The 54,722-nt window shown below is 69.6% G+C and carries 58 protein-coding genes, 1 tRNA gene, 1 rRNA gene and 1 pseudogene (1 of these 61 running past the window's edge); 15 read left to right on the forward strand and 46 right to left on the reverse strand.

Annotated features, from left to right (window positions below; translation table 11 throughout):
• The 5 genes from H537_RS0103910 to H537_RS41070 form a co-directional block, all read right to left on the reverse strand.
• Positions 1-137: ribosomal RNA gene (locus H537_RS0103910) — 16S ribosomal RNA — on the reverse strand; the annotation flags it as partial.
• A gap of 413 nt (positions 138-550) precedes the next feature.
• Positions 551-2,341, reverse strand: a complete 1,791-nt coding sequence (gene ptsP, locus H537_RS0103915; RefSeq protein WP_028996843.1) for a phosphoenolpyruvate--protein phosphotransferase — start codon at positions 2,339-2,341, stop codon at positions 551-553.
• Between the two features lie 98 nt (positions 2,342-2,439).
• Entirely contained in the window at positions 2,440-2,709 is a 270-nt protein-coding gene (locus H537_RS0103920; protein WP_028996844.1) for an HPr family phosphocarrier protein, read from the reverse strand.
• An 11-nt stretch (positions 2,710-2,720) separates the two neighbouring features.
• Positions 2,721-3,122, reverse strand: coding sequence for a PTS sugar transporter subunit IIA (locus H537_RS0103925; protein ID WP_028996845.1), 402 nt, complete (start codon positions 3,120-3,122; stop codon positions 2,721-2,723).
• 40 nt (positions 3,123-3,162) lie between these two features.
• Positions 3,163-3,684 (reverse strand): hypothetical protein, encoded by a 522-nt coding sequence (locus tag H537_RS41070; RefSeq protein WP_156901377.1) that lies wholly within the window; start codon positions 3,682-3,684, stop codon positions 3,163-3,165.
• Between the two features lie 158 nt (positions 3,685-3,842).
• Here H537_RS41070 and H537_RS0103935 point away from each other — a divergent pair, with 158 nt between their 5' ends.
• Entirely contained in the window at positions 3,843-4,349 is a 507-nt protein-coding gene (locus tag H537_RS0103935) for a TlpA family protein disulfide reductase (protein ID WP_211234961.1), read from the forward strand.
• An 88-nt stretch (positions 4,350-4,437) separates the two neighbouring features.
• Here the strand turns inward: H537_RS0103935 and lipA are convergent, their stop codons facing one another.
• A complete protein-coding gene (lipA, locus tag H537_RS0103940) occupies positions 4,438-5,448 on the reverse strand; it encodes a lipoyl synthase (protein ID WP_028996847.1) in 1,011 nt (336 codons plus the stop codon).
• A complete protein-coding gene (lipB, locus tag H537_RS0103945; RefSeq protein ID WP_051241777.1) occupies positions 5,445-6,143 on the reverse strand; it encodes a lipoyl(octanoyl) transferase LipB in 699 nt (232 codons plus the stop codon). The genes lipA and lipB overlap by 4 nt, the downstream gene beginning before the upstream one ends.
• Positions 6,144-6,296: 153 nt before the next feature.
• On the opposite strand from lipB, the gene H537_RS41075 reads away from it, so the two are divergent.
• Entirely contained in the window at positions 6,297-7,010 is a 714-nt protein-coding gene (locus H537_RS41075) for a tetratricopeptide repeat protein (protein WP_064735908.1), read from the forward strand.
• Here the strand turns inward: H537_RS41075 and H537_RS0103955 are convergent.
• The 7 genes from H537_RS0103955 to H537_RS0103985 all read right to left on the reverse strand — a co-directional run bounded on the left by H537_RS0103955 (position 6,994) and on the right by H537_RS0103985 (position 12,285).
• Complete coding sequence (locus H537_RS0103955) at positions 6,994-7,272, reverse strand: DUF493 family protein (RefSeq protein ID WP_028996849.1); 279 nt, start codon at positions 7,270-7,272, stop codon at positions 6,994-6,996. The genes H537_RS41075 and H537_RS0103955 overlap by 17 nt on opposite strands.
• Before the next feature lie 87 nt (positions 7,273-7,359).
• Positions 7,360-8,259 carry a D-amino acid aminotransferase gene (locus H537_RS0103960; RefSeq protein WP_028996850.1) on the reverse strand — a complete coding sequence of 300 codons (900 nt, stop codon included), beginning with the start codon at positions 8,257-8,259 and terminating at the stop codon, positions 7,360-7,362.
• 46 nt (positions 8,260-8,305) lie between these two features.
• The gene (locus tag H537_RS0103965) at positions 8,306-9,454 is read right to left on the reverse strand and encodes a D-alanyl-D-alanine carboxypeptidase family protein (protein WP_028996851.1); all 1,149 of its coding nucleotides are present in this window, start codon (positions 9,452-9,454) and stop codon (positions 8,306-8,308) included.
• 79 nt (positions 9,455-9,533) lie between these two features.
• The gene (locus tag H537_RS0103970; RefSeq protein ID WP_028996852.1) at positions 9,534-10,145 is read right to left on the reverse strand and encodes an alpha/beta hydrolase; all 612 of its coding nucleotides are present in this window, start codon (positions 10,143-10,145) and stop codon (positions 9,534-9,536) included.
• Complete coding sequence (locus H537_RS0103975) at positions 10,145-10,471, reverse strand: (2Fe-2S) ferredoxin domain-containing protein (RefSeq protein ID WP_028996853.1); 327 nt, start codon at positions 10,469-10,471, stop codon at positions 10,145-10,147. The genes H537_RS0103970 and H537_RS0103975 overlap by 1 nt, the downstream gene beginning before the upstream one ends.
• 169 nt (positions 10,472-10,640) lie before the next feature.
• The gene (locus tag H537_RS0103980) at positions 10,641-11,759 is read right to left on the reverse strand and encodes a VanZ family protein (protein WP_028996854.1); all 1,119 of its coding nucleotides are present in this window, start codon (positions 11,757-11,759) and stop codon (positions 10,641-10,643) included.
• Positions 11,760-11,844: 85 nt separating this feature from the next.
• Positions 11,845-12,285 (reverse strand): CopD family protein, encoded by a 441-nt coding sequence (locus H537_RS0103985; RefSeq protein ID WP_028996855.1) that lies wholly within the window; start codon positions 12,283-12,285, stop codon positions 11,845-11,847.
• Between the two features lie 296 nt (positions 12,286-12,581).
• Between H537_RS0103985 and hemB the strand changes: the two genes are divergently transcribed.
• Together hemB and H537_RS0103995 are read left to right on the forward strand one after the other, a co-directional pair.
• Entirely contained in the window at positions 12,582-13,586 is a 1,005-nt protein-coding gene (gene hemB, locus H537_RS0103990) for a porphobilinogen synthase (protein WP_028996856.1), read from the forward strand.
• Positions 13,587-14,756: a magnesium transporter CorA family protein gene (locus H537_RS0103995; protein ID WP_028996857.1), complete on the forward strand. Its 1,170-nt coding sequence runs from the start codon at positions 13,587-13,589 to the stop codon at positions 14,754-14,756.
• Positions 14,757-14,777: 21 nt separating this feature from the next.
• On the opposite strand, the gene ybeY is transcribed toward H537_RS0103995, so the two are convergent.
• Together ybeY and H537_RS0104005 are read right to left on the reverse strand one after the other, a co-directional pair.
• Positions 14,778-15,233, reverse strand: coding sequence for an rRNA maturation RNase YbeY (gene ybeY / locus H537_RS0104000; protein WP_028996858.1), 456 nt, complete (start codon positions 15,231-15,233; stop codon positions 14,778-14,780).
• 1 nt (position 15,234) lies between these two features.
• A complete protein-coding gene (locus tag H537_RS0104005; protein ID WP_028996859.1) occupies positions 15,235-16,206 on the reverse strand; it encodes a PhoH family protein in 972 nt (323 codons plus the stop codon).
• Between the two features lie 101 nt (positions 16,207-16,307).
• Here H537_RS0104005 and H537_RS0104010 point away from each other — a divergent pair, with 101 nt between their 5' ends.
• The 3 genes from H537_RS0104010 (at position 16,308) to ruvA (ending at position 19,594) form a co-directional block, all read left to right on the forward strand.
• A complete protein-coding gene (locus H537_RS0104010; RefSeq protein WP_028996860.1) occupies positions 16,308-18,176 on the forward strand; it encodes a sensor histidine kinase in 1,869 nt (622 codons plus the stop codon).
• 109 nt (positions 18,177-18,285) lie between these two features.
• Positions 18,286-18,939 carry a response regulator gene (locus H537_RS0104015; protein ID WP_028996861.1) on the forward strand — a complete coding sequence of 218 codons (654 nt, stop codon included), beginning with the start codon at positions 18,286-18,288 and terminating at the stop codon, positions 18,937-18,939.
• Positions 18,940-19,021: 82 nt separating this feature from the next.
• Entirely contained in the window at positions 19,022-19,594 is a 573-nt protein-coding gene (ruvA, locus tag H537_RS0104020) for a Holliday junction branch migration protein RuvA (protein WP_028996862.1), read from the forward strand.
• A 13-nt stretch (positions 19,595-19,607) separates the two neighbouring features.
• On the opposite strand, the gene H537_RS0104025 is transcribed toward ruvA, so the two are convergent.
• Together H537_RS0104025 and H537_RS0104030 are read right to left on the reverse strand one after the other, a co-directional pair.
• A complete protein-coding gene (locus tag H537_RS0104025; protein WP_028996863.1) occupies positions 19,608-20,102 on the reverse strand; it encodes a copper chaperone PCu(A)C in 495 nt (164 codons plus the stop codon).
• Positions 20,103-20,116: 14 nt separating this feature from the next.
• Entirely contained in the window at positions 20,117-20,653 is a 537-nt protein-coding gene (locus H537_RS0104030; protein WP_064735909.1) for a YcnI family copper-binding membrane protein, read from the reverse strand.
• A gap of 98 nt (positions 20,654-20,751) precedes the next feature.
• On the opposite strand from H537_RS0104030, the gene ruvB reads away from it, so the two are divergent.
• Positions 20,752-21,810 carry a Holliday junction branch migration DNA helicase RuvB gene (gene ruvB / locus H537_RS0104035; RefSeq protein WP_028996865.1) on the forward strand — a complete coding sequence of 353 codons (1,059 nt, stop codon included), beginning with the start codon at positions 20,752-20,754 and terminating at the stop codon, positions 21,808-21,810.
• A gap of 34 nt (positions 21,811-21,844) precedes the next feature.
• On the opposite strand, the gene H537_RS41080 is transcribed toward ruvB, so the two are convergent.
• From H537_RS41080 to H537_RS0104115, 15 genes are all read right to left on the reverse strand, one after another.
• Positions 21,845-22,249 carry a hypothetical protein gene (locus tag H537_RS41080; protein WP_156901379.1) on the reverse strand — a complete coding sequence of 135 codons (405 nt, stop codon included), beginning with the start codon at positions 22,247-22,249 and terminating at the stop codon, positions 21,845-21,847.
• Positions 22,250-22,419: 170 nt separating this feature from the next.
• Positions 22,420-23,385 (reverse strand): branched-chain amino acid ABC transporter permease, encoded by a 966-nt coding sequence (locus H537_RS0104050; protein ID WP_028996866.1) that lies wholly within the window; start codon positions 23,383-23,385, stop codon positions 22,420-22,422.
• Entirely contained in the window at positions 23,385-24,269 is an 885-nt protein-coding gene (locus H537_RS0104055; RefSeq protein ID WP_028996867.1) for a branched-chain amino acid ABC transporter permease, read from the reverse strand. Before H537_RS0104055 ends, H537_RS0104050 begins: the two co-directional genes overlap by 1 nt.
• An 89-nt stretch (positions 24,270-24,358) precedes the next feature.
• The gene (locus H537_RS0104060) at positions 24,359-25,564 is read right to left on the reverse strand and encodes an ABC transporter substrate-binding protein (protein ID WP_028996868.1); all 1,206 of its coding nucleotides are present in this window, start codon (positions 25,562-25,564) and stop codon (positions 24,359-24,361) included.
• A 36-nt stretch (positions 25,565-25,600) separates the two neighbouring features.
• Complete coding sequence (locus tag H537_RS0104065) at positions 25,601-26,353, reverse strand: ABC transporter ATP-binding protein (RefSeq protein ID WP_051241860.1); 753 nt, start codon at positions 26,351-26,353, stop codon at positions 25,601-25,603.
• A 41-nt stretch (positions 26,354-26,394) separates the two neighbouring features.
• A complete protein-coding gene (locus tag H537_RS0104070) occupies positions 26,395-27,171 on the reverse strand; it encodes an ABC transporter ATP-binding protein (protein ID WP_028996870.1) in 777 nt (258 codons plus the stop codon).
• Complete coding sequence (locus H537_RS41085) at positions 27,168-28,058, reverse strand: IclR family transcriptional regulator (RefSeq protein ID WP_238446599.1); 891 nt, start codon at positions 28,056-28,058, stop codon at positions 27,168-27,170. The genes H537_RS0104070 and H537_RS41085 overlap by 4 nt, the downstream gene beginning before the upstream one ends.
• 303 nt (positions 28,059-28,361) lie before the next feature.
• Entirely contained in the window at positions 28,362-28,802 is a 441-nt protein-coding gene (locus tag H537_RS0104080) for a type IV pilin protein (protein WP_028996871.1), read from the reverse strand.
• 153 nt (positions 28,803-28,955) lie between these two features.
• Positions 28,956-29,591 (reverse strand): histidine phosphatase family protein, encoded by a 636-nt coding sequence (locus H537_RS0104085; RefSeq protein WP_051241785.1) that lies wholly within the window; start codon positions 29,589-29,591, stop codon positions 28,956-28,958.
• 36 nt (positions 29,592-29,627) lie between these two features.
• Positions 29,628-30,260 (reverse strand): YbhB/YbcL family Raf kinase inhibitor-like protein, encoded by a 633-nt coding sequence (locus tag H537_RS0104090; RefSeq protein WP_028996873.1) that lies wholly within the window; start codon positions 30,258-30,260, stop codon positions 29,628-29,630.
• A gap of 148 nt (positions 30,261-30,408) precedes the next feature.
• Positions 30,409-30,732: a DUF1840 domain-containing protein gene (locus H537_RS0104095; protein WP_028996874.1), complete on the reverse strand. Its 324-nt coding sequence runs from the start codon at positions 30,730-30,732 to the stop codon at positions 30,409-30,411.
• Positions 30,729-31,988, reverse strand: a complete 1,260-nt coding sequence (locus H537_RS0104100; protein ID WP_028996875.1) for a class I SAM-dependent methyltransferase — start codon at positions 31,986-31,988, stop codon at positions 30,729-30,731. The genes H537_RS0104095 and H537_RS0104100 overlap by 4 nt, the downstream gene beginning before the upstream one ends.
• Before the next feature lie 197 nt (positions 31,989-32,185).
• The gene (locus H537_RS0104105; protein WP_084150420.1) at positions 32,186-34,387 is read right to left on the reverse strand and encodes a putative bifunctional diguanylate cyclase/phosphodiesterase; all 2,202 of its coding nucleotides are present in this window, start codon (positions 34,385-34,387) and stop codon (positions 32,186-32,188) included.
• Positions 34,384-35,820 carry a cyclic di-GMP phosphodiesterase gene (locus tag H537_RS0104110; protein ID WP_028996877.1) on the reverse strand — a complete coding sequence of 479 codons (1,437 nt, stop codon included), beginning with the start codon at positions 35,818-35,820 and terminating at the stop codon, positions 34,384-34,386. Before H537_RS0104110 ends, H537_RS0104105 begins: the two co-directional genes overlap by 4 nt.
• A 111-nt stretch (positions 35,821-35,931) precedes the next feature.
• The gene (locus H537_RS0104115; RefSeq protein WP_043458181.1) at positions 35,932-36,366 is read right to left on the reverse strand and encodes an Lrp/AsnC family transcriptional regulator; all 435 of its coding nucleotides are present in this window, start codon (positions 36,364-36,366) and stop codon (positions 35,932-35,934) included.
• Positions 36,367-36,483: 117 nt separating this feature from the next.
• On the opposite strand from H537_RS0104115, the gene H537_RS41090 reads away from it, so the two are divergent.
• From H537_RS41090 to H537_RS0104135, 4 genes are all read left to right on the forward strand, one after another.
• Positions 36,484-37,617 (forward strand): saccharopine dehydrogenase family protein, encoded by a 1,134-nt coding sequence (locus H537_RS41090; RefSeq protein WP_051241789.1) that lies wholly within the window; start codon positions 36,484-36,486, stop codon positions 37,615-37,617.
• Positions 37,618-37,826: 209 nt separating this feature from the next.
• Positions 37,827-38,657 carry an IclR family transcriptional regulator domain-containing protein gene (locus tag H537_RS0104125; RefSeq protein ID WP_028996879.1) on the forward strand — a complete coding sequence of 277 codons (831 nt, stop codon included), beginning with the start codon at positions 37,827-37,829 and terminating at the stop codon, positions 38,655-38,657.
• 66 nt (positions 38,658-38,723) lie between these two features.
• Positions 38,724-39,911: a 4-hydroxybenzoate 3-monooxygenase gene (gene pobA / locus H537_RS0104130; protein ID WP_028996880.1), complete on the forward strand. Its 1,188-nt coding sequence runs from the start codon at positions 38,724-38,726 to the stop codon at positions 39,909-39,911.
• A gap of 86 nt (positions 39,912-39,997) precedes the next feature.
• Complete coding sequence (locus H537_RS0104135; protein ID WP_028996881.1) at positions 39,998-40,303, forward strand: antibiotic biosynthesis monooxygenase family protein; 306 nt, start codon at positions 39,998-40,000, stop codon at positions 40,301-40,303.
• A gap of 20 nt (positions 40,304-40,323) precedes the next feature.
• Here the strand turns inward: H537_RS0104135 and H537_RS0104140 are convergent, their stop codons facing one another.
• From H537_RS0104140 to rsmB, 6 genes and pseudogenes are all read right to left on the reverse strand, one after another.
• Positions 40,324-41,235 carry an AEC family transporter gene (locus H537_RS0104140; RefSeq protein WP_051241793.1) on the reverse strand — a complete coding sequence of 304 codons (912 nt, stop codon included), beginning with the start codon at positions 41,233-41,235 and terminating at the stop codon, positions 40,324-40,326.
• A 187-nt stretch (positions 41,236-41,422) separates the two neighbouring features.
• Positions 41,423-41,498: transfer RNA gene (locus H537_RS0104145), tRNA-Phe, on the reverse strand.
• A 97-nt stretch (positions 41,499-41,595) separates the two neighbouring features.
• Complete coding sequence (locus H537_RS0104150) at positions 41,596-42,276, reverse strand: response regulator (RefSeq protein WP_028996883.1); 681 nt, start codon at positions 42,274-42,276, stop codon at positions 41,596-41,598.
• A 22-nt stretch (positions 42,277-42,298) separates the two neighbouring features.
• Positions 42,299-44,617 carry a sensor histidine kinase gene (locus tag H537_RS0104155; protein WP_028996884.1) on the reverse strand — a complete coding sequence of 773 codons (2,319 nt, stop codon included), beginning with the start codon at positions 44,615-44,617 and terminating at the stop codon, positions 42,299-42,301.
• 195 nt (positions 44,618-44,812) lie between these two features.
• Positions 44,813-45,367, reverse strand: a pseudogene (locus tag H537_RS0104160) (DUF4390 domain-containing protein); the annotation flags it as partial.
• Between the two features lie 47 nt (positions 45,368-45,414).
• Complete coding sequence (gene rsmB / locus H537_RS0104165) at positions 45,415-46,734, reverse strand: 16S rRNA (cytosine(967)-C(5))-methyltransferase RsmB (protein WP_028996886.1); 1,320 nt, start codon at positions 46,732-46,734, stop codon at positions 45,415-45,417.
• Between the two features lie 146 nt (positions 46,735-46,880).
• Between rsmB and folE the strand changes: the two genes are divergently transcribed.
• The 3 genes from folE (at position 46,881) to H537_RS52320 (ending at position 48,638) form a co-directional block, all read left to right on the forward strand.
• Positions 46,881-47,597 carry a GTP cyclohydrolase I gene (folE, locus tag H537_RS0104170; protein ID WP_028996887.1) on the forward strand — a complete coding sequence of 239 codons (717 nt, stop codon included), beginning with the start codon at positions 46,881-46,883 and terminating at the stop codon, positions 47,595-47,597.
• 50 nt (positions 47,598-47,647) lie between these two features.
• Positions 47,648-48,073 (forward strand): BLUF domain-containing protein, encoded by a 426-nt coding sequence (locus H537_RS0104175; protein WP_028996888.1) that lies wholly within the window; start codon positions 47,648-47,650, stop codon positions 48,071-48,073.
• A 391-nt stretch (positions 48,074-48,464) separates the two neighbouring features.
• A complete protein-coding gene (locus H537_RS52320) occupies positions 48,465-48,638 on the forward strand; it encodes a hypothetical protein (RefSeq protein WP_156901383.1) in 174 nt (57 codons plus the stop codon).
• Positions 48,639-48,932: 294 nt separating this feature from the next.
• Here the strand turns inward: H537_RS52320 and H537_RS52325 are convergent, their stop codons facing one another.
• From H537_RS52325 to queC, 7 genes are all read right to left on the reverse strand, one after another.
• Entirely contained in the window at positions 48,933-49,403 is a 471-nt protein-coding gene (locus H537_RS52325; RefSeq protein ID WP_156901385.1) for a hypothetical protein, read from the reverse strand.
• A 392-nt stretch (positions 49,404-49,795) separates the two neighbouring features.
• On the reverse strand, positions 49,796-49,963 hold the full coding sequence (locus H537_RS52330; protein ID WP_156901387.1) for a hypothetical protein: 168 nt from the start codon (positions 49,961-49,963) through the stop codon (positions 49,796-49,798).
• Positions 49,964-50,840: 877 nt separating this feature from the next.
• Positions 50,841-51,827 (reverse strand): acyltransferase family protein, encoded by a 987-nt coding sequence (locus tag H537_RS41095; protein WP_051241795.1) that lies wholly within the window; start codon positions 51,825-51,827, stop codon positions 50,841-50,843.
• A gap of 193 nt (positions 51,828-52,020) precedes the next feature.
• A complete protein-coding gene (locus H537_RS0104190) occupies positions 52,021-53,337 on the reverse strand; it encodes an NAD(P)/FAD-dependent oxidoreductase (RefSeq protein ID WP_028996889.1) in 1,317 nt (438 codons plus the stop codon).
• Positions 53,334-53,648: a c-type cytochrome gene (locus H537_RS0104195; RefSeq protein ID WP_028996890.1), complete on the reverse strand. Its 315-nt coding sequence runs from the start codon at positions 53,646-53,648 to the stop codon at positions 53,334-53,336. Before H537_RS0104195 ends, H537_RS0104190 begins: the two co-directional genes overlap by 4 nt.
• Positions 53,649-53,685: 37 nt before the next feature.
• Positions 53,686-54,258: a LemA family protein gene (locus H537_RS0104200; RefSeq protein ID WP_051241798.1), complete on the reverse strand. Its 573-nt coding sequence runs from the start codon at positions 54,256-54,258 to the stop codon at positions 53,686-53,688.
• A protein-coding gene (queC, locus tag H537_RS0104205; RefSeq protein WP_043458182.1) for a 7-cyano-7-deazaguanine synthase QueC crosses the window boundary here: on the reverse strand, positions 54,255-54,722 show its 3' portion. The gene runs 252 nt beyond the window's last position; 468 of the gene's 720 nt are visible here — the last part of the coding sequence; its start codon lies beyond the right edge, outside the window — the gene reads right to left on this strand; it ends in the stop codon at positions 54,255-54,257. The genes H537_RS0104200 and queC overlap by 4 nt, the downstream gene beginning before the upstream one ends.

Genomic DNA, 54,722 nt, shown 5'->3' on the forward strand with positions numbered 1-54,722 from the left:
ACGACTGGGCACGTTCCGATGCGTTACTCACCCGTTCGCCACTCGCCACCAGGATTGCTCCCGTGCTGCCGTTCGACTTGCATGTGTAAGGCATGCCGCCAGCGTTCAATCTGAGCCAGGATCAAACTCTTCAGTTCGATCTTGAATATTACTGCTCAAAGGAAATTGAAGAAAACTTCAACTTCTGCATCGAGCGTTCGAGGCTCCGAAGAACCTCAGGTCTTGCGACCCTGAGACACCTCAGTCACCACTCCGAACGCCCACGCTTATCGGCTGTATGTTTTTAAAGAGCTTGACTGCTTTCGCAATCAGTCGCTGCGTTAATCAGCGAAGACCGAGATTCTGACACGCTTCAAAAACCTTGTCAAACACTTGGTTTTTACTGCCTGTCGCTTACCCGGAAGGCTTGCGCTGCTTACGCCTCACAAACCCACGCTGTGATCAGCGAAGCCGCAGATTATGGCACAGCTTTTTGCAAGCCGTCAACATGTGCAGCAATGTTTCGGTTGGCGCGACCTATGGCATCACTGACGGCACCCAAGGCGCACGCTCAGTGCTGCAAGACCGTTTCAGAAGCCTCCTCGCCGCGCAAGCTGACGGAGTTCCAAGCGGCCTGAGGATCTTCGGATTGCAAGGTGCGCTCAATGGCGCCCTGGAGCTTTCGGCTGTCAGCACGCAACACTCGCTGCTTGATGCCGGCGATCTGCGCCGGATGCATGGAAAAGCTGCGCAGCCCCATCCCGAGCAACAGTTCCGTGAAAACGGGATCACCTGCCATCTCGCCGCAGACGCTGACACCCTTGCCATGACGCTGCGCGCAGGCAATGGTGTCGGCAATCAGCTTCAGCACGGCCGGATGCCAGGGATCGTAGAGATGCGCCACCTGCTCGTCAGCACGGTCAATGGCCAGCGTGTACTGGATCAGGTCGTTGGTGCCAATCGAGACGAAATCAAAGTGGCGGAAAAAGGCCGGCAACATCATCACGGCCGCCGGCACTTCGATCATGGCACCCACCTGCACCTCGCCGATCGGATGCCCGCTGTCCAGCAATTGCTGTCGAGACCGCGTGATGAGCTCCATGGTCTGGCGGATCTCGCGCAGGTGCACCACCATCGGCAACAGCAGCTTGATCTTGCCGTAGGCGCTGGCACGCAGGATGGCCCGAATCTGCTGCCGGAACATGGCCGGCTCGGCCAAGCTCCAACGGATCGCCCGCAGTCCCAGCGCCGGATTCAACGAATGCTCATGGCGCAGCTCCTGCAGCGACATGCGCTCCAGCGGCTTGTCCGCGCCAATGTCCACGGTACGGATCGTCACCGGTAGACCCGCCATCGTCTGCACCACCGACCGGTACGCTTCGAACTGCTCCTCCTCGCTGGGCAGCACGCCGCCCCGATTCATGAACAGGAACTCGGTACGGAACAGCCCGACGCCCACGGCACCAGCGTCCACTGCGGCCTGCGCGTCGCTGGGCAGCTCGATGTTGGCCAGCAGCTCCACGTTCTCGCCGTCCAAGGTCAGCGCCGGCGTATGACGCAAACGATTCAATCGGGCACGCTCCAACTCGCTCTGGCGCTGACGGAACCGGTATTCCTCCAGCACGATCGGCGACGGATTGACGATGACCACTCCCGTGTCACCGTCGATCACCACCCAATCGTCCTGGCGAATGAGCCGGCTGGCCTCGCGCGCACCCACCACCGCCGGGATGTCCATGCTGCGCGCGACGATGGCGGTATGCGAGGTCTTGCCGCCGACGTCAGTAATGAAGCCCGTGAAAACGCTGCGCTTGAACTGCAGCATGTCCGCCGGCGCAATGTCGTTGGCCACCAGCACCAGCGGATCCTCTCCGGCGACATCCTGTGCTGGCGCCGCCACCATGGAAACCGAAACCGTGCCGTCGCGCGCCAAGGCACGCAACAGCCGCTCCGTGACCTGCTCCATGTCGGCCTTGCGGCCTCGCAGGTACTCGTCTTCCATTTCGTCGAACTGGCGCGCCACCACTTCCAGCTGAGCCGACAGCGCCCATTCGGCGTTGTAGTGGCGCTCCAAGATCCAATGCATGATGGCTTCGGCCAGTGCCTCGTCATGCAGCAGCATCAGATGTACGTCGAGCAGGGCAGACAGCTCACTCGGCGCTTCGGGCGGCAAGTCGCGCTGCAGCGTACTGAGCTCGGCCGCCACGGCATCGCGCGCCCGACGCAGACGCTCGATCTCGCGGCGCGTTTGGGACGCTGGCACGAAGTAGTGCGCCACATCCACGCGGCTGGAAGCCACCAGCACTGCCCGACCGATGGCCACACCCCGCGAAACGGGCAGCCCGAATACCTGAATGCTCATCCGGGGCACTTTAGCAGTGCAAATCCGGCTCAAGCCTTCGTATTGGCCCGAAGCACAGCATTGCCCTGCCGTGCGTCAAGGCCGGATGTTGGGGGAACTTACTGGCCTTCGCCGAACTTGTCGTCCACCAGCGCCCTCAGCGCCTCGGCGGCAGCTTGCTCGTCGGGGCCTTCAACCTCCAACTCGATCTCCGCGCCCAATCCCGCCGCCAGCATCATGACGCCCATGATGCTCTTGGCATTGACGCGGCGCCCGTTGCGGCTGAGGAAAATCTCTGACTTGAAGCTGGCCGCCAGCTTGGTGAGCTTGGCCGAGGCGCGGGCGTGCAAGCCCAACTTGTTGCTGATGGTCAGCGTGGTCTGAATCATGGGAAAGCGGCTCAGGAGACGGAGTTGTGCGGCATGGGCAGTTGCAACACGCCCTGGCTGGCGCCAGCCACGGCCCGCGCGGCCAGCGCTTCCAGCGGCTCGGCCGCATAGCACAGCGCACGCCACAGCATCGGCACATTGACGCCGGCAATCACACGCACGCGCTGCGCATCGCCCAAGCGTTGCGCCACATTGCAAGGCGTGGCGCCGAACACATCGGTGAGGACCAGCGCTTCCTCGACCCCCAGGCGCTGCAGCAGCGCACGGGCCTGTGCCTCGATGTCCTCGGGACTTGTGTCCGGCTCGACGTCCAGCGCCTGCAAGGGCACGCCGCAGTCCGCAAAGGCATGCTGGGCGACCGCCTTCAGTGCGGAAGCCAAGGGCGCATGGGCGATAAGAAGCAATCCAGCCATGGCCGGCATTATGCGCAGCCCATCCAGGGCCGCCGCGCCGTCAGCCCGGCACGCGCAGCGCATCCATGAAGGTGTGCACGGCCGGTGTGTCCGGCGCCCCCTCCAGCACGGTGGCCTGCAGCACCTGCGTGCCACGCGCGAACAACAGCAACTGCGCCTGAACGGCCGCGCCATCGGGACGGCGCCCGCTGAGCGCGTAGCGGCGCGCCTGCGGATTGGGTGTCATGCCCGGCACCTGCGCCGCGTCGCCCGGCGGCAGCGGGGCTTGCAGGTTGCGCGCCTGCGCCGCGGCCAGGGCAGCCAGCACCGCTTCCACGCGGGCCGGGTCCTGCACATCGGCCTGCGCAACGGCAAAACGCAGCCCCGTGGCCTCGCAGGCATGCAGCGTCAGGGCCACCGGCTGCCCGACCAGCGTGAGCGTGCGGGTCTGGTGCTCGGGCTTGCAGGGAAACAGCGCCAGCGCACCGCCGTCCAGCCGCACCTCGCGCCAGTTCAATGCCGGCGTACAGGCCCCCGCGCACAGCGCCAGACCGGCCAGCCACCTTCTCGCACCGCTGCTCATGCCAGCCATTATCGGCACCGCTTCATGCCCGTCCGGGTTGCACATCCCTGCCGCGCATCGCCCTGCAGACACGCCGGCACGGAAATGACCGATGTCAAGCCAGCCCCTGGGGGCCTGGCATAAACTGACTTGTTTCCTGCTTCCAGCGAGAGCTTTCCATGAATCTGCGTCGTCCTATCGTCGGTGTGGCAGCCGCCCTCGCACTGGCCGCGGGCGTGCTGGCCTGGCAAAGCATGGCAACCCTGGAGCCCGCACCGGAAGTGAGCTACACGCTGCTCGACGGCAGCACCGGCAGCACTGCGGCACTCAAGGGCAAGGTGGTGCTGGTGAACTTCTGGGCCACCAGCTGCGTTACCTGCGTCAAGGAAATGCCGCAGATCGTCGCCACCCACAACAAGTTCAAGGACCGCAACTTCGAGACGATCGCGGTGGCCATGAGCTACGACCCGCCGGCCTACGTCTCCAAGTTCGCCCAGACGCGCCAGCTGCCCTTCGGCGTGGCCATCGACAACACGGGCCAGATCGCCGAGCGCTTCGGCGACGTCAAGCTCACCCCCACCACCTTCCTGCTCGACCAGCAAGGCCGCATCGTCAAGCGCTATGTGGGAGAGCCCGACTTCGCCGCGCTGCACGCGCTGGTGGAGGACCTGCTCAAGAAGGGCTGAGCCCGCCCAGACAGCAAAAAGCCGGGTACGCGACCCGGCTTTTTTCATGGGAACACGCCGACGTGCGGCGTGCTGCACACCCTTCGCTTCAGGCCGTCGGCGCCAGGCCGGCCGCATGCGCCTGCTGATCGGCGTGGTAGCTGGAGCGCACCATCGCACCCACCGCGGCATGCGTGAAGCCCATCTTGTAGGCCTCGTCCTCGAACATCTTGAAGGTGTCCGGGTGCACGTAGCGGCGCACCGGCAGATGGTGGCCGCTGGGCGCGAGGTACTGGCCGAGGGTCAGCATGTCGATGCCGTGCGCGCGCATGTCGCGCATGACCTGCAGGATCTCCTCGTCCGTCTCGCCCAGGCCCACCATGAGGCCGCTCTTGGTCGGCACGCCGGGCACGCTTTCCTTGAAGCGCTGCAGCAGCGTGAGGCTGAACTGGTAGTCCGCGCCCGGACGCGCTTCCTTGTACAGGCGCGGCACCGTTTCCAGGTTGTGGTTCATCACGTCCGGCGGCGCCGCCTTGAGGATGTCCAGCGCCTTGTCCAGGCGGCCGCGGAAGTCGGGCGTGAGGACTTCGATCTGCGTCCCCGGCGACAGCTCGCGCGTGCGGCGGATGCACTCCACGAAATGCGCCGCGCCGCCGTCGCGCAGGTCGTCGCGGTCCACGCTGGTGATCACCACGTACTTGAGCTTGAGCGCCGCGATGGTCTTGGCCAGGTTCTCCGGCTCGTTGACGTCCAGCGGGTCGGGACGGCCGTGGCCCACGTCGCAGAAGGGACAGCGCCGCGTGCACTTGTCGCCCATGATCATGAACGTCGCCGTGCCCTTGCCGAAGCACTCGCCGATGTTCGGGCAGGAGGCTTCCTCGCACACGGTATGCAGCTTGTGCTCGCGCAGCGTCTGCTTGATCTCGTAGAAGCGGGTGGTGGGCGAGCCCGCCTTGACGCGGATCCACTCCGGCTTCTTGAGCACCTCCGCCGGTACCACCTTGATCGGAATGCGCGCCGTCTTGGCTTGCGCCTTCTGCTTGGCGGTGGGGTCGTAGGGAGCGGGAGCAGCGCCCGAGGGAGCGGGCGTGGCGGGAGCGCTGGGGAGATCGGTGCTCATCGGCTCAGTTGCGACTGCAGGCGCTGCGCCAGTCGCGCGGCCGCGTCATCCCATGTGGTGAAAACACCGATTTTAGCGAGGTCGATGGTTTGCAACCCGGCATAGCCGCATGGGTTGATGCGGTGGAAGGGCTCCAGGTCCATGGCCACGTTGAAGGCCAGGCCGTGGTAGCTGCAATGGCGGCTGACCTTGATGCCCAGCGCCGCGATCTTGCCCAGGCCGCGGAACGGGTCCGCCGGATCGGCCGGCCCGGTCAGCGCCGCATGGCCAAAAGGATCGTCCAGCTTCACGTAGATCCCCGGCGCGCCGCCGACGCGGTGTCCCGTGACGCCATAGTCCTGCAGCACGCGCAGCACGGCCGACTCCAGCCGGAACACGTACTCGCGCACGAAGATGCCCAGCCGCTGCAGGTCGATCAGCGGGTAGGCCACCACCTGTCCTAGCCCGTGGTAGGTCACCTGCCCCCCGCGGTTGGTCTGCACCACCGGGATGTCGCCGGCGGCCAGCACATGCTCGGCGCGCCCGGCCACGCCCTGCGTGAACACGCCCGGGTGCTCGCAGATCCAGATCTCGTCAGGCGTCTGGTCCGTGCGCGCTTCGGTGAAGGCGCGCATGGCGGCCTCGGTGTCGGCGTAGTCGGCACGGCCCAGCCATCGCACCAGCGGGGCTTCGGAAGTCGTCACGGCAGCAGTCATGGGCGGATTGTCCTCCGTACACATTGGCGTCCCCACGGCGCCTTCCAACGCGCGCGCTTCGGCCCTGTCCGGGGCACGGATGATCCGCCTGGGTGTCGCGGCAGGCCGGCACCGCCGTATCGTGAACGCCTGCCGCACCGCCGCCGAGCCGCCATGAAGCACCGCCCCGCACCGTCCCTATTGCGTTCTCTCGCAGCCCTGCTGGCCGCGCTGGCGCTTTCCACGGCAGCCGCCGCCCCCTCGGCACAGCACCAGGCCGCCCTGGAAGCGGCGGTGCGGGACTACGACGCCGGGCGCTTGGCGCAGGCGCAGGCCGCCTTCGAGCGGCTGTCGCGCGCCGGCGTGCCCGCGGCGGACCACAACCTCGCGGTGATGCACCTGCGCGGCGAGCTGCCGCACGCCAGCACGCAGGAGGCGCTGCGGCTGATGACGCGCGCGGCGCAGCACGGCTTCGTCACGGCGATGTTCGATCTGGGGCGGCTGCACGAGAGCGGGCAGCTCGGCCGCATCGACCTGCCCGCAGCGTACCGCTGGTACGCGCAGGCGGCCGAAGCCGGCAGCACTGCGGGGCAGGTGGAAGCGGGCACCGCCTTCTATCTGGGGCGCGGCACCGCGCGCGACGCGGCGCAGGCCGCGCACTGGTTCCGCGCGGCCGCGCTGGCCGGCGACAACGGCGCGCAGTACCTGCTGGCCTCGATGTACGAGAGCGGCGACGGCCTGCCGCAGGATCTGCGCCTGGCGCGCTACTGGTACGCCGCGGCGGCGGCCGGGGGCGATCCGGCCGCGGCGCTCAAGGCACGCGCGCTGTCGCAGCAGATGGAAGCCGGCGACGCGCCCGCGCCCTCCGGCGTCACAACACCACCTTGACCATCGGGTGCGAGGTCAGGCTGCGGTAGAGATCGTCGAGCTGCTCGCGGCTGGTGGCCGTGACGGTGACGGTCAGGCCCAGGTAGTTGCCGCTGCTGCTGGGGCGACGCTCCACGGTCGCGACGTCGAAGCCGGGATCGAACTGCAGAACGACCTCCACCACGGCTTCCTCGAAGCCCTCCACGTGCGCGCCCATCACCTTGATCGGGAACGGGCTCGGGTACTCGATGAGCGAATCGCGGGGCGTGGCGGCAGTGTTCATGGCCTGACTACGGGTTAGCGGCTCCAGGGCCGCACAATGAAAAACGGGCGCGGCAAGCACCGCGCCCGTCAGGAAAGGTGGGGCGGCTCAGATCGATTGCAAGGCCTTGGCGCGCTGGTAGGCCTCGTACAGCCGGCCGTACACCGGGCCGGGCTTGCCGCGCAGCGCGCCATGGCCCACGAGTTCGCCGTCCAGACGCGTCACCGGCAGCACCTCGCGCGCCGCGGAACTCAGCAGGATCTCGTCGGCCGCGCGCAGGTCCGCCTCGGGAATGGGGCGCAGGTTGTAGGCGATGCCCACTTCCTCGCACAGCTCGCGCAGCAGCTCGTAGCGGATGCCTTCGAGCACGTGCTCGCTCCTGGGCGGGCCCAGCAGCGCGCCCTCGTGCACGATCCAGACGTTGCTGGCCGAGCCCTCGGTGAGGTAGCTGATGCCGCTGGCGGCCTCGCGCAGCAGGATGGTCTCGCTGGCGCCATGGTCGGCCGAGATCTGGCGCGCCAGCACGTTGCCCAGCAGCGAGGTGGTCTTGAGGTCGCAGCGCTCCCAGCGGAAGTCGCGCGCCGTGATGCAGGCCACGCCCTGGTGGCGCTGCTCCGGCGTGGGCGCGCGCGTGGCGCTGCTCATCATGAACACCGTCGGCTCAAGCCCTTCGGGCATGGCGTGGTCGCGCGGCGCCACGCCGCGCGTGACCTGCAGGTACAGCGACTGGTCCTCGCCGTCCTGCGCCGCGATCAGCCGCCGCGCATGCGCCAGCCACTGCTCGCGGCCGAACGGATTGGGAATGCGCAGCCGGCCCAGGTTGCGCTCCAGCCGCGCCATGTGGTCGTCGAAGCGGAAGAGGCGCCGCCCGTACACCGGCAGCAGCTCGTAAACCCCGTCGCCGAAGAGGAAGCCGCGGTCCAGCACCGGTACCCGGGCCTGGCCCAGCGGCAGGAACTCCCCGTTAAGAAAGCACAGGCTCTCGGGCTGGATCGGCGCAGGATGCATCGCGGCTTCTCCTTGCTCTGGGGATCAGGGCGGCAAGCAGGTCAGGTTACTTGATCCACAGCCGCAGCGCATCCCAGGTGCGGCCCACAAAGCCAGCCTGCTCCACGGGTTCCAGCACCACCAGCGGCACCTCCGTCACCGGCGTGCCCGCGCGGGTGCTGACCTTGACGGTGCCCACGCGCTGGCCCTGCGCCAGCGGCGCCACCAGCGGATCGCTGCGCTCGACCTTGGTCTGCAGTTGCTGGCCCTCGCCCTTGGGCACCGTCACCACCACGCCGGTGGAGGCGCCGAGCTTGGCCTGCGCGGCCACGCCCTTCCACACCTCGGGCGTGACGATGGCCTTGCCCGGCTCGAACAGGCGCACGTTGTCGAAGGCGCCGTAGCCCCAGTTCAGCAGCTTCTGGCTCTCGCTGGCGCGCGCCTCGCGCGAGGCCGTGCCCAGCACTACCGTCAGCAGCCGGCGCTTGCCGTTGGGGAAGTCGCGGCTGGCGCTGGCCACCAGGCAGTAGCCCGCGGCGTCGGTGTAGCCGGTCTTCATGCCGTCCACCGTCGGGTCGCGGCGCAGCAGCAGGTTGCGGTTGTCCTGGCGGATCTTGTTGTACGTGTAGTCCTTGAGCGCGTAGTACGGGTAGTACTCGGGGAAGTCGCGGATGATGCGCGCGGCGATCACGGCCATGTCGCGTGCCGTGCTGCGGTGCCCCGGCTCGGTGATGCCGGTGACGTTCTTGAAGGCCGTGTTCTTGAGGCCCCAGGCCTGTGCCTGGCGGTTCATCATGGCCACGAAGCCGTCCACGGAGCCCGCCACGCCTTCGGCCAGCGCCACCGCGGCGTCGTTGCCCGACTGCACGATCATCCCGCGCAGCAGCTCGTCCACCTTGGGGCTCATGGTGGTGTCGATGAACATCACCGAGGCACCGCCCTTGCGCTCGTTCCAGGCGCGCTGGCTCACGGGCAGCGTCTGCTCCAGCGTGAGCTTCTTGTCGCGCAGCGCATTGAAGACCACGTAGGCGGTCATGAGCTTGGTCAGCGAGGCCGGGTCGGCCGGCGCATCGGCCTCGCGCTCGGCCAGGGTCTGGCCGCTGGAGACGTCGAGCAGGATGTACTCGCGGGCCGCGATCTCGGGCGGCTGCGGTGCCTGGGCAAAACTCGGAAGTGCCAGCGGCAGGGCCAGCAGGAAGGCGATCAGGCGTTTCATGGGCAAATCTAGGGTGGGAAACGTCAACGCGACGCCTGGCCCGTGCGACGACGGGCCGGGCGCGGGAAGAGGAAAAAGATCAGGGCGCGAGGTGGCGCAGCACGATCGACTTGAGCAGCGGCAGCTGGCCGTGGAAGAAATGGCCGCCTCCGGGCACGACCACCACCGGCAGGGACTGCGGGCGCGCCCAGTCCAGGGTGGCCGACAGCGGCACCACCTCGTCCTGCTCGCCGTGCACCACCAGCGTGTCCGCCGGCACCGCGGCGACGTCGAAGCGGCTGGTGGCCGGGCCGACCAGCACCAGGCGCTGCGGCGCGGGCTGCACGCGCTGCGCGACGTGCGAGGCCACGAAGCCGCCGAAGGAGAAACCGCCCAGCAGCAGCGGCTCGTCGCCCTGGCGCATCGCGGCGACCACGGCCAGCGCATCCTCGATCTCGCCGCGCCCCTCGTCCCACGTGCCGGCGGAAGCCCCAACGCCGCGGAAGTTGAAGCGCACGCTGCGCCAGCCCATCTGCACGCAGGCACGCGCCAGGGTCTGCACCACCTTGTTGTCCATGGTGCCGCCATGCTGGGGGTGCGGATGACACAGCACGGCCAGGCCGCGGGGCGTGCCTTCGGCCGGCACGTCCAGGGCGCACTCGATCTCGCCGGCCGGGCCCGGCACGCGCAAGCGTTGGGTGTGGGCGTTCATCAGCGGCCCACGTCCGGCGGCAGCAGCAGGCGCTCCACCACGCGGCCTTCCTTGAGATGGGACTCGACGATCTCGTCGATGTCTTCCTTGTCCACGAAGGTGTACCAGGTGGCCTCGGGATAGACCACCGCCACCGGGCCGCCGGCGCAGCGGTCCAGGCAGCCGGCCTTGTTCACGCGCACCCCGCCCGGGCCCGCCAGCCCGGCAGCCTTGACGCGCGCCTTGCAGTGGTCAAAAGCCCCCTGCGCGTCGTGCTGCGCACAGGACGCCTCCCCGTTCTCCCGCGCATTCAGGCAGAAGAAGATGTGGTGCTTGTAGTAGCTCATCCCCGGGATTGTAGGGACGGGGTTTTGCTTACAGGCGGTCACCGGCAGTTGCCGCACGGCGGGCCGTGATACCCGTCACCCGCCACGCCGCCAGCGGTTTGGACGTGGCCTCTGCACCGCGACGTCCAAGCCCGTTCGGGTCCTGCCGGCGGCCCGGGCTGCCAGCGGCTCAGCCCTCGTCGCGCGCGCCCACGCGCACCAGCAGCCAAGCGGCAGCGGCATAGGGCCACAGCCAGCCGAGCCAGCGCGACAGCCCGTGGAACCGGATGAAGCGTCCTTGCGACCAAGCCTGCAGGCTCTGCGCGTAGTAGGCGTTTTCCGGCGCCTGCGCCACCACCACCACCTGCGCCGTCAGCACCATCAGCCCCACCGCCGCCGCCAGACGCAATGGCAGCACACAGCACGCCAGCGCGGCCAGCAGGCCCAGCATCAGTCCTGGCACCGCCGTCGGCGTGAGCCAGGCCAGCGCGTGCTCGGGACCGAAGTTCAGCGCCGTGGACAGCGTGCTCACCGCCAGGGCCAGCACCAGCGCGCCCAGTGTCAGCACGGCGCGGCGCGCGCGCGAGCGCATCGCGGCAAAGGCCACCAAGCACGGCGCCAGCAGGCCCAACGCGATGCACAGCATCTCAGCGGCCGGCGACAGCGGGGTCAGCAACGGCGACGACGGGAGCAGCCACGACTCGGCTGCCGGCGCCCAGGGCGTGTCCTCCAGCGCCAGCTGTGCCAGCTCCCGCACCTCGTCCCAGCACTGGCCCAGCCCCAGCGGCACCGGTGTAGGGAACAGCAGCGCCATGGGCCACAGCAGCAACAGCGTCAACGCCCCGGCGCTGGCGGGGATGAACCAGCGGTCGCGCAGCGACTGCCACACCCGCAGCGCTCCCAGGGCCGCCAGCGCCGCGGCCACGAGCGCGCCCGTCACGCCGCCACCGCTGTTGAGCAGCCAGTCCTCGCGGCTGGGCACGCGCTCGGGCAGGAAGTTCTGGGTCAGCTCCAGCGCATACGACAGCAGCGTCGGCGCCAGCACCGCCAGCAACAGGGCCCAGCCCCAGCGCCAGCCCCGACGCACGCCGGCACCGTAGAGCAGCGCGCCCAGCGGCATGTAGCCGATGAAATTCGCCCAGATGTCGAAGGCGATGTGGTACTGCGCCAAGGGCAGCGTCAGCAGCGACTGCAGCGACTGCCCCGGCGGCCAGCGCCAGCCGCTGAAGGGGTACAGGCTCGCGTAGACGATCAGCAGCGCGAAGGCCGCCGACAGCGGCACGGTGGCCGAGCTGCGCCGCCGCACCATCAACGCCGTGGCTCCGCGCGGCGCCGGCACGGCACTGGGTGCGTGCCGCGGACTTCGAGCACTTTCACCACCGACACGGCAGCGCTCAGAAAGGCTTGACCACCACCAGGATCACGATGGCCGTGAACAGCAGCACCGAGACCTCGTTGAACACGCGAAACCAGCGGTGGCTGCGCTGGTTGCCCGACTGCTCGAAGCGGCGCAGCAGCGTGCGGCAGACATGGTGGTAGCCGATCACGCCAGCCACCAGCAGAAGTTTCGCGTGCAACCAACCATTGCCCGGCCCCTTGCCCACGCCAATGCCCAGCCACAGCCACAGGCCCAGCCCCACGGCCGGCACCATCAGCATGCTGCTGAAGCGGTAGAGCTTGCGCGCCATCAGCAGCAGCCGCTCGCGCTCGGCATGCGAATCCGCCGGCACCATGGCCAGGTTCACGAACAGCCGGGGCAGATAGAACAGGCCGGCAAACCAGCTGGCCACGAAGACGATGTGCAGGGCCTTGACCCATAGGTAGGCGGAACTCATGCGGCCATTATCGGCAGCACCCGCCGTGCCCCACTGCGCCGCGGCAAGGCAGCCAAACAGACGCGAGCAAAAAGAAAGCCCCGGGCATCGCCCGGGGCCGCAAGCCTTGCGCTGTCATGACGTCAAGGCACCTGCTCAGGGAGGAAAAGCAGGGAATGAAGCCTCGCGGCTATCATTCGAGTTCCAGTCTAGCAGGCGCTTGCCTGCCCAATGCGGGCCGGTCACGAGGGCTTACGGGCCTTTCATTCGCCACGCGGCTGCACCGGTTTCCGCGCCTTATCCAAGGACGCCTTGCCGTGCACATCCTGCCTCCCTTCCCTGCCAGCCGGCCGCGCCGTCTGCGCCGCGACGAGTTCACCCGCGCGCTGGTGCGCGAACACCGCCTGGCGCCGCAGGACCTGATCCTGCCGGTGTTCCTGCTCGAAGGCAGCAACCGCGTCGAGGACGTGGCCAGCATGCCCGGCGTGCAGCGCATGAGCCTGGATCGGCTCTTCAGCGTGGCCGAGCAGTGCGTCAGCCTGGGCGTGCCGGTGATGGCGCTGTTCCCCGTCATCGACGCCTCGCTCAAGACGCTCGACGGCCGCGAAGCCGCCAACCCCGAAGGCCTGGTGCCGCGCGCGGTGCGGGAGCTCAAGAGCCGCTTCCCGCAGCTGGGCCTGCTCACCGACGTGGCGCTGGACCCCTACACCAGCCACGGCCAGGACGGGCTGCTCGACGAAACTGGCTACATCCTCAACGATGCCACCGTGGCCATGCTCAAGGCGCAGGCCTTGGCGCAGGCGCAGGCCGGCGTGGACATCGTTGCGCCCAGCGACATGATGGACGGGCGCATCGGCGCCATCCGCACCGCGCTGGAAGAGGCCAAGCTCGTGCACACCCGCATCATGGCCTACAGCGCCAAGTACGCCAGCGCCTTCTACGGCCCCTTCCGTGACGCCGTGGGCAGCGCCGCCAACCTGGGCAAGGCCGACAAGAAGGTCTACCAGATGGACCCGGGCAACAGCGACGAGGCGCTGCGCGAAGTGGCGTTGGACATCGCCGAGGGCGCGGACATGGTCATGGTCAAGCCCGGCATGCCGTACCTGGACATCGTGCGCCGCGTCAAGGACGAGTTCCGCGTGCCCACCTTCGCCTACCAGGTCAGCGGCGAGTACGCCATGCTCAAGGCCGCCGCGGCCAACGGCTGGCTCGACCACGACGCGGTGATGATGGAGTCGCTGCTGGCCTTCCGCCGCGCCGGCGCCGATGGCGTGCTCACCTACTTCGCGCTGGACGCCGCGCGGCTGCTGCGCGGACGCTGAATGCGTGTGCTCTACATCGGCGCCGACGGTGCGGTGGCGCTGGACGCGCTGCCCACGGCGCTGCCGCTGGAGGGCTTTCTCTGGGTGGGCTGCGAGCGCCCGGCCTTCGAGGCTGCGGTGCCCGCGCTGCAGCACGCGCTGCAGCGCTGGGACTGCGGCGCGCTGGTGGACCTTCACGTCTCCGACCTGCTCAACGCGCAGCTGCCCAGCCACTTCGACTACACCTCCTGGTACGACCTGCTGGTGTTCCGCCGCCTCACGGCCTGCGCGCCCGAAGCGGCGGGCCCGTCGTCCAGCGGGTCCAGCGGCGTCCATGGGCCGCACGGCGGGAGCAGCGGTGCTGGCAGCGGCGTCCCGGCGGCCACGGCCGCACCGGGCACGGCCATCGCCCCGCAGCCCGCGCCGGCCCTGGTGGACACCAGCCCGGTGGGCTTTGCCATCTACGACCGGGTCCTGGTCACCGTGCATCCGCCCAAGTGCCCGGTGCGGACCTATTTCGAGAAGCGCCTGTCCGCGGCCGGCGGCACGCGCGAGCGCGGCGGCTCGCGCATGCCGGCCAGCCCGGCGGACCTGATGCTGCGCATGGTCAACCACATGGTGGACAGCTACCTCGACCTGCGCCGCCTGCTCACGCGCCAGCTCAGCGCGCTGCAGCAGGCGCTGCTGCATCCGCGCAGCCGTTTCCACGACTGGCAAGTGCTGCTGGACGCGCGCAACGCGCTGCACCTGCTGGAGGACACCTGCGAGGACCAGCGCGCGGCCATCCAGGAATGGATCGACGGCCTGGAAGAGCTGCCCCTGCCACACCAAGCGCCCCCGGCGCGCGAGCTTGAGCTGCTGAAGGTGCGCTCGCGCGACGTGCAGGAGCACATCGAGCGCGTGCTCTCGCACGTGCGGCGCCTGGAGCAGTCGGCCGAGACGGCGGTGCAGATGCACTTCTCCGCCATCAGCCACCGCACCAACGACATCATGCGCACGCTCACCGTGCTCACCGCCATCTTCCTTCCGCTGAACCTGATCACAGGCTTCTTCGGCATGAACTTCGACGCCCTGCCGCTGATCCACTCCGGCACCGGCGTGTGGATCGCCATCGCGCTGATGGTGGCGCTGGGCGTGGGCCTGGGCTGGTTCTTCTGGCGCAAGCGCTACCTGGGCACCACGCGGCGCTGAAAGCGCCGCACGCGCCGCGGCTCAGTCCTTGGCGTAGGGGTCGTGCAACCCCAGGCCGAGCAGGATCTCGGTCTCGCGCGCCTCCATGACCTCGGCTTCGTCGTCCTGCTCGTGGTCGAAGCCCTGCGCGTGCAGCGTGCCGTGCACCAGCAGGTGCGCGTAGTGGTCGGCCAGGGGCAGCTTCATCTCCGCCGCCTCGCGCGCCACCACGGGCGCGCACAGCACCAAGTCGGCCGCCACCACCGGCTCGTGCGCGTAGTCGAAGGTCAGCACGTTGGTGGCGTAGTCCTTGCCGCGGAACTCGCGGTTGAGCGAGCGGCCCTCCTCCTCACCGACGATGCGCACCGTGATCTCGGCCGGCAGTTCCTCCAGCGCGGCGCGGATCCAGCGCCGCACCTTGTGGCGCGGCAGCTCGGCGCGGTGCGCGGGGTCGGCAAATTGCAGCGACAGGCTCAGCTCGGGACGGGCGGCGGCCATCTCAGCGCCCTCCCCGGGCATCGGCAGCCTCATAGGCCTGCACGATGCGCGCCACCAGCGGGTGGCGCACCACGTCGGCAGCGGTGAAGCGCGTCATGGCGATGCCGCGCACACGCTGCAGCACGCGCTCCGCGTCCACCAGGCCACTGGTCGTGCCCTTGGGCAGGTCGATCTGGCTGGTGTCGCCCGTGACCACGCACTTGCTGCCGAAGCCGATGCGGGTGAGGAACATCTTCATCTGCTCGGGCGTGGTGTTCTGCGCCTCGTCCAGGATGACGAAGGCGTGGTTCAGGGTGCGCCCGCGCATGAAGGCCAGCGGCGCGATCTCCAGCGTCGCGCGCTCGAAGGCCTTGGTGACGCGGTCGAAGCCCATGAGGTCGTAGAGCGCGTCGTAGAGAGGGCGCAGGTAGGGATCGACCTTCTGCGTCAGGTCGCCAGGCAGGAAGCCCAGCCGCTCGCCGGCCTCCACCGCCGGGCGGGTGAGGATGATGCGCTGCACCTGGCTGCGCTCCAGCGCGTCCACCGCGCAGGCCACGGCCAGGAAGGTCTTGCCGGTACCCGCCGGGCCCAGGCCGAAGGTGATGTCGTGCGCCAGGATGTTCTTGAGGTACTGCACCTGGTTGGGCGTGCGGCCCTGCAGGTCGGCGCGACGGGTGTGCAGCACCACCTCGTCGCCCGGGCTGCCGGCCGCGCCGTCACCGCCGGCGGGCGCGTTGTCGCTGGTGGCTTCGGCCAGCGCCAGCTGCAGCGCCTCGGCCGGGATGGGCTTATTGGCGCGGTCGTACAGGCGCTGCAGCAGCGCGGCGGCGCGCTCGGCCTCGCGCTTGGTGCCCTCGATGCGGAAGGACTCGTTGCGCCGTGAGAGCTTGACGCCCAGTGCGTCCTCGATCACGCGCAAGTGCTCGTCGGTGGCGCCGCACAGGTGCGACAGGCGTTCGTTGTCGAGCGGAATGAAGGCGTGGCGCAGTATCAAAGGGCAGCCTCGGATCTGGGAAACGGGGCCGGCATTGTCGCCGCAGCATCGAGCCGCGCGGGCCGGGCGGTTTTGGCGGGTGGCTCCTGCACAATCTTTCCATGCTCCTACTGCACTCCGGCGCACCGTGGCGGCGCCTTCTGGCACTGCTGGTCCTGACGCTGATGCTGGCCACCGCGGCTGCGGCGGACGTCTTGCGCATCGAGCAGGCGCTCAGCGCCGAAGGCGACAGCGCCCGCTTCCCGGACGACGCGCCGCAGCGCACGGTGGCCTTGCCCGACGACTGGAACGCCTCGCGCCCGGGCCATGCGGGACCGGTGTGGTACCGGGTGCGCTTCGACGCCCCCATCGCGCAGGACAGCGGCGAGGTGCTGGCGCTGTACGTCGAGCGCGCCTGCAGCAACCTGGAAGTGCAGATCAACGGCCAGCGCCTGCACGCGGCCGGGCGCATGCGCGAGCCCGTGTCGCGCAACTGCCACCACGCCCAACTCGTGACGCTGCCGGCGGCGCTGCTGCGCCCCGGAGGCAACCTGCTTGACATCAAGGTGGCGGGCGAGCCGCTGGAGCGCGTGGGCTCGCGGCTGCGCGCGGGCGGGCTGTCGGCGCTGCAGATCGGCCCGCACGCGATGCTGGCGCCGCTGCACGAGCGCCATCTCGCGCTCAACGTCACGCTGCCGCTGGTGCTCAGCGGCAGCCTGCTGCTGCTGGGCGGCTTCATGTGCGTGCTGGGCTGGCTCAACCGGCGCCACAGCCACCTGGCCTATTTCGGCGTGCTGGCGGTGGGCTCGGCGCTGCTGACGGCGCGGCTGGGCTGGCGCGACCTGCCCTTCACCGGCTTCGAGACCGAGGTGGTGCTGGCCTCGCTGATGCCCGTGGTGACGCTGGCGGCGGTGCAGTTCCTGCTGCGCCGCGCCGGCCACCGGGTGCCGGGTGCGGGGCTGGTGCTGCTGCTGCAGTGCGTGCTGGTGCCCGCGAGCCTGCTGCTGGGCGGTCCGGCGCGCGTGCACCTGCTGGCCAACGCCTGGGCGACGCTGCTGGCGCTGGAGGTGCTCGTGGCGCTGGCGCGCTTCCTGCGCCGGGCCTGGCGCCGGCGCGGGCCGCACGGCTGGGTGGCGGGCATGCTGATCGCGGGCACCGCCGCGCTGGTGCTGGTGCAGCTGCTGGCACTGCGGGAGCCGCCGGGCTCGACCGTGCTGGCGCTGGTGCACCTGTCGCTGCCGCTGACCTTCATCGGCATGGGCCTGCGCCTGGTGCAGCTGCACGGGCGCGCGCTACAGGACGCCGAGGCCGACCGCCGCGTGCTGGAGGCACGCATCCGCGAGGCCACCGAGGAGATCGAGCGCAATTTCGCGCAGCTCACCGAGCTGCGCATCGAGCAGGTCACGGAGCGCGAGCGCAAGCGCATTGCCGCCGACCTGCACGACGACCTGGGCGCCAAGCTGCTGACCATCGTGCACACCAGCGACAACGAGCGCATCTCCACGCTGGCGCGCGAAGCGCTGGAGGAAATGCGCCTGTCGGTGCGCGGCCTCACCGGCCGGCCCGTGCGGCTCATCGACGCGCTGGGCGACTGGCGCGCCGAGGCCATGAGCCGCCTGGCGCAGACCGGGATCGAGGCGCGCTGGGTGGCACCCACCGACGACCTGCCGCAGACGCTGTCGGCACGCGCCTACGTGCAGACCACGCGCATCCTGCGCGAGGCGGTCAACAACATCATCAAGCACAGCGGCGCCACGCACTGCACCGTGACCTGCCAGATCGAAGGAGGCGACTTCCAGCTCGCCATCCAGGACAACGGGCGCGGCATCCCGATGGAGCTTGACGGCCGGCTCGACCGCGGCCACGGCATGTCCAGCATGAAGCACCGCGCCAAGCAGCTGCAGGGCCAGTGCCTGGTGGAATCCGGCCCCGGCTACGGCACCGTCATCCGCCTCACGCTGCCGCTGGAGCGCCACGCCGTGGCGGCTTAAAAAACAAGCGCGCGTCATCCCTCCAGACGCGGGCCCCTGGGCGAGTGGGCCCAAACAGGCCCGCTGTTACCATGAACTACACACAACCCGTGACTTCAGTGGAGGCCCTGTGAAGAACATCCTGCTCCTCGAAGACCTGCCGCAGATCCGCACCTGGCTCAAGAGTCTCGTGATGGAGGTGTTCCCCAATGCAGAGATCTCCGAAAGTGCACGCGTGCACGATGCACTGGGGTTGGTCTCAGCGCTACGCTTCGACCTCGCGCTGGTCGATCTGGGGCTGCCCGACGGCTCCGGCGTGGACGTCGTGACGGCGCTGCGCGAACAGCAACCCGAGGCGCAGTCGGTGGTGGTGACGATCCACGACGACGACGAGCACCTCTTCCCCGCGCTGCAGGCCGGCGCCTACGGGTACATCCTCAAGGAACAGCCGCGCGAGCTCATCACCGAGCAGCTGCAGCGCATCAGCCAGGGCGAGCCGCCGCTGTCGCCCTCCATCGCACGGCGCGTCATTGCCTACTTTGCCGCGCAGGCCAAGCCGCAGGCGCCGCTGATGCCGCATGTGCAGCTCACCGAACGCGAAAGCGAAGTGCTGCTGCGCGTGGCCAAGGGCTTCACGCTGCCCGAGATCGGCGTGCAGCTCAATTTGTCGCGGCACACTATCGCGGACTACGTGAAACAGATCTACAGGAAGCTGAACGTCAGTTCCCGGGCCGAGGCTGCGCTGGAGGCACAGCGGCTGGGACTGTTCGGCCGGAGCCGATGACCCAAAGAACCTTTCCCGCCTTCCACGCAAGCGGCGCACCAGCGCCGCTTTTTCATGTCCGCCACCCGCTCGGAGGCCGCCCATGATCGGCCGCCTGCAGGGACAGCTCGTCGAGAAGTCGCCGCCCCTGGTGATGCTCGACGTCAGCGGCGTGGGCTACGAGGTGGACGTGCCGATGAGCACGTTCTACCAACTGCCCGCGCTGGGCGAGCGCGTCACGCTGTTGACGCACTTGGTGGTGCGCGAGGACGCGCATCAGCTCTTCGGCTTTCTCACGCTGGAGGAGCGCGCGACCTTCCGCCAGCTCATCCGCATCAGCGGCGTCGGCCCGCGCATGGCGCTGTCGTTGCTCTCGGGCCTGAGCGTGGCCGAACTGGCCCAGGCGGTGAGTCAGCAGCAAAGCGGGCGGCTGGTGAAGGTGCCGGGCATCGGCAAGAAGACCGCGGAGCGGCTGCTGCTGGAGCTCAAGGGCAAGCTCGGCCCCGATCTGGGCCAGCCGGTCACGGTGGCCAACGACGCGCAAGCCGACATCGTGCAGGCGCTCATCGCGCTGGGCTACGCCGAGCGCGACGCCAGCGCCGCGCTCAAGGCCCTGCCGGCCGACGTCGGCGTGAGCGAGGGCATCAAGCTCGCGCTGCGGGCGCTGTCGCGCTGAAGCGCGGCGGGATTCAATGCTTGTGATCGTGCCCGTGCGTGTGCTCGGGCATTGACGCCGCGGCACCCGTGCTGCGGTTGCCCACCACCAGCTCGGTCTTCACCTCGCCGGATTTCTCGAAGCGCAGCACCAGCGGCAGCCGCTCGCCCGCGCGCAGCGGCGCCTTCAGGCCCATGAGCATGAGGTGCAGGCCGCCGGGCGCCAGATCCACCGTGGCGCCCGCGGGCAGATCGATGGCGTCCACCTGGCGCATGCGCATCACGTCGCCGGACATCTGCATGCTGTGCAGCTCCACCCGCTCGGCCGCGGCGGTGCTGGCGCCCAGCAGCCGGTCGGCCGCACCGCCCGTGTTCTGCAAGCGGATATAGGCCCCGCCCACGGGCTGGCCGGCCACGGTGGGCCGAGCCCAGGCGTCACGGGCCTGGACGGTGCCCGATTGGGCCCAGGCGGCGGAATTCAGCAGCAGCGCGGCAGCCAGCAGGCCTTGGCGCAGGGTCGGGAGCTTCATGGCGAGGTCTCGCTTCAGTGGTGATCGTGGCCGCCGGCCGCTGCAGGCAGCACCTCCAGCATCACGGCGGGATGGTCAGGGCGCGCGGCGGCCGGGTCCGTGGACGGCACCTGGAACCACTCGATGCGGCCGCGCTCGCACTCCTGCACCACCTGCAGCGCCAGGCGTTGCGGCTGCTCGGGCAGCGTCGCGACAAAGGCGAACTCGTCGGCAAAGGCATCGGGCACGCTGCCGCCTTCCCAGGTGATCTCGCGCACCTCCTCGGTGACCTGGCGGCCGTGGCGCAGGTAAGGCTGCGCCAGCGCCATGCGCGGCGCCGTCAGGCTCCAGCCGGGCTTGACCAGAGGTCGCGCGCCATGCAGCGCCTCGGGCAGGCGCACGCGCAGCCGTGTGGTGGCGCTGCCTTCGCAGCCATGGTTCACGCGCAGTGTCAGCTTCAGCGTCGCGCCGCCGGCAGCCGCGGGCGGCTCCAGGGTGACATGGGCCGATGCCGGCGCCGCGGCCAGCAGCGCCGCAGCCACCAGGACGAGCAGGGAGGAAAGACAGGTCATTGGACGGTCTGGGCCTGGGAAGCAGCCGCCCCGGCAGGGGTGCGGGACTTGAGCGGCGGCATCTTAGCCAGCCCCGGAGGGCGGCCGATAATGGCTGTATGAGCATACAGACGGACGAATTCGCGGGCGCCCCCTCGCGCCGCGTCGTCAGCGCAGCCCCGGGCTCGCCCAACGAGGAAGCCTTCGAGAAGGCGCTGCGGCCCAAGGGGCTGCGCGAGTACGTGGGCCAGGCCAAGGCGCGCGAGCAGCTGGAGATCTTCATCGGCGCGGCACGCAAGCGGCGCGAGGCGCTGGACCACGTGCTGCTGTTCGGCCCGCCGGGACTGGGCAAGACCACGCTGTCGCACATCATTGCCGCGGAGCTGGGCGTCAACCTGCGCCAGACCTCGGGCCCGGTGCTGGAAAAGCCCAAGGACCTCGCGGCCATTCTTACCAGCTTGGAACGGCACGACGTGCTGTTCATCGACGAGATCCACCGCCTCTCGCCGGTGGTGGAGGAGATCCTCTACCCGGCGCTGGAGGACTACCAGATCGACATCATGATCGGCGAGGGCCCGGCGGCGCGCTCGATCAAGCTGGATCTGCAGCCCTTCACGCTCGTGGGCGCCACCACCCGCGCGGGCATGCTCACCAACCCGCTGCGCGACCGCTTCGGCATCGTGGCGCGGCTGGAGTTCTACACGCCGCAGGAGCTGGCGCGCATCGTCACGCGCTCGGCCGGGCTGCTGGAGGCCCCCATCGACACTGAAGGGGCGATGGAGATCGCACGGCGCTCGCGCGGCACGCCGCGCATCGCCAACCGGCTGCTGCGCCGCGTGCGCGACTACGCCGACGTCAAGGGCGACGGCAGCATCGGCGGGGCAATCGCCTCGGCCGCGCTGGCCATGCTCGACGTGGATCCGCAAGGCTTCGACCTCATGGACCGCAAGCTGCTGGAGGCGGTGGTGCACCGCTTCGACGGCGGCCCGGTGGGCCTGGACAACGTGGCCGCGGCCATCGGCGAGGAGTCCGGCACCATCGAGGACGTGATCGAGCCCTACCTGATCCAGCAGGGCTACCTGCAGCGCACCCCGCGCGGGCGCATCGCCACGCTGGCGGCCTACCGGCACCTGGGCGTGGCGCCCAAGGCCGGCGCCGCAGACCTGTTCGAAAGCTGAGCCGCGGCGCCCTGAGCTCGAGGCCCCGGCCGGGCTACAGCATGTCCTCCACCACCAGGCGGTGGTAGCGCTCGGCCAGGCGCGCCCCGTGGCGCTGCACCACCTCGCCCACCCGCAGCGCCTGCTCCTCCTCGGGCGCGAACACGATCAGCCAGCCGCAGCCCTCGCGCGCCAGCTCGCAGTAGCGGCGCATGAGCACGATCTCGTGGCCGAACTCGGCCGTGCCGGAGACGCCTTCAAGGAGCTCGCGCATCTCGCGGCCCTCCTCCTCACCGGTGTAGAACAGGATGTCCTCCGGCCCGAAGCCCAGGTCGCGCAGATCGCGCGCGGCCTGCTGCGCCGCCGCGTCGTCGGGAAAGGCAATCACCACATGTCCGACGGGCTTGAAGGCACCGAAGGACACGGGCACCTGGGTCTTGGTCATCCGCTTCACCGTCATGGCCGACCTCCGCTGTGTGGAAGGCGACCGCGGGCAGCCGCCGCTGCCGGTGGCCTGCAGCGTCGCGGCCGCATCCAGGAACTAGGGCAAAACAAATGCCCGCCGAAGTGGCGGGCATCGTGGCGGCCCAGGAGGCTGGCCGCAAGGCTTAGGGCCGGACGAGCGGCTTCTCAAGCTTCCTTGCGCCGACGCTGCTGCCAGGCCAGCAGTTCGCCCACGAAGCCACGGCGGAAGGCCACCACGCACACCACGAAGATGGCGCCGATGATCACCGTCACCCACGAGCCCACGCGGTCGGCGAGGAAGTTCTGCAGCCCGATGATGGTGAAGGAGCCCAGCACCGGACCGGCAAAGGTACCCATGCCGCCCAGCAGCGTCATCAGCACCACCTCGCCCGAGAGCGACCAGTGCACGTCCGACAGGGTGGCGAAGCCCAGCACCAGCGTCTTGAGCGCGCCGGCCAGGCCAGCGATGGCAGTGGAGAGCACGAAGGCCAGCAGCTTGTACTTGTCCACGTCGTAGCCCAGCGAGACGGCGCGCGGCTCGTTCTCCCGGATGGCCTTGAGCACCTGCCCGTAGGGCGAGTGCACGATGCGGATCACGCCCAGGTACACGGCCACGAAGACGGCCAGCACCACGAAGTACATCGCCACGTCGTTGGCCAGCGGGATGAAGCCCAGCAGGTGCCCGCGCGGCACGCCCTGCAGCCCGTCCTCGCCGCCGGTGAACGGCGCCTGCAGGCACACGAAGTACACCATCTGCGCCATGGCCAGCGTGATCATGGCGAAGTAGATGCCCTGGCGCCGGATGGCGATGAGCCCGACCAGCAGCCCGATGAGCGCCGCGATGACGGTGCCCGCCACCACGCCCAGCTCCGGCGACCAGCCCGCGCTGCGCACCAGCCAGCCCGTGGCGTAAGCGGCCGAGCCCATGAAGGCCGCGTGCCCGAAGGACAGCAGTCCCGTGAAGCCCAGCAGCAGGTTGAAGGCGCAGGCGAAGATGGCGAAGCACAGCGCCTTCATCATGAACACCGGGTACAGCCCGATGAACGGCGCGGCCACCAGCACCGCCAGCACGACCAGCCACAGCAGCCGCGAACGCCGCTCCAGGGTCACAGCAGAAGAGGTGGTGCTCATCATTTCTCCTTGCCGAACAGCCCGGCGGGCCGAAGCACCAGCACGATGGCCATGATCACGAACACCACGATGCTGGACGCCTCGGGATAGAAGACCTTGGTCAGGCCTTCCACCAGCCCCAGCATCAGCCCGGTGAGGATCGAGCCCAGGATCGAGCCCATGCCACCGATGACCACCACCGCGAACACAACGATGATGAGGTTGCTGCCCATCAGCGGCGTGACCTGGATCACCGGCGCGGCCAGCACGCCCGCCAGAGCCGCCAGCCCGGCGCCGGCGGCGTAGGTGAGCATCACCATCACCGGCACGTTGATGCCGAAGGCCTGCACCAGCGCCGGGTTCTCGGTGCCGGCGCGCAGCGTCGCCCCGAGCGGCGTCTTCTCGATCAGGAACCAGGTGCCCAGGCACACCACCAGCGAGGCCCCGATGACCCAGGCGCGGTAGTTGGGCAGCACCATGAAGCCCAGGTTGGTGGCGCCCTGCAGCAGCTCTGGCACCGGGTACTGCTGGCCCGAGACACCGAACTGCTCGCGGAACACCCCTTCGGCAATGAGTGCCAGCCCGAAGGTCAGCAGCAGCCCGTAGAGCGGATCGAGCTTGTAGAGCTGCTTGAGCAGCGTGCGCTCGATCACCACGCCCAGCGCGCCCACCACCAGCGGCGCCAGCAGCAGCGCGGCCCAGTAGTTGATGCCCAGGTACTCCAGCCCCAGCCACGCCACGTAGGCGCCGATCATGTACAGCGCGCCGTGCGCGAAGTTCACGATGCCCAGCAGGCCGAAGATCACGGCCAGCCCGAGGCTGAGCATGGCGTAGAAGGAGCCGTTGACCAGGCCCAGCATGAGCTGGCCCAGGAAGGCCTGGTGCGGTATGCCGAAGATGTCCACGTGGTCCAGTCCCGGTGCGGAATGCGGTTGCGACGCGCCGTCCTCAGCCCTCGCCCCGGACAGGGCGCGTCGCGCGGGAGCTCAGCGCGTCACTGCTTCCACAGCGCGCACTTGCTCTCGGCCTTGGTCGTGAAGGCCGCGTCGCCCTTGATGGTCTCCACGACGTTGTAGTAGTCCCAGGGCTCGGTGGACTGCGCCGGCGTCTTGACCTGCATGAGGTACATGTCGTGCACCATGCGGCCGTCATCGCGCACGTAGCCGTTCTTGGCGAAGACGTCGTTGACCTTGCTCTTCTTGAGCTGGGCCATCACCTTGTCGCCGTCATCGGTGCCGACGGCCTTGACCGCCTGCAGGTAGTTCAGCGCCACCGAGTAGTCGGCGGCCTGCAGCGACGACGGCATGCGCTTGACCTTGTCGAAGAACTTGCGGCCCCAGGCACGGCTCTCGGCGTCGCGGTTCCAGTACCAGCTGTCGGTGAGGTACATGCCCTGCGTGTTCTTCAGGCCCAGCGAGTGCACGTCGTTGATGAACATCAGCAGCCCGGCGAGCTTCATCGACTTGGTAATGCCGAACTCGTTGGCTGCCTTGATGGCGTTGATGGTGTCGCCGCCGGCGTTGGCCAGGCCCAGGATCTGTGCCTTGCTCGACTGCGCCTGCAGCAGGAAGCTGGAGAAGTCGCTGGCCGAGAGCGGGTGCTTGACCGAGCCGGCCACGCTGCCGCCCGTGGCTTTGACGACGTTGGCGGTGTCATTCTGCAGTGCCTGGCCGAAGGCGTAGTCGGCGGTGAGGAAGAACCAGCTCTTGCCGCCAGCACGCACCACCGCACCGCCGGTGCCCTTGGCCAGGGCTACCGTGTCGTAGGCCCAGTGCACGGTGTAGGGAGAGCATTGCTCGTTGGTCAGGGCCGAGGTGCCCGCACCCACGGCGATGAAGGGCTTCTTCTTCTCGGCCGCCACCTTGGCCATGGCCAGGCTGGTGCCGGAGTTGGTGCCGCCGATGAGCATGTCCATGCCCTGCGTGTCGAACCACTCGCGCGCCTTGGCGGCAGCGACGTCGGCCTTGTTCTGGTGGTCGGCGGTGAGCAGCTCGATCTTCTTGCCGTTGACGTTGCCGCCCAGCTCGGCGATGGCCATGCGGATGGCCTCGGCGCCGGCCTGGCCGTCGATGTCGGAATACAGGCCGCCCATGTCGGTGATGAAGCCGATGCGGATCACGTCGCCCGAGAACTGGGCATGCGCCGTGCCAATGGATGCAAGCACAACGGCACAGCCGGCGGCGAGGGTCTTGAGTTTCATTTCAGGTCTCCTTTACGGGGGTGGTACTTCAAATCCTCAAACGCCCAGGTACTCCCGCAGCTTCTGGCTGTGCTGCGGCAGCTGGGCCTGGGTGAATTCCTCGATCACGCGGCCGTGCTCCATCACGAGGAACCGGTCCGCCAACGGGGCGGCGAAGCGGAAGTTCTGTTCCACCATCACGATGGTGTAGCCCTGGCGGCGCAGCGCCAGCACCATCTCAGCCAGCTTCTGCACGATCACCGGGGCCAGGCCTTCGGAAATCTCGTCGAGCAGCAGCAGCCGCGCACCGGTGCGCAGGATGCGCGCCACCGCCAGCATCTGCTGCTCGCCGCCCGAGAGCCGCGTGCCCTGGCTCGAAGCGCGCTCGCGCAGGTTGGGGAACATGGTGTAGATCTGCTCCACGCTCATGCCGCCCTTGGTGAGCACGGGCGGCAGCATCAGGTTCTCCTGCGTGGAGAGGCTGGAGAAGATGCCGCGCTCCTCGGGGCAGTAGCCCACGCCTAGCCGCGCGATACGGTGCGTGGGCATGGAAATGCTCTCGGCGCCGTGAACCTTGATCGAGCCCTTGCGGCTGCCCGTGAGGCCCATGATGGCGCGCAGCGTGGTCGTGCGCCCGGCGCCGTTGCGCCCCAGCAGCGTCACCACTTCGCCCTCGTCGACCGCGAAGTCCACGCCGTGCAGCACGTGCGACTCGCCGTACCAGGCGTGCAGGTCGCGCACCTCCAGCAAGCGCCGGCGCGTGCCGCCGGGCGCGGTGGCGGCCGCAGGGGCGGTGGTGGCGGGCTGCATGCCCGCGGACGGCAGCGGGGTGACCACGTCGGTGCGTTCCATCAGTGCGCTCCCTGCAGTTCGACGTTGGCGCTGCCCATGTAGGCCTCCACCACCGCCGGGTTGGCCGACACCTGCGCGTACGGCCCCTCGGCCAGCACAGCACCGCGCTGCAGCACCGTGATGGTGTCGGCGATGCTGGAGACCACGCTCATGTTGTGCTCCACCATCAGCACCGTGCGGTCGGCGGCCACCTTCTTGATGAGCTGGCGGATGCGGTCCACGTCCTCGATGCCCATGCCCTGCGTGGGCTCGTCCAGCAGCATCAGCCGCGGCTCCATCGCCAGCGTGGTGGCGATCTCCAGCGAGCGCTTGCGCCCGTAGCTCAGCTCCACCGCCGGCAGCTCGGCATAGCGCTGCAGGTCCACCGCATGCAGCAGCTCCATCGCGCGCTCGTTGAGCACATTGAGCGAGCGCTCGGAACGCCAGAACTGGAACGAGGGCCCCAGCTTCTTGCGCTGCAGCGCCACGCGCACGTTCTCCAGCACCGTGAGGTGCGGGAACACGGCCGAGATCTGGAAGGAGCGGATCACGCCGCGGCGCGCCACCTGCGCCGGCGCCTCGCGGGTGATGTCCTCGCCCTCGAAGAAGATGCGTCCCGAGCTGGGCTGCAGGAACTTGGTGAGCAGGTTGAAGCAGGTGGTCTTGCCTGCGCCGTTGGGGCCGATCAGCGCGTGGATCGTGCCGCGGCGCACGCGCAGGTTGACCTTGTTGACCGCGACAAAGCCTTTGAACTCACGGGTAAGGTCCTGGGTTTCCAGGATGTATTCGCCGCTCATGCGCCGACTCCTTGCTTGTCGATGTCCGGACGAGCCGGCGGCACCGAGCCGCCCAGCCGCTGCGTGAGCTCGCGCGCCGTGCCCAACACCACTTCCAGGTGCCGCGCACTGGCATCGGTGCCGAGCATGCTCTTGTTGATGCACACGCCCACGCCGGCCACGGCCTGGCCCGAGGCATCGAACACCGCCGCGCCCATGCAGTACACGCCCTCGCGCACGCCTTCGTCGTCGATGCTGTAGCCGCGCTCGCGCGTGACACGCAGCTCGCGCTTGAGCGCCGCGCGCGTGAGCGGTCCCTTGCCCGACATGCGCGGCAACGGGTCGGTCGTGAAGAGCTGCGCCAGCCGCTCCGGGCTCTGGTGCGCCAGCATCGCCTTGCCCGTGGCAGCCAGATGCGCTGGCAACCTCATGCCTACGGTGAAGGCCAGACCCAACGGACGCCGCCCGGGACGCGCCGCCACGTACACCACCTCGGTGCCGTCGAGCACCGAGAGGATGATGGTCTCATCGTGCGCGCCGCCGGCCGCGGCTTTCCACAGCGCGTTGAACTCGTCCGTCACCTGCGTGCCGGCCACGAAGGCTTCGGCCAGCCCCATCACGCGCGCACCGATGAGAAAGGCGCCGTCGGGCTGGCGGCGCAGGTAGCCGAAGTTCAGCAGCGTGTTGCACAGCCCGTGCACGCTGCTCTTGGGATAGCCCAGCTCTGCCGCCAGCCGCGCCAGCGTCAGCGGCGTGCGCGACTGCGCGATGCGCTCCAGCAGCGTGAGTGCCCGCGCAACGGCCGGCACCAGCGGCACTTGCGGCAACGCTGCGTCACCCGTACTCAATGCCGCGGGACGAGCGGCGGCACGGCGCGCACGATTGGCGATGACGGCGGAGTTGTTCAACCGGCTGAATGCAATTCAATAGACGGAACCGGATAGTCCGCACTCGCCGCTTGCCTGTCATCAACGTCACCACCAAACCACGGGAATGTCCTGTTGGGGGAAACCCTGTCAACAACCTGTGTGCACGCGCGCTGCTTTCCACAGCTCTGCCGTGCCTTGCACATCCAGGTTGCGTGCGAAATCACACTGAGGGGGGATGCGAGTTCCCCCATCAAGGTGATGGCAGGTGCTTGCGGGCTGCGGCAGCCGGCCGCGCCCCGGTCACTGCGGGCTTGCCACGCGGTGCCGCGCGGCGCGCGGGCCTCAGCGGCTCCAGCAGTCCGACGGCGTGCGTACCGCGCTGCCGTGGCGCATCGTCACCGCCAGCGTGGTGCAGCCGCTGTCGCCGGCCTGGCTGCGGCCCGCCACGGCGACGGCCGTGACGGCATAGCCGGCGGCACCGGCATCGGACAGCGTCAAGGTGTAGTAGCCGCCCGCGCTAGCGGCGTTCAGGCCCAGCCCTTGCGGCGGTGGCGCGGCCAGCTCCGCCGCGTAGCCGGGATGGGCGCCGCGCCAGCGCTCCTGCGCCTGCTCCACCTGCATCAGCGCCACCACCGCGTCGGTGCGGCGGCTCTTGCGTACCTGCGCCATGTAGGAGGGGTAGGCCATGGCGGCCACCACCGCGGCAATGGCCAGAGCCACCACCGCTTCCACCAGCGTGAAGCCCGCGCCGGCAGGTCCTTTGGATGCGTTCGTGTGCGCCATCGCCGCAGTGTGTGCACGCATCGACGCGGCAGGTACGGCACGGGGCGCGCGGCCCCCCAGGCGTGCGTCAGTAGAACTTCGGGTCAGCCAATACGCGCAGCGGCGCGGACGCCGCGCCCGCGACCCGGGGCCCGCCGCCGTGGGCCGCAGCGCTCAGGACAGTTCGTCCAGCGCCGGACGCGCCAGGTGCGCGTCGTCGCTCCAGCCCACGAGCATGAAGCCTTGCGGCGTGTGCAGCAGCCGGTTGAGCGTGGCGTTGCCAACCTGCCAGGTGCGCGGCGCCTGCAGGTCCAGCCGCGTGGCGGCGCGGTAGAGGCAGTCGAGCACGCCGCCATGCGAGACCAGCGCGATCGACTGCCCCGGGTGGCGCGCCGCCAGCCGGGCCGCCGCCGTCACGCAGCGCTCGTAGAAGTCGTTCAGCGTTTCCCCGCCCTCGGGACCGAAGTCGGGATCGCGCCGCCGCCAGCGCAGGCTTTCTTCGGGCCAGCGCTGCTCGATCTCGTCGAAGCGCAGCCCCTCGAAGCGGCCGAACAGCCGCTCGCGCAGCCCCGGCTCGGCCTGCACCGGCAGTCCGGCGGCCTGCGCGAAGGGCATGGCGGTTTCGATGGCCCGCCCCAGGTCGCTGGCATAGATGGCGTGCAGCGGCTCGTCGGCCAGCGCCTGCGCCAGGCACCGGGCCTGCCAGCGCCCGTTGGCGTTGAGCGGGATGTCGGTGTGGCCCTGGATGCGCGTATCGGCGTTCCAGTCGGTTTCGCCGTGGCGGATGGCAATGATGCGGGTGGGTTCCAGGGGAATTCCTTTGCAGCGCAGGCTGCGCGGCGGCGCTCAGGGCTGCGTCAGCAGCCGGCGGTTGAGGGTGTAGGTGCCGCTGAAACGGGCTTCGGCCAGCACGTGGGCGGCCAGCGCCGCGCGCGCCTGTGCGCCGGTGAAGGCGCCTTCCACCGACAGCCGCGGCACCGACAGTGCGTAGAGGGTGAACACGTAATGGTGCACCAGCGCGTCGTTGAAGGGCGGAAAGGGCCCGTCATAGCCGAAATAGTTGCCGGCCATTTGCGCATCGCCGGCGAACCAGCCGGTGTAGTCGTTCAGGCCCTGGCGCGCGCCGTGCGGCGCCGCCGGCCCAGGCTTGCCGCGCGCCGTGAAGCCCTGGCTGAACTGGCCTTCGCCAATCGCGGTGAGCGTGGGCGGCAGGTCCACCAGCACCCAGTGGAAGAAGTCCACGCGCGGCAGCTCGGCGGGCACTTCCCGGTCGGGCTGGTTGACGTCGTCGCCGCGGCTGGGCACGTCCGGATCGTGGCAGACCAGCGCCAGCGAGCAGGTGCCTGCGGGCACGTCGCTCCAGGCCAGGTGTGGATTGACGTTGCCGGCAAAGCCGACGCCCTCGCCGTCGATGCGCCCGGCGGCGTAGCGCTCGGGAATGCGCGCGCCGTCGGTCCAGCTGTCGCTCCAGAGTTTCATGACGCTTCTCCTCGTTGTTCGATGCAAGGGAACCAGGGGGAACATGCGGGCGCCGCACGCCCTGCGGCACCGGGCCGGCCTGCAGGACGTGCGCGGCCATGCGCCACGCCGGGGCCGGTGCAGGCCCGGCGCAGCGCGGCTGCCGGGGCTACACGCCCCAGACGATCGGGTAACCCGCCGCCTGGGCGCGCTTCATCATTTCCACCAGCGGCCACACGCGCTGGCGCAGGCTGACGTTCTCGTGCGGGGGCAGCTGCCGCCCTTCGGCCGCGGCCTCCGCCTCGGCCTGCGCGCGCGCGGCCTCCTCCGCCGCGACCGCCTGCTCCAGCAGCTGGCGCAGCCGGGGCATGTCCTCCACCTCGAAGATGCCCTGGGCAGCGGGTTCGCGGCCCATGATCCGCAGCAGATGGTCCCCGTTGACGCCCAGCATCACCACGTCGCCCGTCGCCTTGGACTTGAACTTGTAGATCATCGCTTGGCCATGTAGTCGCGGTTGAAGGGATAGCTGGATTGTGCGCCGCGCATCGGGCCGGCGCTGACGTCGCCGCTGGGCCGGCTGGCCAGCATCTGGTGCAGCGACAGCCAACCCTGCTCGAAGCTCGCCGCACTGCCGGCCAGGTACAGCCGGTAGGCGCGCACCACGCGCTCGCCGGCCAGCTGCTCCGCCTGCCCGCGCCGCGCCTCCAGCGCGTCGGACCAGGCCCACAGCGTGCGCGCGTAGTGCGGGCGCAGGTTCTCGGTGTCGACCATCTCCAGCCCCGCGTCGGCCATCTCGCGCAGCACGTGCGACACGTGCAGCAGCTCGCCGCCGGGAAAGATGTAGCGGCCGATGAAGTCGCCGATGCCCGCGCCGAGCTGCCGGTTGCGTGTGCCGCCGGCAGTGATGCCGTGGTTCATCAGCAGCCCGCCGGGCTTGAGCAGGCGCTGGACCTTGGCGAAGTACACGGGCAGGTTGGCGCGTCCCACGTGCTCGAACATGCCTACCGAGGCGATCTTGTCGAAGGGCTCGTCCTCCGGCAGCGCACGGTAGTCCAGCAGCTCCATGCGCACGCGCCCGCGCAGCCCGCGCTCCTCGATCAACCGGTTGACGTGCGCGTGCTGGTTGCGCGAGAGCGTGATGCCGTGCGCGCGCACGCCGTAGTGCTCGGCCGCCCACAGCAGCAAGGCGCCCCAGCCCGCGCCGATGTCCAGGAAGCGCTCGCCCTCACGCAGCATGAGCTTGCGGCAGATGTGGTCGAGCTTGGCCTCCTGCGCCTGCGCCAGCGTCATGCCGTCGTCGCGGAAGTAGGCGCAGGAGTAGACCCGGCGCGGGTCCAGCCACAGCGCGTAGAAGTCGTCCGACACGTCGTAGTGGAACTGCACCTGGCGCGCATCGGCCGCGGGCGTGTGGCGCGACGCCAGCGCCCGGCCCGCATCCAGCAGCTCGCGCCAGGCGTGCAGCGGCGAGCGCAACTGGCGCCGCGTGGGGTCGCCCCCGATGAGCTGCACCGCCAGCCGCATCACGTCGCGCGGCGCGCCGCCGATGTCCAGGCGGCGCTCGACGTAGTCCTCCGCCACGCGCCCGATCTGGCCCGTGGCCAGGTCGGCCAGTGTGCGCAGGTCCTGCAGCGCCAGCGTCACGGCCGCCTGCAGCGGACCCAGCCGCCGCCCGCCGGGCAGGGTCACGGCCAGCGGCGGCTCCAGCGTGGAGATCTTGCGTTCAACCAGGGCTTCGATCGTCGTCGTCATGGCGCGCAGGGGAACTTCGTGGCGGGTGAAGTCCATCCTGGGAGAAAGCGCCGGGCACTGCAACGCATGCGCCATGCCATCCCACTCGCGCACGGGTGAAGTCGGCCCGCCCCCCGTTGGGGCCGGGCCACAGTGCGCGCCCGCGCAAAGCCCGGAAGCGCCAACAGGCGCGCGCCGACGGGGCGGCGCCTCCCGCCTCAGCCGATGAGCCGCTGCTGCAGCAGCTCCGGCTCCAGCGCCGGAGCCCACAGGTAGCCCTGCGCCTCGTGGCAACCCGCGTGCGCCAGGAAGTCGCGCTGCGCCTCGGTCTCCACGCCCTCGGCGATGACGTTGAGCTCCAGCGCCCGCGCCATCTGCACGATGGCGCGCACGATGGCGGCATCGCTCTCGTCGCCGGGCAGCCCGCGCACGAAGCCGCGGTCGATCTTGAGCTTGTCGATGGGAAAGCGCTTGAGGTAGGCCAGGCTGGAATAGCCGGTACCGAAGTCGTCCACCGCCAGCCCCACGCCCAGCCCGGCCAGCGCCTGCAGCCGCGACAGCGTCTCCTCCGCGTCGTGCAGCAGGATGCTCTCGGTGAGTTCCAGCGCCAGCAGCCGCGGCGGCAGCGACGCCGCCTCCAGCGCCGCCTGCACCTGGTCCACGAAATAAGGCTGCTGGAACTGCAGCGCCGAGACGTTGACCGCCACCGGCACCTCCCAGCCCAGACTCAGCCACTGCGCGGCCTGGCTCACCGCCTGGGTCAGCACCCACTCGCCGATGGCCACGATGAAGCCGCTGGCCTCGGCCACGGGGATGAACTCCGAGGGCGGGATGTCACAGCCGCGCTCGGAGTCGTGCCAGCGGATGAGCGCCTCCACGCCCATGAGCCGCCCGCTGGCCAGGTCGTGCTGCGGCTGGTAGGCCAAGCGAAAGCGCTTGCTCGCCAGCGCCAGCCGCATGGCGTGGTCCAGCCGGATGCGCGAGCGCGCATCCAGCGGCTGCTGCACCGGCAGGTGCAGCCGGTAGCCCGCGCGGCCGCCGGCCTTGGTGCGCTGCATGGCGTTCTCGGCATGGCGCAGCAGGTCGTCGGCGGAGACGCCGTCGATGGGATGCACGGCGATGCCGATGCTGCAGGTGAGCGTGAACTCCGAGCCGTCGAGCGTGAGTGGCCGTGCCACGGCCTCCAGCACACGGGCTGCGGCCAGCTCCGCGCCGTGCGTGTCGCAGCCGCGCACCAGCAGCGCGAACTGGTCGCCGCCCAGCCGCGCCACCATGTCGCCCTCGGGCACGCCCTGCTGCAGCCGGTCGCGCATCTCGCACAGCACGCGGTCGCCGCCCTGGTGGCCGAGGCTGTCGTTGACGTGCTTGAAGTGGTCCAGGTCCAGCACCAGCACGGCGAAGTGCTCGCCGCCGGGCAGCGCGTCGGCGGTGGCGCGCGCCACCGCGTCGGCGAACTGGGCGCGGTTGGCCAGCCCGGTGAGCGCGTCGGTGCTGGCCAGGCGCTCGATGCGCTGGTCGGCGGCGATGCGCTCGCTCAGGTCGCGGAAGGAGAACACCCGCCCGATGGGGCGGCCGTTGACCCACTGCGGCAACGTCACGCGCTCGACCACCTGGCCCGAGCGCAGCCGCAGCCGGTCGCTGGCCTGCATTAGCACCGCCTCGCGCACCGCGTCCAGCCGCTGCTGGTAGCGCACCGGGTCGTTGACGCTGCGGCGCATCCAGTCGTAGACGGCGGCGTCGTTGCCGTCGTGCAGCAGCGCCTCGGGCAGTGCCCAGATCTGCGCGAAGCGTCGGTTGAAACTGCGGATGCGCCCGGCCAAGTCAGTGACGAGGATGCCGTCGGCAGTGGACTCCAGCGTGGCGCGCAGCTGCGCCAGCAGCTGCTCGCGCTCCTGTTCGGCCTGGCGCTGCGCGCTGTGGTCCTGCAGCGCCACCATGTACAGCCGCGGCGGCAGCGGGCGGATGCGCCGCGTGAGGTAGAGCGTGGTGCCGTCGGCGCGCTGTAGCAGCGTCTGCGAGCTCAGCTCGGTGGCGGAGGTCAGCGGCTCGGCGGCGGCCTCGACCCAGAAGGCGAAGTCCTCCGGTGTGGGCAGCAGCGTGCCGGCGCCGGCGCCCAGCACCTGCGCGCGCGGCAGTCCCAGCATCTGCAGCGCCGCCTCGTTGACGGCGCACACCCGCTGCGTGTCGGCCTGCACCAGCCACACCGCCTCGTTGAGGTTCTCGATCAGCAGCGTCCAGGCCGCCAGCAGGCCCGCGCCCTCGCCTTCCTCGCCGGCCAGCAGCGCGAGTGCCTCGGCCGCCGTCCGCTGCGGGGCCACGGCCCGCGCGGCCGGCACCTCGGACTCCACGACCACGCCCGGCCGGCCTGGGGCGGCCACGTCCCGGGTCGGGCTGCACGGCTGCGGACCGCGTGCCTTCATGCACGCCGCTCCGGTACCAGCGGCGCCGGGCCCGCGTCGAAGAACCAGGCCACGCGCTGGTGCGGGCAGAGGTACTGCTGCACCTCGCGCGGCAGCAGCGCCGGCTTGAGGCTGCGCCGGATGCCCAGCCCCGGCGCGTGCTCCAGGTCCAGCACCGTTGCCTCTTCGCGCGGCACGCTCGGGTCGAACACCAGCACCCGCGGCTTGAGCGGGCGCGCGGCGTTGACGCCGCTTACCAGCGCGTAGCGCTCGTCGGTGAGCTGCACCACCGAGCCCGGCGGGTACACGCCCATCATGCGCACGAAGGCGCTCACCAGCTGCTGGTCGTACTTGGTCTGGCTCTGCGTGAACAGCAGCGACAACGCCTCGTGCGGCGTGAGCGCATTGGCCGGCAGCGGCGGGTTGCACAGGTTGTCGTAGCGGTTGACGAGGCCGACGATGCGCGCGGCCTGGGTCAGCCGCGCCAGCTCCATCTGCTGCGGGAAGCCGCTGCCGTCGGCCAGCTCGTGGTGCTGGCCGATCACCAGCATCACCTGCGCGCTCAGTCCCATGCGGCGCCCGTGCAGCACGCCCAGCGCCACGTGCTCGCGGTAGAGCTTGAGCTCGGCCGGGGTGAACTGCTCATCAAGCGTGCGCATACGCTCGGGCAGGTACACCTTGCCGATGTCGTGCAGCAGTGCGCCCAGCCCCAGCACCTGCAACTCGGACTCGGGCAGGTTCAGCAGCCGCCCCAGCAGCAGCGAGATCACGGTCACGTTGAGCGCATGCGCCGAGCTGCGGTCGCCCGCGCCCTCGGTGAGCAGCCGGATGCAGCTCTCGGGGTCGCCCAGCATGCGCTGCAGCAGTTCGCTGGTGAGCGCCTCGGTGCGCTGGCGCGCCGCCACGGGGTCGCCCGCGCGCAGCAGCTCGCTGGCCTCGCGCAGGCCGCGGATGGCGTCGCCGTAGCAGCGCTCGCACTGCTGCTGGGCTGCGCGCTGCGCCGCCAGCAGCTGGCGCCGCTGGCGCCGTGCCACCTCCTCGGGACTCAGGGCCGCCGCAGGCGCCGTGGCGGCAGCGGCCGCCTGCGGCTCGGCATCGGCCGTGTCACCGGCGTCCACCTCGGCCGCGGACGCGCCTTGCGCCTCCTGCGCCGCCGGGTCCACGCCCTCCTGCGGCACGGCGGCTTCCGGCGGGGGCTCCGTGGCCTCGTCCTCGATCTCGTCCGGGTCGCTACCCATGGCGGCAGCGGCGGACGCCCCGGGGCGGGGCAGCACGCTGCGCAGCGGATCCCAGCGCACGCGCTGCAGGCCCAGCCCGCGGATGGTGTCGATCTGCGCCTCGCTGCTGATGACGAAGCTGCTCCGCGGGAACGGGTGCGAGATCCAGCTCAGGTCAAGCTGGACGTACATGCCCGGCCGCAGGTCGCGGACGTCGATGGTTTGGAGAGACGACATCAGATTCACCACGCCGACAGCCGTCGCGCGGCGTGCGCGCCAGCCGCTGAGCGTTTTCAGCTATGTCGTCTTTGTCGGCTGCGGCGGCCCCGACTTAAGCCCTGGCGGCGTTCAACGCTGAATACGTGTGGACAAAACGATGGCCGACGTGGTGCGTTCCACGCCCTGCAGCGCGCCGATGCGGTCGATGAGCGCGTCGAGCTCGCCGATGGAGGCGGCCGAAAGCACGGCGATGAAGTCGAAGGGACCGCTCACTGAATGCAGCAGCCGCAGCTGCGGCACGCGGCGCAGCGCCGCCTCGATGGCGCCGCCCTGCTTCGGTGCGGCCGTGATCAGCACGTGCGCCTGCACCATCGGGCCTTCAGCCTCCTCGTCCACCACCACCGTGTAGCCCGCCACCACGCGGCGGCGCTCCAGGCGCTGCAGCCGGCTCTGCACCGTGGTGCGCGACAGCCCCAGCCGCCGCCCCAGCTCGGTGGTGCTGGCGCGGGCGTTCTCGCGCAGCAGCGCCAGCAGTGCGCGGTCGGTGTCGTCGAGCTCGGCCATGTGCCGAATCTATACGGCAAAACGCCGAAACGGCGTCAGCGTTTCGTCGCCTTGTGGGCTGCCTGCTGCGGCGCAAGCGGCCACGATGTCCACACAACCCGTCAAGGAGGACGCGCGATGAAGGACGTTCTGGTACTGGGTGCCGGCCGTGTCGGCAAGGTCGCGGCGCAGTTGCTGGCCGACTCGGGCGACTACCGCGTGACGCTGGCCGACCGCAGCCCCGGCGCGCTGCAGGACTTCGGCCCCGCCTCGCTGCGCCGGCACACGCTGCAGGTGGATGCGGCCGATCCCGCGGCGCTGGCGGCGGCGCTGCAGGGCCGCTTCGCGGTGCTCAACGCCTTTCCCTTCGACTGCGCCGCCACGGTGGCCGAGGCCGCGCGCGCGCAGGGCGTGCACTACTTGGACCTGACCGAGGACGTGGCGGCCACGCGCCGCATCAAGGCGCTCGCCGCGGACGCCGCCACCGCCTTCATCCCGCAATGCGGCCTCGCGCCGGGCTTCGTCTCCATCGCCGGGGCCGACCTGGCGCGGCGCTTCGAGCGCCTGGAGAGCCTGCGCCTGCGCGTGGGCGCCCTGCCGCTCTACCCCAGCAACGCGCTGGACTACAACCTGACCTGGAGCACCGAGGGGCTGATCAACGAGTACATCCAGCCCTGCGAGGCCATCGTCGAGGGGCACCGCGCCGAGGTGGCAGCGCTGGAGGGGGTGGAGCAGTTCAGCCTGGACGGCGTGCGCTACGAGGCCTTCAACACCTCCGGCGGCCTGGGCACGCTGTGCGAGAGCTTCGAGGGCCGCGTGCGCGAGCTCAACTACCGCAGCATCCGCTACCCCGGCCACGGCCAACTCATGAAGGCGCTGCTCAACGACCTGCGGCTGCGCGAGCGCCCGGCGCTGCTCAAGGAGATCTTCGAGCACGCCATTCCCGCCACGGCCCAGGACGTGGTGGTGATCTTCGTCACCGCCACCGGCTGGCGCGACGGCTGGCTGACGCAGCACAGCCTCTCGCGCCGGGTGCTGGGCCGCTGGAGCGGCAGCGAGCCGCGCAGCGCCATCCAGATCACCACCGCCGGCAGCGCCTGCGCGGTGCTGGACCTGCTGGCGCAAGGGCGCCTGCCGCAGAAAGGCTTCATCCGCCAGGAGCAGGTCGCGCTGGACGACTTCCTCGCCAACCGCTTCGGCAGCGTCTACGCCGACCCGGCCGGCGACGGCCAGGCGCCCGGGACGCCCTCGCCGCTGCCGCTGGCGGCCTAAAGCGCTCCCCTGCGCCGACCCCAAGGCGGCCGTCCCGGTGCGGACGGTCGCATTTTTTCGTGCCGCCGCCTTGACATAAGGCATGTGCGCATAGCGCACAAACCCGCCGCGCGCTTGACGACAGTGAAGAACGGAATGCCTACATTCCGTTGGCTGAATCGCACCCGACGCCGGCCTACAGAACCCGGCGCAACCCCTGGAGACAAGCCATGGCCGCCCGCCGGTCCCCCACCACTGCCGCCGCATCCAGCGCGCCCGACGAGACGGTCGAGCCGCAGGGCACGCCCGCGCGGCAGCGGGACCTGGTGGCCGGGCTGGACAAGGGGCTGCAGGTGATCGAGGCCTTCGACCAGGAGCGCCCGCGGCTGACCATCAGCGAGGTGGCGGCGCGCACCGGCCTCACGCGCGCCGCGGCGCGGCGCTACCTGCTGACGCTGTGCCACCTCGGCTTCGCCAGCCAGGACCGCAACCTCTTCGCCCTCACCGCCAAGGTGCTGCGCCTCTCGCAGAGCTACATGCACTCGGCGCGGCTGCCGCGCATCGTGCAGCCCGAGCTGATGAAGCTTTCGCGCGAACTCAAGGAAGCCTCCTCGGCCGGCGTGCTCGACGGTAGCGACGTGCTGTGCGTGGCCGCCACCAGCGCCGGGCGCGTGATCTCCAGCACCCTGCAGCCCGGCACCCGCGTGCCCGCCTGGTGCACCGCCAACGGCCGCGTGCTGCTGGCCGCGTGGCCGCAGGACGCCGTGCAGGCCTGGATCGCGCAGCAGGCGCTGCAGCCGCGCACACCCCAGACCTTGACCGACCCGCAGCGCCTGGCCGCCGAGATCGAGCAGGTGCGCGAGCGCGGCCATGCGGCGGTGGACCAGGAGTTCGAGCCGGGGCTGCGCACGGTGTCGGTGCCGTTGCTGAATTTCCGCGGCGAGACGGTGGCCGCGCTCAACGTCAGCGTCCATGCCTCGCGCATGGAGATGGACGAGCTCCAGGAGGCGGCATTGCCGCCGTTGCGCCAGGCGCAGGTGCACCTGCGCCAGATCCTTTGACCCCCGCGCGGCTGCCCTTCCCGCCCGCGCCCTTCCCCCGAGACAGAGACTGAAGGAGACAAGACCATGACTCATTCCCTCCGCACCCAGGTCGCCATCGTCGGCGCCGGCCCCTCGGGCCTGCTGCTGGGCGCGCTGCTGCACAAGGCCGGCGTGGACGCCGTGGTCATCGAGCAGCGCAGCGCCGACTACGTGCTGGGCCGCATCCGTGCCGGCGTGCTGGAGCAGGTGACGGTCGACCTGCTGGACGAGGCCGGCGTGGGCGAGCGCATGCACGCCGAGGGACTGCCGCACGACGGCTTCGAGATCTCCTTCGGCGACCGCATCCACCACATCGACCTGCACGCCCTCACCGGCAAGCGCGTGATGGTCTACGGCCAGACCGAGGTCACGCGCGACCTGATGCAGGCCCGCGCCGCCGCCGGGCTGCAGACCTTCTACGAGTCGCAGGGGGTGAGCATCCACGGCTTCGACACCGACAAGCCCTGCGTGCGCTTCACCGGCACCGACGGGCAGCCGGTGGAAGTGCAGGCCGACTTCATCGCCGGCTGCGACGGCTTCCACGGCGTGTGCCGCGCCAGCGTGCCGGCGGAGTCGATCACGAACTTCGAGAAGGTGTACCCGTTCGGCTGGCTGGGCATCCTGGCCGACGTGGCGCCGGTGTCGCACGAGCTGATCTACGCCAGCTCCGAGCAGGGCTTCGCGCTGTGCAGCATGCGCAGCAAGACGCGCAGCCGCTATTACGTGCAGTGCTCGCTGGCGGACCACGCCGATGCCTGGAGCGACGAGGCCTTCTGGGCCGAACTCAAGCGCCGGCTGCCGGCGCACGTGGCGGCCAACGTGACCACCGGGCCCTCGATCGAGAAGAGCATCGCCCCGCTGCGCAGCTTCGTGGCCGAGCCCATGCGCTTCGGGCGGCTGTTCCTGGCCGGCGACGCCGCGCACATCGTGCCGCCCACCGGCGCCAAGGGCCTGAACCTGGCGGCCACGGACGTGGGTTACCTGGCGCGCGGCCTGGCCGAGTTCTACCGCGGCTCCGAGGCAGGCATCGACAGCTACTCTGAGCGCTGCCTGCGCCGCATCTGGAAGGCCGAGCGCTTCAGCTGGTGGTTCACCACGCTGATGCACAAGCTGCCGGAGAACGGGGCCTTCGGCGCGCGCATCCAGCAGGCGGAGCTGGACTACCTGACCGGCTCCGAGGCGGCGCAGCGCGCGCTGGCGGAGAACTACGTCGGTCTGCCGATGGAGGACTGAGCCCCGGCCCAGCGGCCACAATGGCGACGGGCGCCCTTGCGGCGCCCGTTTTTTCATTGCCGTTCCCCCACCACCGGAGACTTCTCGTGATCCTCGAACTGGTTGACATCCGCATCCACCCCGGCCAGCAGGCCGCCTTCGACGAGGCGGTGCAGCGCGGGCTTTCCACCGTGATCGGGCCCTTCCCCGGCTGCCGCGGCTGGAAGGTGAACAAGGGCATCGAGTCGGCCGAGCGCTATGTGGTGCAGATCTTCTGGGACACGCTGGAGGACCACACCGTGCATTTCCGCGGCTCCGAGGCCTTCGCCGCCTGGCGCGCCATCGTCGGCCCGTTCTTCGCGCAGCCGCCGGCCGTGGAGCATTTCGAGTTCGTGGGCAAGAGCGAGGGCTGAGGCCCCGCCGCGGTGAAGGTTCAGCCCTTCACCGCCCCCGCCAGCCACAGCAGCCCCGGCGACAGCACCAGCAGCGCCAGCGTGGAAACCAGCACGCCGCCCGCGGCGGTCTCGCCGTGGGGGGTGAGGCGGTCGGCGTAGAGGTAGCTCGCCACCGCCACCGGCATCGCCAGCTGGATCAGCATCACGCCCGCGGCCATGGGCGGCAGGCCCATGAGCAGGCCCACCAGCAGCCCCGAGAGCGTGCCCGCCGCCAGGCGGATGGAGCCCAGCCACGCTCCCTGGCGCAGCCCGCCGTGCGACACCGTCACCAGCGCGTAGCCCAGGCTCAGCAGCATCAGCGGCACCGTCATCGAGCCCACCAGGCGGGCGCTCTCCAGCACCGGCGCCGGCACGGACAAACCGCTCCAGCGCAGCGCCACGGCCGCGGCCACGGCGAAGACCACGCCGCGCGGCATGCAGGTGCGCTGCGGCGACGAGCGCGAGAGGATCCACACCGCCACCGTGTGCTGAACCATCGACGTGATGGCGAAGGCCGCCACTGCGATGGCCAGCCCCTCCGCGCCGAAGGCCAGCTGCGCCATCGGCAGCCCCAGGTTGCCGGCGTTGGGCAGCACCGCCGCCGGCAGCAGCGCGAGCACCGGCAGCTTCAGCAGCCGCAGCGCCAGCGCCGCCATGGCTCCGGCCAGCACGAAGCCCAGCACCGTCGCCGCCCCGGCCTGCAGCAGCGCCTGGCCCGACAGCGGCGTGCTCAGCAGCGTGTGGAACACCAGCGCTGGCGTGGCGAAGTTGGCGGCCAGCACCGAGATGAACTCGCCCGGAAAGGGCTTCTTCTTCCAGGCCCAGAACGAGCCCACCGAGGCACAGGCCACCACCGGCAGCAGCAGCGCTGCCATGCGCAGGTAGAGGGTCAGGCCGTCGAGGAGGGTCATGCGGGGAACACAGCGGGCGGGCGATGGACGGAAGCCGTCCGCTCGACGGCAGGAAACCGGGCGACGGAAGCCGGCGCGATGTTGGCCGAAGTCGACCCTGCTCCCGCTGTGGTCAACGCGTACCGCGCCCCGTGCCACCGGGCCCACAAAGCAAAACGCCAGCCGGTGAGGGCTGGCGTCTGACGTTTGGTGGCCAAGGGCGGAATCGAACCACCGACACGCGGATTTTCAATCCGCTGCTCTACCAACTGAGCTACTTGGCCGTGAAGCTGCGCATTCTATCAATGCTTTTTGAAAGTTTGCAAGCTTTTTTGATGAATCTGCTTCTGGACCGTTTTTGGAGCCGGTTCCGGCCCCCGTTCAGGTCCCGCCGCGCTTGTTGCGCGAGAGGTCCACGCCGAGCTGCTTGAGCTTGCGGTAGAGGTGCGTGCGCTCCAGGCCGGTCTTCTCGGCCACACGGGTCATGGAGCCGTTCTCCTTGGCCAAGTGGAACTCGAAGTAGGTCTTCTCGAAGGCATCGCGCGCCTCGCGCAGCGGGCGGTCGAGCTCGAAGCTGAACTCGCTGCTGAGCGTGTTGCCTATGTGGTTCAGCGCCGGCATGCCGAAGCCGGCAGTGCCGGCGCTGTCGGGCGCGGCGTCGCTGAAGCCCGGCGCCGCGGCCGGGCCCGCGTTGGGCGTGGGCTTGGCCAGGCCCTGCTCCACCGCGCGCAGCAGCTTCTGCAGCGTGATGGGCTTTTCCAGGAACGCCATCGCGCCGAAGCGCGTGGCCTCGACGGCGGTGTCGATGGTGCCGTGGCCGCTCATCATGATCACGGGCATGCTGAGCTGGCCGTTGCTGCCCCATTCCTTGAGCAGCGTGATGCCGTCGACGTCGGGCATCCAGATGTCCAGAAGCACGAGGTCGGGACGCATCCGCTCTCTGTACCCACGGGCCTGGGCGGCGTTTTCGGCCAGTTCGACCGTGTGCCCTTCGTCCGTCAGGATTTCCGACAGCAGGGCGCGGATGCCCAGTTCGTCGTCAACAACAAGGATGGTCGCCATGGATGCTCGGTGCGCTCGGCCTTCAAGCGGCCGGCGGGAGAGGAGCCGATGCGGCCGCGGCAGGCACGGCGAGGGCAGCGGCGAGATTCGAAAATGATAGCGTCACTTGCGCCCCGGCCGCCGGGGCGTCCGGCGCCTCGCCGCCGCTGCGGTTGGCGATGCGCACGCGCGCGCCGTGCTCGTCGGCAATCTTCTTGACCACCGCCAGCCCCAGCCCCGTGCCCTTGGTCTTGGTCGTGACGTAGGGCTCGAAGGCGCGCTTGAGCACCTTGTCGGCGAAGCCCGGCCCGTTGTCCAGGATGCGCAGCCGCACCCCGCGCGGCTGGCCCTGCTCGCCCGGCTGCACCTCGGTGTGCAGCTGCACGCGGCCGTCGGGCTTGTCGGCCACGGCATCCAGCGCGTTCTGCAACAGGTTGTGCACCACCTGGCGCAGCTGCGTGGCGTCGCCCTGGATCCACGGCAGCCCCGGCGCGCAATTGACTACCAGGCGGCCCTGCTCGACGGCGTGGCCGTAGAGGCCCAGCACCTCCGCCACCAGCGCGTTGAGGTCCAGCGGCGCCAGCCGCGCCGAAGGCAGCCGCGCGTAGTCGCGGAACTCGTTGACCAGCTGCTTCATCGCTTGCACCTGCGTCACGATGGTGCCCACCGCGCGCACCAGCAGCGCCTGGTCGTTCCCCTCCAGCTTGGCTTCGAGCCGGTGCTGCAGCCGCTCCGCCGAGAGCTGGATCGGCGTGAGCGGGTTCTTGATCTCGTGCGCCAAGCGCCGCGCCACCTCGGCCCAGGCCGCCGAGCGCTGCGCCGACACCACCTCCGAGATGTCGTCGAACACCACCAGCCGCGCCTCCTGCGGCAGCGTGGCGCCGCGCACCAGCAGCGTCTGCACGTCGGGCTGCTCGGGCCGTTCGGCGGCGGCGTCGCCGCGGCGCTCGAAGGCGTCCTGCCACTGCCCGCGCTCGCCCGCCTCGGGGCTCTCGGCCAGCAGCTCGAAGCGCTGCCACATCGACTGCGCGAACTCCTCCAGCCCCGGCACCTCCTCCAGCCGCCGGCCGCGGAAGGCGTACAGCGGGGCCTTGAGGATGCGCGTGGCGCCGGGGTTGACGGTGTCGATGCGGCGCTGCTCGTCGAACACGATCACGCCGGCGGTCATGTTGTCCAGGATGGTCTGCAGGTGCGTGCGTGCGCGCTGCAGCTGCGTGACGCTGGCATGCGCCTGCGCCCGCGCCTCGGCCAGCTGCTGCGTCATGTCGGCGAAGGAGCGCGTGAGGCCGCCGAGCTCGTCGCGCGAGGCGAACACCGGCTTGGCGCGCAGGTCGCCCGCGGCCACCTGGCGCACGCCCTCGGCCAGCAGCAGCAGCGGCCGCGCGAGCTGCTGGCCCAGCGCCGCGGCCAGCAGCACCGCGCCGAACACCGACAGGATCAGCGCCAGCGTGAGCGTGCCGATGTACATGCGCCGCAGGCCCTCGCGCGCCAGCGCGCGCTGCTGGTACTCGCGGTAGGCGGCCTGCACCGCCAGCGCCTGCGCCGTGAGGTTGGGCGGCAGCGCGCGCACGGCCAGCAGGTAGCGGTCCTCGCCAGCCAGGGTGATGTCGGGGCGCGGCACCGGCGCCAGCGCCCGCACCAGCGCCGGCGGCGCCCCGGCGGCGGCAGCGGCGTTCTCGTCGTCCAGGCCCTCGATGTGGCTGGCCACGCGCCCGCCGCGCGCCTGGCGCAGCAGCGCCGGCGAGGGACGCGCCGGCGCGATGGCCTGGGCGCTGCCGCCCGCGCTCAGCAGCACTTGGCCGCTGGCACCCACCAGCGACACGGTCTGCGCCGCGAGCTGCTCGCGCACGCGCTCCAGCACCAGCGCCATGGGCACGCCGGGCGTGTCGGCGAGGTGGTCGGCGGCGAACTGCGTCTTGGACGCGAGGTCGGCCTGCTGCGCGTCCAGCGTGCTGCGCCCGAGCGACAGGCCGGCGTTGAGCGCGCCCTCCACGCGCGCATCGAACCAGATCTCGATGCTGCGCGTGACGAACTGGTAGCTCACGGTGTAGACCAGCGCCCCCGGCACCACGCCCACCAGCGCAAAGATGCCCGCGAGCTTGAGCAGCAGCCGGCTGCCGAACTTGCCGCGACGCACGCGCATCGCCAGCCGCCCCGCGGCCACCAGGATCGTCGCTGTCAGCAGCGTGAGCACCGCCAGGTTGGCGCCGAAGAGCAGCCCCCAGTGGCGCTCGTAGAAACCGTCCGGGTCTTCCGCGCCGCCGCCGGTGGACAGCGACAGCACGAAGCCGATCACCAGCGCCACGCCCGTGAGCGCCACCAGCCCCACCAGCACGCTCGTGCGCCGGCCCTTGCTGCTCATGTCAGTTCCTTGATTTCACAGGCTGAGGCGGGGACGCCGGGGGCGACGCGCGCACCCAAGCAGCAGGCCTCCAGCCCAAACGCCGTCATGCGCGGGCATGACGGAGCACGAGGCGGGCCGCCCTTGCTGACGGGATGCTGCCCACCGGCCATTGCCGAACCAGCAATCCTCATGGCGCGCCCTCCCTCAGCCGCCTCACTCCGGCCGCAGCGTGCGCTCGATGCCCAGCACCCAGTCGGCCTGGTTGCCGATGCCAAGCTGCATCGGACGCGGCAGCTGCGAGGTGTCCAGCCGCCAGCTCCACTCGACGTAGTAGCGCTGCTCGTCGGGGTCGAGCTGCGTGGGCTCGGCAATGCGCCAGCGCGCGATGCGCGTCATCGACCCCAGCGCCTCGGCCAGCGTGGCGTAGCTCGTGTGCAGCGCACCCAGGCTCACGCGGTAGTTCTCCGTCAGCGGCTGGTACGACAGCCGCCACTGCCGCGACTGGCGCGCCACGCGCTCGTCGCGCCAGTACCAGCGCGGCCGGTACACGGTGGCTTCGGTCTCGAAGTACAGCGGCACGCCGCGCGACAGCGCGTCCTCCACCGTGCGCGGCAGCACCACGCGCAGGGAGAAATCCAGCAGCAGCCCACCGTCCTGCCGCCGCACCACCAGCTCCTGCAGCTCCAGCGCGCCCGCGCGCGCGGGCGCCAGGAACAGCGCCGGCAGGAGCGCGAACAGCAGCGCCCAGCGTCCGAGCGCCGCGCGGAACCAGCTGAGTGACAGAGAGGCGGCGGCGACACGGATCGGGGTCTGGATCAAGGCTTGTGCAGCAGCGCGTAGAAGAAACCGTCCCCGGGCGGGACGTCGGACGGGGCATTGTCAGCCAGGGGCAGCAGGTGCCCGGGGGACGCCGCGTCCAGGCGTGCAGCACTCACGCCCTGACGTTGCAAAAACGCATCGACCTGCCGCTGGCCCTCGGCCTTGAAGAAGGAACAGGTCGCATACACCAGCCGCCCGCCGGGCTTGAGCAGCGGCCACAGCGCGTCCAGCAGCTCGGCCTGCGTGCGCGCGAGCTGCTGGATGTCGGCCGGGCGGCGCAGCCAGCGGATGTCCGGATGCCGGCGCACCACGCCCGAGCCGCTGCAGGGGGCGTCGAGCAGGATGGCGTCGAAGGGCCGGCCGTCGTGCCAGTCGGCGACGCGGCGCCCGTCGGCCGCCCTGAGCTCGGCGCGGGCGCCGATGCGCTGCAGCGTCTCGCCCACGCGCGCCAGGCGCTGCGGGTCGGCGTCCAGCGCCAGCAGGTCCAGGTCGGCCAGCTCCAGCAGGTGCGCCGTCTTGCCGCCAGGGGCGGCGCAGGCGTCGAGCACGCGCGCGCCAGCGGGCAGCGGCGCGCAGCCGGGCACGTCCAGGCCCAGCAGCAGCGGCGCGGCGCGCTGGGCCGAGAGGTCCTGCACCGACACGTCGCCGTCGGCGAAGCCGGGCAGCTGCGTCACCGCCACCGGCTGATCCAGCAGCACCGCGTGGGTGCCGACGGCGCGGCCGGACAGGCCCTGTTCCGCCAGGCGCGCCACGTAGCCGACGGCGTCGCCGCGGCGGGCGTTGACGCGCAGCGCCATGGGCGGGCGCTCGTTGGCGGCCTGCAGCAGCGCCGCCCACTGGTCGGGCCAGTCCTGCTTCACCTGGGCGATCCACCAGGCGGGATGGTTGTGCGCCGCCACCGGGTCGCCTTGCCGCAGCGCCGGCACGAGCTGCTCGCGCTCGCGCAAGAAGCGGCGCAGCACGGCGTTGACGAAGCCGGCGGCCTGCGGGCTGCGCTTGCGCACCGCCTTGACGGCCTGGTCCACCAGCACGTGCGGCGCGTAGACCTCGGGCGGCCACAGCAGGGCCAGCGCGGTGGTGAGCAGCGCATCGATCTCGGCCGGCGGCGTCTTGGGCGCCAGGCGCGCGCGGACCGCATTGGCCGCGCCCAGGCGGCGCAGGGTTTCGAAGCTCAGCGCCTGGGTGCCGGCGCGGGCCTCGGCCGGCACGGCGGCGAGCACGTCAGTAAGGGAGCGGCCGGCGCGCACCGCGGCCAGTGCCTCGGCCGTGTGGCCCAGCAGCCGCGCCAGCGGCAGGGAGGAGGGAGAGGACGACATGGGGGGCGCAGTCTATAGACCCATGCGCGCGGACCGCCCGGCAGCCGGGCGCGGCATGGTCATGGCCGCCGTAGACCCGCGCCAGCAGCGCCATTCCCGACGGACGACAATCCCCCGACTGCGAGCCCGTAACGACTCCTGAACCCATGAATACAAACCTGCCCGTCGAGGAAGCGCTGGTGGCCAGCGCCTCCGAACGCATCCGCCAGCGCCTGGAGCGTGCCGGCCGCCGCTTCCACGCCAATGACAATATTTCAGCCTTCATCCAAGAAGGCGAGATCGCCGAAATCAAGGCCGAGGTCGAATCGCATTTGAAGCAGGTGCTGCGTGCGTTGGTGATCGACACTGACAGCGACCACAACACCAACGACACCGCGCAGCGCGTGGCCAAGATGTTCGTGGACGAGGTATTCCGCGGACGCTACGTGCCGGTGCCCAAGGTGACGGAATTTCCGAATGCCGAGCGGCTGAACGAATTGATGATTGTCGGCCCGATCAAGGTGCGCAGCGCCTGCTCGCACCACCTGTGCCCGATCCTGGGCCGGGTATGGGTGGGCATCCTGCCCAATGAGCATTCCAACCTGATCGGCCTGTCCAAATACGCGCGGCTGTGCGAGTGGATCATGAGCCGCCCGCAAATCCAGGAAGAGGCCGTGACCATGCTGGCCAACGAGCTGCAGGAGCGGGTGAAGCCCGACGGCCTGGCGCTGGTGATGGAGGCGGACCATTTCTGCATGCACTGGCGCGGCGTGAAGGACGACGAGTCCGTCATGACCAACTCGGTGATGCGCGGCGCCTTCTTGAAGGATTCGAGCCTGCGGCGCGAATTCCTGTCCCTGCTGAGCCGCAAGAACAATTTCTGAGCCCTGCCCTAGCCTTCCCTCGAATCACTTCCTGAGACCGGAGAGAGCCCATGCTGGTACGCCTGATGTACGTAAGCCGCGCGCGGGAAAACATGAGCGCCGAGGAGGTGCAGGCCATCGTGCGCGAGTCCAAGGCACACAACCCGGCGTCGGGCATCACGGGGGTGCTGTGCTGCACGGGCAACGGCCTGTTCGTGCAGGTGCTCGAGGGCGGGCGCGCGGCGGTGAACCGGCTCTACAACCGCATCGTGGCCGACCCACGCCACCACGACGTGCAGATCCTGGCTTACGAGGAAACCACCGAGCGGCGCTTCACGGGCTGGTCCATGGGCCAGGTCAATCTCGCCAGGCTGAATCCCTCGATGCTGCTCAAATACTCCGAGACCGCGGCGCTGGATCCTTATTCGATGTCGGGGAAAGTGGTACTGGCGTTGTTCGAGGAGCTGGCTTGTACGGCAGCAGTGGTGGGGCCGTGAATTGGATATCGATTCCAGAAACACCACGAATCCTGAAAAAAGACCACCACTGTTTGCACCGCGGTGGTCATTATCGAAAACACAACCTGCTTCCAGGTTGTGTTGGACAAGGCCCCGCAAAGCTTGAATTTCCTAGGTGACAGGACAGCTTTCCTGCCCTTGCCAAACAGAACGCAGGCATCACGCAAAATCGGACAGGCCCGCGCCGGCTGCCGCAGCCGAGCCCTCGCATGCCTGTCCAGGCCGGTCCAACAGCCGGCACAGCGGCCGTGTGTGCCCAGCCGTCTCTTCATGCCTTTTCCCTCATGTAAGGGTGTCAGAGGTTCGTGAGGGGAGCCAGAAAAGTGCTGGACTTCCACGACCTCACAGAGAGGCATGGAAGGAGACCAAGATGGCACCAAGAACCCCACCGCCACCGCCGGACAAGAACCGGCGCAAGTTCGTCCAGCGCGGCGTCTACATGGCACCTGCCATCCTGACGCTGGCTGCAGCGCCCGAGTTCGCCAAGGCCGGCTCGGGTAAGCCGTCAGGGCCCCCTCCGGGCCCGCCGCCCGGCAAGCCCTGACCCAGGACCAGGGCGGGGACTCCCCGCCCTTTTGACTTTGCGAGGGGCCATATCTCCCTCAGTCAACATTATTGATTTTTGGGCTCACAGATCAACGACCAGATCGAACGGAAATTCCTCCGTTGGAAAATCTGCCCCGCCGAAAGCCACGAACTCCATTCGCAGATTCTTCCTTCTCATTGACCCAGGGCTGCTTCTTTCACTCAAAGCAAGGCTTCGACAAAATTAACTATTTTTCTTTGATCGGGCAAATGACTTGCCAAGCTTGCACCCACTGCAGCGCTTCGCCAAAACTCAGAACCTCGCCCTTGATTTAATGTCAAAAATTTTTCCTTTAATTATTGAGAAAACCCGAACCAGCGATTCTTGATCGAGGAACGGACAATACCCTAATGGGCTGTACGCCTCATAATCTCCCGTAAGCCAGACAGCCAACACTTTTGATGGTGACCCACTGTATGCTTCTGCCGCATCCAGTTTGGTGCCGCACCCATAAAAATCCACCAAATACATCAATCCATCTTCAACCACATACCTTGGCCGCCCTTGATTAACGGCGCTGCATCTGCTTTGATCAATCGCTCCGAACCAAGCCGTATATTCTTTACTCCTTGGAAAATCTGTCGGCTTGGGAACAACAAGCGACTCCCCTTCGTACTCAATCTTGTCAAACAGCGGACAAGTCGCCTTTGCAGTAACGCAACTCATCAAAAGAAGCGCGGCCAAGACCAAATTCTTCATCTTTGATCTTTCCATCTTGCTCATCTCCTGCGTGGCTCTTTATCTAATTTTCCTATTGATTCTCAGGCGTGCAGGCCTTACCCGCCAAAAACAAATTGGCAATGAATGAATGATCATGGTTGCGGCAGCGCAGTGTCCCTTGTGCGACAGGCCCTTGAGCGGCCTCTATCAACACCGCCGCCGAATCCAATTTCCAACAGGAGAGCGAAACAGCCATCCCCTGACCCACCCTTGCCACCGCCCCTCAGCCCGCGCCCTCCGCACCGCGCCCCCGGCGCCATGCAGCCCCACCGCCCACCGCTCCAGCCAGTCCCGCGCATCGGCCGACCCCGGCGGGCGCGGGCACCGGCTCGGCAGTGCCTGGCCGGCCCGGAAGCCGTCCATCCAGACTGTCCTGAGCCGTTCGATGGACGGGCTCAGCCCCGGAAAGCCCAGTTGGCGAGCGAGGCAAGCACGTCGCCCATGCCCAGCAGCATCAGCAGCATCTGCGCCCCGGAGGGCTTCCTGGTGGAGATCGCCAGGGACAGCACGAACAGGACGAAGCCAATCAGCAGCAGCGTCCAGGTAAGCGAGAAGAAATGCATCGCGCAGGCTCTCGTGATTCAGGTTTCTGGCGAGCCCTATCGGTAATTCACGCCCGCTGTTAATCCCGCTCAGGACGCTGCGGAAACATTTTTTTTGCCTGTCATGTCGCACCCGTTGCGTTAACAGGCTTGAAGCGTCTGGGGAACCGGTCGCGCGCCTTGCCCCCGCGCATCCGCCGTGCGCGCCCTCTCGGGCCATGGGCGTTGTGCTTGCACCTTGCCTTCAAACAGGGGCTTGTCCCCCCGGGCAGGCTGGCGCCAAGTGCTGCAACGCGTCTCAAAAAGTGTTTGACTTTCACCTGCCGTAACAGGTTTCGGAGAGGTGAAAGATGTCGACATCCGACCCGAGCCGCCGCGCCTTTGTCAGGCGCAGCCTCTATGTGGCGCCGGCCATCCTGACGCTGGCCGCGTCTCCGCAGTTCGCCAAGGCAGGTTCGTACAAGCCTGCCTCAGCGGTGGAAGAACCGCCCGTTCCCATCGCACCCCGGCCTGACAGGACGGCTGTGCTACCACAGGCGCCTTCGTCCTGGGCCCATTCGTCGCTTGAATCCCTGGAGCCGCTGCCGCCATCCAGGCGCTCGGCACGCGGCCGGGACGCCGCCGGCGACAGCCCGGCTCTCCGCGCGGGCATCCCCTGGACCGCGGCCGCCACGCCTCCGCATTCCCCTGCCGCGTCGCCCTGGCCTGCCGGTTTGCGGATCACCGAGATTGCCCCGGGCCCGCTTTGGTGTGTGGATCCCAAGCCCTGAGCCCTTGCCCGCGTGCGGCTCGCCTCGCGGGAGCTGGAGCCACATCCGCCCGCTTGCCAGCTTATCCCTGCTGTTTCACCGCGCTGCGGTGGAGGGAGGCAGGCGCCCATCCTGCAAGCCCGCCCGCCTCAGCCTTGCACCGAGTATCGCGGTTTGAACCGCACTTGGTTCAGATAATCACGGGCCGGCTTTTCAAGCATGTAATAGGAAACCAGGCTGCAACCCAGGGCTGCCAGCAGGGCAACCCATTTGGGCATCACGCCATGGGAAGCCCACAGGTAGAAAGGCTGCTGCCAGAGGTAAATCGAGAAGGACCACAGGCCCAGCAGGCGCAGCGCACGCACGCTCAAAATCCGCTGCAACCCGGCGCTCGCGGAAGGAAGCAGATTCACGGCAAGGGCGAGCACGGTGACGCCGCCCAAAATTTGGATGCCGGCCGGCGTCTTCCACCAGTACAGGGCAATGCCGATCGCGATCAATACTGAAATGGCCAGCGTGGCGTGGGGAATGCGCCGGCCGCGCAGCGCCAAGTGCAGGAAAACCGACAGCGCGATGCCCAGGCCCGCCACCTCGGTGTGCAGCCCGTACTTGAAGCGCATGGCGTGGTTGCTCACGCTCAGGGCATAGGCCACGGCGCAGGCGGCGCACAGCAGCGTCAGCAGCCCCACGCCAAACAGCGGACGCACCCGCTTGCGCCGCGCCGCCAGCGCGACCAGCGACAGGATGATGTAGCTGTGCTCCTCGACCGAAAGCGACCAGATGTGCCCCAGCGGCATCTCCTGGCCGCTCACGTAATTCTTGAGAAAGAACACCGAGGCGAGCACTTCGTCGAGCTTGATTTCGCCACCACCGGCAGCGGTTGCCAAGGTCACCAGCGCGATGAAAGCCAGGTAAGCGGGCAGGATGCGCGAAATTCTCCGCCTGTAGAAAGTCGGCAGGGGCGTTTCGGTAATGAACAGCAGCCTCGCCATCAGCAGGCCGGACAGCACGAAGAAGAAAACCACTCCGAGCGGCCCGAAATCGAAACCGGGGACGGGAAAGAAGTGGCCTATCAGGACGAAGGAGATGGCGACGCCTCGCCAGCCGTCCAGATAATCAAAATGCTTGGTCGTCACCGCATGCCCTAAATCTTATGGGCATTAAAATGCCTAACTAGCACAGATGCTGCCATTCAAAATGGCAGCACGAACTTGGATTATGCGGCTCGACGTCCCGGGCAGACGGACCTAGATAGAGAACTCCGGCACGGAGTTGGCAATTTTCTTGTCACGGGAAGAAGCTTGGTGCCCTGGGAGGGGCCCCGTGGCCTCATCCCTCCAGCGCGTCCCGCCGCATGCCCTTGAGCCAGCCCGCCGCGTAGCCGGCCTCGCGCTCGCTCACGCCCGCCGACACCCCGCTCGCGCCTGGCAGCACCAGGTAGGTCCGCTGCGCCGTCGAGTAGCCGTGCACGCTCGCCACGTGGATCGCGTGTGCGCCGTCCACCCAGCTGTAGCAGGTGTTGGTCAGCACCGGCGCCGGGTTCGGTTCCCAGCCCGAGAGCGAGGCGACCACCGCCGCGGCAGCGACCTTCGCGTGCGCGTTGGCCATGTGCGCGCTCTTGGGCATCAGCGGCGCGGCCAGCACCGCGTCGCCCAGGACGTGCACGCCGGCCCCGGGCGCGTCCTTGGCAGAGAAGTCCAGGAAATCCACCTCGCACCAGCGGCCGTTGGCTCTCGCTAAACCGCTGCGCGCCGCGATGTCGCCCGCGCGCATGTCGGGCAGCACGTTGAGCACGTCGCCGCGTTCGCGCTCGCCCAGTTCGAACTCCACCTCGTGCCCGTCCGCCGACACCGCCACCGCGTTGAACGAGGGCCGGTACTCGACGATGCCGGCGTACTGCTCCGCCCACACGCGCTTGAACAAGGCCGCCTTGCTCACCGGCTCGGGGTTGGCGTCGAAGACCAGCAGCTTGGAACGCGGCTTCACGCGCTTGAAGTAGTCCGCCACCAGGCAGGCGCGCTCGTAGGGGCCGGGCGGGCAGCGGAAAGGCGCCAGCGGGATGGTCAGCACGAACACGCCGCCATCGGGCAGGGCCTCCAGCTGGGCGCGCAGCGCCAACGTCTCGGGGCCCGCCTTCCAGGCCTGCAGCACGCGGCCGGCGGCGTGCGCGGCGGGCAGGCCCGCCACGCGCTCGCGCATCAGCTCCACGCCGGGCGACAGGATCAGCCGGTCCCAGCGCAGCCGCCCGCCCGACGCCAGCACGGCTTCGCGGCGCTCCAGGTCCAGCGCCGTGACGCGGTCGCGCACGCGGCGCACGCCCAGGCGCTCCAGGCCCTCGTAGCCGAGCGTCAGGTCGGCCAGCGTGCGGTGCCCGGCCAGCACCAGGTTGCTCTGCGGACAGCTCACCAGCTCCGCTTCCGGCTCCACCAGCGTCACCTGCGCCTGGCCGTCGGAGAACAGTTTCAGATAGCGCGCCGCGGTGGCGCCGCCCCAGCCGCCGCCGATCACCAGCACCTGGGCACGGCGCAGGGCGGAGGTCGCCGGGTTCGTCGACGTGGCGGCGCAGCCGGCCAGGCTCAGCAGCCCGGCCGCGCCGGCCGCCTGCAGCCAGCGGCGGCGCTCGGCCGATGGCGGCGCGGCGCTCATGGCTTGAGCGCCGCGAAGTACGCGGCGAGCTGTTCAATCTGCGCGGCGCTGTAGCCGCGGGCGATCTGGTGCATCACGGTGGCCTCGCGCGCGCCGCTTTTGAAAGCGTTCATCTGCTCGGCGATCCACGGCGCCGGGCGGCCGGCCAGCGACGGCATCGCCGAGCCGGCCGGCGTGCGGCCCTCGGTGCCGTGGCAGGCGGCGCAGGTGGCGGCCAGGGCGCGCTGGTGCAGGAGCGCCTCGTCGACGCTCTGGGCCAGCGCCGGGGTGGTCGCGGCAGCGATCAGCGCGGCTTGGAAAAGGAATCTCATGGCAGCCCAAGGCCCTCCCAGGCGACGTGCTGCCGGCTCACAGCGTCGTCGCGGTACGCAGCCCGAACAGCGGCTTGAGCAGCCGCGTCGGGTACTGCAGCAGCGCCCGGTTGTAGGCCGCCACCGCGTCGTTGAAGACGTGGCGCGCCACGCCCTGGCGCGTGTCGATGTCCTGCAGCGCCTGCACCCAGCCGGCGATGTCCTCGCTGAAGCGCAGGTCGGGATGCTGGTCCAGCAGCGCGCGCAGCCGCGCCAGCGCCGACGCCAGGCGGCTGTCGGCGTGCAGCAGCTCGGCCAGCGACTTCGCCGCCAGCGGGCGCAGGACGTCCACCACCCGCTGCAGCTGCGCCTGCGCCTCCAGCGCGGCCTCCAGCGTCGCCACCTCGTCGGCCAGCGGCTCGCGCAGCGCCTGCACCAGCGGCGGCAGCACCTCGCGACGACGCTTGACCTGCTCGTCCATCTGGCTCCAGGCCACCACGATGGCCGCGCGCAGCCGCATCAGCCGGTTGTGCGCGCCCAGCATCCACAGCACCAGCACCGCGACCGCCAGCGCCAGCCACACCGGCGGCGACACCGCCGCCACGTGGTCCCAGGCCAGCTCCCAACTCACGCGGGCAGCTCCCCGGCACCGCCGGCGCGCCAGCCCTCGAAGCCCTGGCGCCGCAGCACGCAGGCCGGGCACTGGCCGCAGCCATGGCCCCAGGCGTGCAGCGGGCCGCGCTCGCCCAGGTAGCAGGTGTGCGTGTGCTCGACGATCAGCGCGTTGAGCGCATCGCCGCCCAGACGCTGCGTCAGGGCCCAGGTCTGGGCCTTGGTCAGGAACATCAGCGGCGTCTCCACCGTCATGGGCGCGTCCAGCCCCAGGGAGAGCGCCACCTGCAGCGCCTTGAGCGTGTTGTCGCGGCAGTCGGGATAGCCGGAGTAGTCCGTCTCGCACATGCCGCCCACCAGCACGCTGGCGCCGCGCCGGTAGGCCAGCGCGGCGGCGAAGTTCAGGAACAGCAGATTGCGCCCGGGCACGAAGGTGTTGGGCAGCCCGTTGGCCTGCATCTCGATCGCGCGCTCGCTGGTGAG

Source organism: Azohydromonas australica DSM 1124 (genome assembly GCF_000430725.1).
GTDB lineage: Bacteria > Pseudomonadota > Gammaproteobacteria > Burkholderiales > Burkholderiaceae_C > Azohydromonas > Azohydromonas australica.

Bases quoted from the DNA above. Each gene is read 5' to 3' on its own strand.
- H537_RS0103980 (WP_028996854.1), bottom strand. From the start codon at position 11,759: ATGGTGCGGCGGCGCAGCTCGGCCACCGTGCCGCTGTCGGCGGCCTTC.
- lipA (WP_028996847.1), bottom strand. From the start codon at position 5,448: ATGAGCACCGATCTCCCCAGCGCTCCCGCCACGCCCGCTCCCTCGGGC.
- H537_RS0103965 (WP_028996851.1), bottom strand. From the start codon at position 9,454: ATGAAACGCCTGATCGCCTTCCTGCTGGCCCTGCCGCTGGCACTTCCG.
- H537_RS0104095 (WP_028996874.1), bottom strand. From the start codon at position 30,732: ATGATCTACAAGTTCAAGTCCAAGGCGACGGGCGACGTGGTGATGCTG.
- H537_RS0104080 (WP_028996871.1), bottom strand. From the start codon at position 28,802: ATGGCGCACACGAACGCATCCAAAGGACCTGCCGGCGCGGGCTTCACG.
- H537_RS0104155 (WP_028996884.1), bottom strand. From the start codon at position 44,617: ATGAGCAGCAAGGGCCGGCGCACGAGCGTGCTGGTGGGGCTGGTGGCG.
- H537_RS0104105 (WP_084150420.1), bottom strand. From the start codon at position 34,387: ATGAAGGCACGCGGTCCGCAGCCGTGCAGCCCGACCCGGGACGTGGCC.
- H537_RS0103985 (WP_028996855.1), bottom strand. From the start codon at position 12,285: ATGAGTTCCGCCTACCTATGGGTCAAGGCCCTGCACATCGTCTTCGTG.
- H537_RS0104115 (WP_043458181.1), bottom strand. From the start codon at position 36,366: ATGGCCGAGCTCGACGACACCGACCGCGCACTGCTGGCGCTGCTGCGC.
- H537_RS0104010 (WP_028996860.1), top strand. From the start codon at position 16,308: ATGCTCCTACTGCACTCCGGCGCACCGTGGCGGCGCCTTCTGGCACTG.
- H537_RS52325 (WP_156901385.1), bottom strand. From the start codon at position 49,403: ATGAGCAAGATGGAAAGATCAAAGATGAAGAATTTGGTCTTGGCCGCG.
- ybeY (WP_028996858.1), bottom strand. From the start codon at position 15,233: ATGGCCGCCGCCCGTCCCGAGCTGAGCCTGTCGCTGCAATTTGCCGAC.
- H537_RS0104025 (WP_028996863.1), bottom strand. From the start codon at position 20,102: ATGAAGCTCCCGACCCTGCGCCAAGGCCTGCTGGCTGCCGCGCTGCTG.
- H537_RS0103925 (WP_028996845.1), bottom strand. From the start codon at position 3,122: ATGGCTGGATTGCTTCTTATCGCCCATGCGCCCTTGGCTTCCGCACTG.
- lipB (WP_051241777.1), bottom strand. From the start codon at position 6,143: ATGACTGCTGCCGTGACGACTTCCGAAGCCCCGCTGGTGCGATGGCTG.
- H537_RS0104090 (WP_028996873.1), bottom strand. From the start codon at position 30,260: ATGAAACTCTGGAGCGACAGCTGGACCGACGGCGCGCGCATTCCCGAG.
- H537_RS52320 (WP_156901383.1), top strand. From the start codon at position 48,465: ATGGCACCAAGAACCCCACCGCCACCGCCGGACAAGAACCGGCGCAAG.
- rsmB (WP_028996886.1), bottom strand. From the start codon at position 46,734: ATGTCGTCCTCTCCCTCCTCCCTGCCGCTGGCGCGGCTGCTGGGCCAC.
- H537_RS41075 (WP_064735908.1), top strand. From the start codon at position 6,297: ATGAAGCACCGCCCCGCACCGTCCCTATTGCGTTCTCTCGCAGCCCTG.
- H537_RS0104050 (WP_028996866.1), bottom strand. From the start codon at position 23,385: ATGAGCACCACCTCTTCTGCTGTGACCCTGGAGCGGCGTTCGCGGCTG.
- H537_RS0104140 (WP_051241793.1), bottom strand. From the start codon at position 41,235: ATGACCCTCCTCGACGGCCTGACCCTCTACCTGCGCATGGCAGCGCTG.
- H537_RS0104175 (WP_028996888.1), top strand. From the start codon at position 47,648: ATGCTGGTACGCCTGATGTACGTAAGCCGCGCGCGGGAAAACATGAGC.
- H537_RS0104110 (WP_028996877.1), bottom strand. From the start codon at position 35,820: ATGTCGTCTCTCCAAACCATCGACGTCCGCGACCTGCGGCCGGGCATG.
- folE (WP_028996887.1), top strand. From the start codon at position 46,881: ATGAATACAAACCTGCCCGTCGAGGAAGCGCTGGTGGCCAGCGCCTCC.
- H537_RS52330 (WP_156901387.1), bottom strand. From the start codon at position 49,963: ATGCATTTCTTCTCGCTTACCTGGACGCTGCTGCTGATTGGCTTCGTC.
- H537_RS0104190 (WP_028996889.1), bottom strand. From the start codon at position 53,337: ATGAGCGCCGCGCCGCCATCGGCCGAGCGCCGCCGCTGGCTGCAGGCG.
- H537_RS0104150 (WP_028996883.1), bottom strand. From the start codon at position 42,276: ATGGCGACCATCCTTGTTGTTGACGACGAACTGGGCATCCGCGCCCTG.
- H537_RS0103975 (WP_028996853.1), bottom strand. From the start codon at position 10,471: ATGAGCTACTACAAGCACCACATCTTCTTCTGCCTGAATGCGCGGGAG.
- H537_RS0104100 (WP_028996875.1), bottom strand. From the start codon at position 31,988: ATGACGACGACGATCGAAGCCCTGGTTGAACGCAAGATCTCCACGCTG.
- ruvB (WP_028996865.1), top strand. From the start codon at position 20,752: ATGAGCATACAGACGGACGAATTCGCGGGCGCCCCCTCGCGCCGCGTC.
- H537_RS0104070 (WP_028996870.1), bottom strand. From the start codon at position 27,171: ATGAGCGGCGAATACATCCTGGAAACCCAGGACCTTACCCGTGAGTTC.
- H537_RS41080 (WP_156901379.1), bottom strand. From the start codon at position 22,249: ATGACGGTGAAGCGGATGACCAAGACCCAGGTGCCCGTGTCCTTCGGT.
- H537_RS0103920 (WP_028996844.1), bottom strand. From the start codon at position 2,709: ATGATTCAGACCACGCTGACCATCAGCAACAAGTTGGGCTTGCACGCC.
- H537_RS41090 (WP_051241789.1), top strand. From the start codon at position 36,484: ATGAAGGACGTTCTGGTACTGGGTGCCGGCCGTGTCGGCAAGGTCGCG.
- H537_RS0104195 (WP_028996890.1), bottom strand. From the start codon at position 53,648: ATGAGATTCCTTTTCCAAGCCGCGCTGATCGCTGCCGCGACCACCCCG.
- H537_RS0103935 (WP_211234961.1), top strand. From the start codon at position 3,843: ATGAATCTGCGTCGTCCTATCGTCGGTGTGGCAGCCGCCCTCGCACTG.
- H537_RS0104030 (WP_064735909.1), bottom strand. From the start codon at position 20,653: ATGACCTGTCTTTCCTCCCTGCTCGTCCTGGTGGCTGCGGCGCTGCTG.
- H537_RS0103995 (WP_028996857.1), top strand. From the start codon at position 13,587: ATGCGTGTGCTCTACATCGGCGCCGACGGTGCGGTGGCGCTGGACGCG.
- H537_RS0103960 (WP_028996850.1), bottom strand. From the start codon at position 8,259: ATGCATCCTGCGCCGATCCAGCCCGAGAGCCTGTGCTTTCTTAACGGG.
- H537_RS0104065 (WP_051241860.1), bottom strand. From the start codon at position 26,353: ATGCAGCCCGCCACCACCGCCCCTGCGGCCGCCACCGCGCCCGGCGGC.
- H537_RS0103970 (WP_028996852.1), bottom strand. From the start codon at position 10,145: ATGAACGCCCACACCCAACGCTTGCGCGTGCCGGGCCCGGCCGGCGAG.
- pobA (WP_028996880.1), top strand. From the start codon at position 38,724: ATGACTCATTCCCTCCGCACCCAGGTCGCCATCGTCGGCGCCGGCCCC.
- H537_RS0103955 (WP_028996849.1), bottom strand. From the start codon at position 7,272: ATGAACACTGCCGCCACGCCCCGCGATTCGCTCATCGAGTACCCGAGC.
- ptsP (WP_028996843.1), bottom strand. From the start codon at position 2,341: ATGAGCATTCAGGTATTCGGGCTGCCCGTTTCGCGGGGTGTGGCCATC.
- ruvA (WP_028996862.1), top strand. From the start codon at position 19,022: ATGATCGGCCGCCTGCAGGGACAGCTCGTCGAGAAGTCGCCGCCCCTG.
- H537_RS0104060 (WP_028996868.1), bottom strand. From the start codon at position 25,564: ATGAAACTCAAGACCCTCGCCGCCGGCTGTGCCGTTGTGCTTGCATCC.
- H537_RS0104125 (WP_028996879.1), top strand. From the start codon at position 37,827: ATGGCCGCCCGCCGGTCCCCCACCACTGCCGCCGCATCCAGCGCGCCC.
- H537_RS41070 (WP_156901377.1), bottom strand. From the start codon at position 3,684: ATGAGCAGCGGTGCGAGAAGGTGGCTGGCCGGTCTGGCGCTGTGCGCG.